53 protein-coding genes and 1 tRNA gene (2 of these 54 only partly in view) are annotated in these 57,090 nt (G+C 67.8%); 12 read left to right on the top strand and 42 right to left on the bottom strand.

Annotated features, from left to right (window positions below):
* A protein-coding gene (locus E5679_RS00545; protein WP_138413158.1) for a DUF8094 domain-containing protein crosses the window boundary here: on the bottom strand, window positions 1-23 show its 5' end (the start). 1,681 nt of this gene lie to the left of the window's left edge; only the first 23 of its 1,704 coding nucleotides appear in the window; it begins with the start codon at window positions 21-23; its stop codon lies beyond the left edge, outside the window.
* Window positions 24-192: 169 nt separating this feature from the next.
* On the opposite strand from E5679_RS00545, the gene E5679_RS00540 reads away from it, so the two are divergent.
* A complete protein-coding gene (locus tag E5679_RS00540; RefSeq protein ID WP_138413489.1) occupies window positions 193-1,446 on the top strand; it encodes an AI-2E family transporter in 1,254 nt (417 codons plus the stop codon).
* A gap of 65 nt (window positions 1,447-1,511) precedes the next feature.
* Here the strand turns inward: E5679_RS00540 and E5679_RS00535 are convergent, their stop codons facing one another.
* Together E5679_RS00535 and E5679_RS00530 are read right to left on the bottom strand one after the other, a co-directional pair.
* Window positions 1,512-2,306, bottom strand: coding sequence for an alpha/beta hydrolase (locus tag E5679_RS00535; RefSeq protein ID WP_138413157.1), 795 nt, complete (start codon window positions 2,304-2,306; stop codon window positions 1,512-1,514).
* An 18-nt stretch (window positions 2,307-2,324) separates the two neighbouring features.
* Window positions 2,325-2,681, bottom strand: coding sequence for an ATP/GTP-binding protein (locus E5679_RS00530; RefSeq protein WP_138413156.1), 357 nt, complete (start codon window positions 2,679-2,681; stop codon window positions 2,325-2,327).
* A 33-nt stretch (window positions 2,682-2,714) separates the two neighbouring features.
* On the opposite strand from E5679_RS00530, the gene nucS reads away from it, so the two are divergent.
* The 3 genes from nucS to E5679_RS00515 all read left to right on the top strand — a co-directional run bounded on the left by nucS (window position 2,715) and on the right by E5679_RS00515 (window position 5,229).
* On the top strand, window positions 2,715-3,416 hold the full coding sequence (gene nucS, locus E5679_RS00525; protein WP_138413155.1) for an endonuclease NucS: 702 nt from the start codon (window positions 2,715-2,717) through the stop codon (window positions 3,414-3,416).
* A 43-nt stretch (window positions 3,417-3,459) separates the two neighbouring features.
* Window positions 3,460-4,725 (top strand): N-acetylglucosamine-6-phosphate deacetylase, encoded by a 1,266-nt coding sequence (locus tag E5679_RS00520; protein WP_138413154.1) that lies wholly within the window; start codon window positions 3,460-3,462, stop codon window positions 4,723-4,725.
* Between the two features lie 300 nt (window positions 4,726-5,025).
* A complete protein-coding gene (locus E5679_RS00515; RefSeq protein ID WP_138413153.1) occupies window positions 5,026-5,229 on the top strand; it encodes a cold-shock protein in 204 nt (67 codons plus the stop codon).
* Window positions 5,230-5,331: 102 nt separating this feature from the next.
* Here E5679_RS00515 and E5679_RS00510 read toward each other — a convergent pair whose 3' ends face one another.
* The 26 genes from E5679_RS00510 to E5679_RS00385 all read right to left on the bottom strand — a co-directional run bounded on the left by E5679_RS00510 (window position 5,332) and on the right by E5679_RS00385 (window position 34,380).
* On the bottom strand, window positions 5,332-7,878 hold the full coding sequence (locus E5679_RS00510) for a DUF2156 domain-containing protein (protein WP_138413152.1): 2,547 nt from the start codon (window positions 7,876-7,878) through the stop codon (window positions 5,332-5,334).
* On the bottom strand, window positions 7,875-9,206 hold the full coding sequence (locus tag E5679_RS00505) for an alpha/beta hydrolase (RefSeq protein WP_138413151.1): 1,332 nt from the start codon (window positions 9,204-9,206) through the stop codon (window positions 7,875-7,877). The genes E5679_RS00510 and E5679_RS00505 overlap by 4 nt, the downstream gene beginning before the upstream one ends.
* Window positions 9,207-9,212: 6 nt before the next feature.
* Window positions 9,213-9,644: a DUF2550 domain-containing protein gene (locus E5679_RS00500; RefSeq protein ID WP_138413150.1), complete on the bottom strand. Its 432-nt coding sequence runs from the start codon at window positions 9,642-9,644 to the stop codon at window positions 9,213-9,215.
* A gap of 9 nt (window positions 9,645-9,653) precedes the next feature.
* A complete protein-coding gene (locus E5679_RS00495) occupies window positions 9,654-9,935 on the bottom strand; it encodes a F0F1 ATP synthase subunit epsilon (RefSeq protein WP_138413149.1) in 282 nt (93 codons plus the stop codon).
* A 1-nt stretch (window position 9,936) separates the two neighbouring features.
* Window positions 9,937-11,388 (bottom strand): F0F1 ATP synthase subunit beta, encoded by a 1,452-nt coding sequence (gene atpD, locus E5679_RS00490; protein WP_138413148.1) that lies wholly within the window; start codon window positions 11,386-11,388, stop codon window positions 9,937-9,939.
* 64 nt (window positions 11,389-11,452) lie between these two features.
* Window positions 11,453-12,343, bottom strand: coding sequence for a F0F1 ATP synthase subunit gamma (locus E5679_RS00485; protein ID WP_138413147.1), 891 nt, complete (start codon window positions 12,341-12,343; stop codon window positions 11,453-11,455).
* 86 nt (window positions 12,344-12,429) lie between these two features.
* A complete protein-coding gene (gene atpA / locus E5679_RS00480) occupies window positions 12,430-14,067 on the bottom strand; it encodes a F0F1 ATP synthase subunit alpha (RefSeq protein WP_138413146.1) in 1,638 nt (545 codons plus the stop codon).
* 93 nt (window positions 14,068-14,160) lie between these two features.
* A complete protein-coding gene (locus E5679_RS00475) occupies window positions 14,161-14,991 on the bottom strand; it encodes a F0F1 ATP synthase subunit delta (RefSeq protein WP_138413145.1) in 831 nt (276 codons plus the stop codon).
* Complete coding sequence (locus tag E5679_RS00470; protein WP_138413488.1) at window positions 14,991-15,539, bottom strand: F0F1 ATP synthase subunit B; 549 nt, start codon at window positions 15,537-15,539, stop codon at window positions 14,991-14,993. Before E5679_RS00470 ends, E5679_RS00475 begins: the two co-directional genes overlap by 1 nt.
* 56 nt (window positions 15,540-15,595) lie before the next feature.
* Window positions 15,596-15,814 (bottom strand): ATP synthase F0 subunit C, encoded by a 219-nt coding sequence (atpE, locus tag E5679_RS00465; RefSeq protein WP_138413144.1) that lies wholly within the window; start codon window positions 15,812-15,814, stop codon window positions 15,596-15,598.
* Between the two features lie 66 nt (window positions 15,815-15,880).
* Window positions 15,881-16,684, bottom strand: a complete 804-nt coding sequence (atpB, locus tag E5679_RS00460) for a F0F1 ATP synthase subunit A (protein WP_138413143.1) — start codon at window positions 16,682-16,684, stop codon at window positions 15,881-15,883.
* A gap of 88 nt (window positions 16,685-16,772) precedes the next feature.
* Window positions 16,773-17,069, bottom strand: a complete 297-nt coding sequence (locus tag E5679_RS00455; protein ID WP_138413142.1) for an AtpZ/AtpI family protein — start codon at window positions 17,067-17,069, stop codon at window positions 16,773-16,775.
* Window positions 17,062-17,529, bottom strand: coding sequence for a hypothetical protein (locus tag E5679_RS00450; RefSeq protein WP_138413141.1), 468 nt, complete (start codon window positions 17,527-17,529; stop codon window positions 17,062-17,064). The genes E5679_RS00455 and E5679_RS00450 overlap by 8 nt, the downstream gene beginning before the upstream one ends.
* A 99-nt stretch (window positions 17,530-17,628) precedes the next feature.
* Window positions 17,629-19,161 carry an MraY family glycosyltransferase gene (locus tag E5679_RS00445; RefSeq protein WP_138413140.1) on the bottom strand — a complete coding sequence of 511 codons (1,533 nt, stop codon included), beginning with the start codon at window positions 19,159-19,161 and terminating at the stop codon, window positions 17,629-17,631.
* Window positions 19,162-19,164: 3 nt separating this feature from the next.
* On the bottom strand, window positions 19,165-20,010 hold the full coding sequence (locus tag E5679_RS00440; RefSeq protein ID WP_171042181.1) for a glycosyltransferase: 846 nt from the start codon (window positions 20,008-20,010) through the stop codon (window positions 19,165-19,167).
* Window positions 19,947-21,110 carry a glycosyltransferase gene (locus tag E5679_RS00435; protein ID WP_138413138.1) on the bottom strand — a complete coding sequence of 388 codons (1,164 nt, stop codon included), beginning with the start codon at window positions 21,108-21,110 and terminating at the stop codon, window positions 19,947-19,949. The genes E5679_RS00440 and E5679_RS00435 overlap by 64 nt, the downstream gene beginning before the upstream one ends.
* Complete coding sequence (locus E5679_RS00430) at window positions 21,103-21,885, bottom strand: L-threonylcarbamoyladenylate synthase (protein ID WP_249335892.1); 783 nt, start codon at window positions 21,883-21,885, stop codon at window positions 21,103-21,105. The genes E5679_RS00435 and E5679_RS00430 overlap by 8 nt, the downstream gene beginning before the upstream one ends.
* 20 nt (window positions 21,886-21,905) lie before the next feature.
* Entirely contained in the window at window positions 21,906-22,811 is a 906-nt protein-coding gene (prmC, locus tag E5679_RS00425; protein ID WP_138413136.1) for a peptide chain release factor N(5)-glutamine methyltransferase, read from the bottom strand.
* Between the two features lie 4 nt (window positions 22,812-22,815).
* The gene (gene prfA, locus E5679_RS00420) at window positions 22,816-23,889 is read right to left on the bottom strand and encodes a peptide chain release factor 1 (RefSeq protein WP_138413135.1); all 1,074 of its coding nucleotides are present in this window, start codon (window positions 23,887-23,889) and stop codon (window positions 22,816-22,818) included.
* 93 nt (window positions 23,890-23,982) lie between these two features.
* Complete coding sequence (rho, locus tag E5679_RS00415) at window positions 23,983-26,100, bottom strand: transcription termination factor Rho (protein WP_138413134.1); 2,118 nt, start codon at window positions 26,098-26,100, stop codon at window positions 23,983-23,985.
* 304 nt (window positions 26,101-26,404) lie between these two features.
* Entirely contained in the window at window positions 26,405-27,403 is a 999-nt protein-coding gene (thrB, locus tag E5679_RS00410) for a homoserine kinase (RefSeq protein WP_138413133.1), read from the bottom strand.
* Window positions 27,403-28,521, bottom strand: a complete 1,119-nt coding sequence (thrC, locus tag E5679_RS00405) for a threonine synthase (RefSeq protein ID WP_138413132.1) — start codon at window positions 28,519-28,521, stop codon at window positions 27,403-27,405. Before thrC ends, thrB begins: the two co-directional genes overlap by 1 nt.
* Window positions 28,521-29,897 carry a homoserine dehydrogenase gene (locus E5679_RS00400; RefSeq protein WP_138413131.1) on the bottom strand — a complete coding sequence of 459 codons (1,377 nt, stop codon included), beginning with the start codon at window positions 29,895-29,897 and terminating at the stop codon, window positions 28,521-28,523. The genes thrC and E5679_RS00400 overlap by 1 nt, the downstream gene beginning before the upstream one ends.
* A gap of 19 nt (window positions 29,898-29,916) precedes the next feature.
* Entirely contained in the window at window positions 29,917-31,425 is a 1,509-nt protein-coding gene (locus E5679_RS00395; RefSeq protein ID WP_138413130.1) for a diaminopimelate decarboxylase family protein, read from the bottom strand.
* A 2-nt stretch (window positions 31,426-31,427) separates the two neighbouring features.
* Window positions 31,428-33,086, bottom strand: a complete 1,659-nt coding sequence (argS, locus tag E5679_RS00390) for an arginine--tRNA ligase (protein WP_138413129.1) — start codon at window positions 33,084-33,086, stop codon at window positions 31,428-31,430.
* Between the two features lie 4 nt (window positions 33,087-33,090).
* Entirely contained in the window at window positions 33,091-34,380 is a 1,290-nt protein-coding gene (locus E5679_RS00385) for a CynX/NimT family MFS transporter (RefSeq protein WP_138413128.1), read from the bottom strand.
* A 205-nt stretch (window positions 34,381-34,585) separates the two neighbouring features.
* Here E5679_RS00385 and E5679_RS00380 point away from each other — a divergent pair, with 205 nt between their 5' ends.
* From E5679_RS00380 to E5679_RS00360, 5 genes are all read left to right on the top strand, one after another.
* Window positions 34,586-35,089, top strand: a complete 504-nt coding sequence (locus tag E5679_RS00380; RefSeq protein WP_249335862.1) for an FMN-binding protein — start codon at window positions 34,586-34,588, stop codon at window positions 35,087-35,089.
* A 7-nt stretch (window positions 35,090-35,096) separates the two neighbouring features.
* Complete coding sequence (locus E5679_RS00375) at window positions 35,097-35,957, top strand: FAD:protein FMN transferase (RefSeq protein WP_138413127.1); 861 nt, start codon at window positions 35,097-35,099, stop codon at window positions 35,955-35,957.
* Entirely contained in the window at window positions 35,954-37,486 is a 1,533-nt protein-coding gene (locus E5679_RS00370) for an FAD-dependent oxidoreductase (protein ID WP_138413126.1), read from the top strand. Before E5679_RS00375 ends, E5679_RS00370 begins: the two co-directional genes overlap by 4 nt.
* A gap of 85 nt (window positions 37,487-37,571) precedes the next feature.
* Window positions 37,572-37,814: a DUF2630 family protein gene (locus tag E5679_RS00365; RefSeq protein ID WP_138413125.1), complete on the top strand. Its 243-nt coding sequence runs from the start codon at window positions 37,572-37,574 to the stop codon at window positions 37,812-37,814.
* A 107-nt stretch (window positions 37,815-37,921) separates the two neighbouring features.
* A tRNA-Arg gene (locus E5679_RS00360) sits at window positions 37,922-37,997 on the top strand.
* 816 nt (window positions 37,998-38,813) lie between these two features.
* Here E5679_RS00360 and E5679_RS00355 read toward each other — a convergent pair.
* Genes E5679_RS00355 through E5679_RS00340 form a run of 4 tightly spaced genes read right to left on the bottom strand, consistent with a single transcriptional unit; the run spans window position 38,814 to window position 41,632 of the window.
* Entirely contained in the window at window positions 38,814-39,212 is a 399-nt protein-coding gene (locus tag E5679_RS00355) for a hypothetical protein (RefSeq protein WP_138413124.1), read from the bottom strand.
* Window positions 39,213-39,247: 35 nt separating this feature from the next.
* The gene (locus tag E5679_RS00350; RefSeq protein ID WP_138413123.1) at window positions 39,248-39,985 is read right to left on the bottom strand and encodes a hypothetical protein; all 738 of its coding nucleotides are present in this window, start codon (window positions 39,983-39,985) and stop codon (window positions 39,248-39,250) included.
* Window position 39,986: 1 nt separating this feature from the next.
* Window positions 39,987-40,925: an ABC transporter ATP-binding protein gene (locus E5679_RS00345; protein ID WP_138413122.1), complete on the bottom strand. Its 939-nt coding sequence runs from the start codon at window positions 40,923-40,925 to the stop codon at window positions 39,987-39,989.
* Window positions 40,925-41,632 (bottom strand): CPBP family intramembrane glutamic endopeptidase, encoded by a 708-nt coding sequence (locus E5679_RS00340; RefSeq protein ID WP_171042190.1) that lies wholly within the window; start codon window positions 41,630-41,632, stop codon window positions 40,925-40,927. The genes E5679_RS00345 and E5679_RS00340 overlap by 1 nt, the downstream gene beginning before the upstream one ends.
* A gap of 840 nt (window positions 41,633-42,472) precedes the next feature.
* On the opposite strand from E5679_RS00340, the gene hrpA reads away from it, so the two are divergent.
* Entirely contained in the window at window positions 42,473-46,534 is a 4,062-nt protein-coding gene (hrpA, locus tag E5679_RS00335; RefSeq protein WP_138413120.1) for an ATP-dependent RNA helicase HrpA, read from the top strand.
* 17 nt (window positions 46,535-46,551) lie between these two features.
* On the opposite strand, the gene E5679_RS00330 is transcribed toward hrpA, so the two are convergent.
* From E5679_RS00330 to E5679_RS00315, 4 genes are read right to left on the bottom strand one after another with little or no spacing between them, the layout of a single operon-like run.
* Window positions 46,552-46,980: an HIT family protein gene (locus tag E5679_RS00330; RefSeq protein ID WP_138413119.1), complete on the bottom strand. Its 429-nt coding sequence runs from the start codon at window positions 46,978-46,980 to the stop codon at window positions 46,552-46,554.
* Window positions 46,977-48,158 carry an NAD(P)-dependent alcohol dehydrogenase gene (locus E5679_RS00325; protein WP_138413118.1) on the bottom strand — a complete coding sequence of 394 codons (1,182 nt, stop codon included), beginning with the start codon at window positions 48,156-48,158 and terminating at the stop codon, window positions 46,977-46,979. The genes E5679_RS00330 and E5679_RS00325 overlap by 4 nt, the downstream gene beginning before the upstream one ends.
* On the bottom strand, window positions 48,155-49,054 hold the full coding sequence (locus E5679_RS00320; protein ID WP_138413117.1) for a sulfurtransferase: 900 nt from the start codon (window positions 49,052-49,054) through the stop codon (window positions 48,155-48,157). Before E5679_RS00320 ends, E5679_RS00325 begins: the two co-directional genes overlap by 4 nt.
* A 10-nt stretch (window positions 49,055-49,064) precedes the next feature.
* Window positions 49,065-49,721, bottom strand: a complete 657-nt coding sequence (locus E5679_RS00315; protein ID WP_138413116.1) for an MBL fold metallo-hydrolase — start codon at window positions 49,719-49,721, stop codon at window positions 49,065-49,067.
* An 89-nt stretch (window positions 49,722-49,810) separates the two neighbouring features.
* Between E5679_RS00315 and E5679_RS00310 the strand changes: the two genes are divergently transcribed.
* Window positions 49,811-50,275 carry a Fur family transcriptional regulator gene (locus E5679_RS00310; protein WP_171042189.1) on the top strand — a complete coding sequence of 155 codons (465 nt, stop codon included), beginning with the start codon at window positions 49,811-49,813 and terminating at the stop codon, window positions 50,273-50,275.
* Here E5679_RS00310 and E5679_RS00305 read toward each other — a convergent pair.
* The 5 genes from E5679_RS00305 to E5679_RS00285 all read right to left on the bottom strand — a co-directional run bounded on the left by E5679_RS00305 (window position 50,272) and on the right by E5679_RS00285 (window position 55,495).
* Entirely contained in the window at window positions 50,272-51,177 is a 906-nt protein-coding gene (locus tag E5679_RS00305) for a metal ABC transporter permease (RefSeq protein ID WP_138413114.1), read from the bottom strand. The genes E5679_RS00310 and E5679_RS00305 overlap by 4 nt on opposite strands.
* Window positions 51,174-52,034 (bottom strand): metal ABC transporter ATP-binding protein, encoded by an 861-nt coding sequence (locus tag E5679_RS00300; protein WP_138413486.1) that lies wholly within the window; start codon window positions 52,032-52,034, stop codon window positions 51,174-51,176. Before E5679_RS00300 ends, E5679_RS00305 begins: the two co-directional genes overlap by 4 nt.
* Before the next feature lie 59 nt (window positions 52,035-52,093).
* Window positions 52,094-53,035: a metal ABC transporter solute-binding protein, Zn/Mn family gene (locus E5679_RS00295; protein WP_138413113.1), complete on the bottom strand. Its 942-nt coding sequence runs from the start codon at window positions 53,033-53,035 to the stop codon at window positions 52,094-52,096.
* A gap of 73 nt (window positions 53,036-53,108) precedes the next feature.
* Entirely contained in the window at window positions 53,109-54,173 is a 1,065-nt protein-coding gene (locus E5679_RS00290; RefSeq protein ID WP_138413112.1) for a hemolysin family protein, read from the bottom strand.
* Window positions 54,173-55,495, bottom strand: coding sequence for a hemolysin family protein (locus tag E5679_RS00285; protein ID WP_138413111.1), 1,323 nt, complete (start codon window positions 55,493-55,495; stop codon window positions 54,173-54,175). Before E5679_RS00285 ends, E5679_RS00290 begins: the two co-directional genes overlap by 1 nt.
* A 400-nt stretch (window positions 55,496-55,895) precedes the next feature.
* Between E5679_RS00285 and E5679_RS00280 the strand changes: the two genes are divergently transcribed.
* Window positions 55,896-57,090: the beginning of a multifunctional oxoglutarate decarboxylase/oxoglutarate dehydrogenase thiamine pyrophosphate-binding subunit/dihydrolipoyllysine-residue succinyltransferase subunit gene (locus tag E5679_RS00280; protein ID WP_138413110.1), read on the top strand. 2,666 nt of this gene lie beyond the right edge of the window; the window shows 1,195 of its 3,861 coding nt (coding positions 1-1,195); its start codon is at window positions 55,896-55,898; its stop codon lies beyond the right edge, outside the window.

Raw genomic sequence — 57,090 nt, 5'->3', positions numbered from 1 at the left:
GCGGCTGTGGTCTTGAATCGCACGGAAAAATACCTCGGGTAGGGGAAATCGAACACTCAATGGTAACCAAATCGTGACCTGAAGGCCGAGTCGGCGTCTCAGTGCGCTCTCACCAGCCCCGAACAGCGCGGCTGGTAGGGTGGCCGCAGGTCTCGTGGGAGGGCAGTAGCTGTGGCAGACGAACCCAGCGGAATGGCGTCCGGATCGGCTGCCGGCTCCGGTGGACAGGGCGAAGGCGAACACATTCGGGCCGCCCGGCGGTGGGGGCAGATGCGGTCCTTCGCAAACCGGCTCCGCGGCCCGTTTCCCGGCGCTCAGCCACGCGTTCGATTCCAGATGCCGCCGCTCCAGGAGCTTCCGAGCGAGCCGCTTCCCCCTGAGGGGGACTTTGGGCGCCCGGGACCGCGCATGTCCCCCAAGCACCCGATCTATGTCGGTTTCATGGGAACCGTCGGCGTGGGCATCGCCCTCGCGCTGTTCTATATCGCGCAGCACACCACTCAGCTGCTCGTCTGGATCCTCGGCGCGCTCTTCATCGCCCTCGGCCTCGACCCTGTGGTGCGTTGGCTCGAGGGCCGGAAGGTGCCGCGTGCGGCGGGGATCACCATCACGCTGCTGGCGCTCCTCGCGGTCTTCGCGGCCTTCTTCGGCACGCTCATCCCCACGCTCGTCGACCAGATCGCGCAGATCGTCTCCGCCTTCCCCGACTGGATCAACAGCATCGTCCAGTCGGACTGGTACAAGAGCCTGGACGAGCAGTTCGGCATCAAGCAGCGCGTCACGGACGAACTGCAGAAGTTCGGGCAGAATTCGGAGGCCGTCTCGAACGTCTTCGGCGGCGTGCTCGGGGTCGGGACGACGATCGCGAACTCGGCGTTCGGCGCCCTCGTGGTCCTCGTGCTGAGCCTGTACTTCCTTTCGGCCCTGCCTGCCATCAAGACGTGGGCCTACCGGCTGGCCCCGCGTTCGCGCCGCGTCCGCGTGGAGGCGCTCTCAGAGGAGATCACGCGATCCGTGGGCAACTACGTGATCGGCCAAGTCTGCGTCGCCGTGCTGAATGCCACCTACGCGTTCATCGTCATGTCCATTCTGCGGGTGCCGTACGCGGCCCTGCTGGCCTTCGTCGTCGGGTTCCTCGCCTTCATCCCGCTTGTGGGTGGCGTGGTGGCGGGCACCACGATCGTGCTCGTCGCGCTCACCGAAGGCTGGCAGGTGGCGCTCGTGCTCGCGATCGCCTATTTCGCCTACCTCCAGTTCGAGGCCTACTTCGTCTCGCCCCGCATCATGCAGAAAGCGGTCGCCGTACCGGGGCCCGTCGCCGTCATCTCGGTGATCGCGGGCGGAAGCCTGCTCGGGGTCCTCGGAGCCCTCATCGCGATTCCGACCGCGGCCGCGGTCATGCTGCTCATCCGCGAGGTGTTCATCGCGCGGCAGGACCAGCACTGACCGCGTCCCGGCAGCGACCGATCCCGGCAGCGGCGGAACCCAGGGCGGGGCCGGAGCGGCGGGGATCAGCTCGCGGCGATAGCCACTGGCCCCTCCCACGAGGTCGGCAGCGGCCGATCCTCATTCCCAGTCACAGTGGCGACGATCTCACCGAGGACGCGCTGGACGAACTTCTCCCCCACCCAGAGGTGCTTGGCGCCGCCGACCCCCAGGACGCGGGCCTGCGGCACCGCCGCGAATCGCTTCGCGGCCTCCTCGGGCCGCAGGTAGTCATCGTGCTCGGGCACGAGCACCGTGAGGGGCTTGCCTGAGGACCCCCAGACTGCGAGGTCCGCGTCGCCTGCCCGGTGCAGGGGCGGCGAGAGCAGGATCCCGCCCTCGATCTCGGGCTCCACGGGGGGAACCGCGCCATATTTGAGGGCGAGCTCCGTCCCGAAGGACCAGCCCACCAGCCAGCGCCTCGGCAAGCCGTGGTCCACCGCGAAGCGGACCGCGGCCTCGACATCGGCGCGCTCCCCCACGCCCTCCTCGAATCGGCCCTCACTCGTGCCGCGGGGGCTCGACGTGCCGCGGGTGTTGAAGCGGACGACGGCGATTCCCGCGAGCGCTGGAAGCCGGAAGGACGCTTTCCGGAAGACGTGCGAATCCATGAACCCGCCATGAGTGGGCAGAGGGTGGAGGGTCACCAGCGTCGCCACGGGATCCCGGTCTACCGGGACCGCCAGCTCCCCCACGAGCGTCAGCCCGTCGTCGGTCTTCAGCTCGATGTTCTCCCGCCGAGCCGGGAGTACGGTGTTCGCGCGGATCTCGGCGGGCGAGGCGGGCTGGCTGAACTCATAGGACGCGGGGTCGAAGGGCATGCTCCCCAGCCTAGGCGCTCAGCGGTACTTGAACCGGCGGGTCCGCCAGCAATGCGTGTGCCAGTGCCGGCGTTCGGCAATGCCGGCCTCCTCGCCGAAGAGGTGGTCGTCCGCCCACACGACCAGATGCGCGACGCCGGGTGGGATGGTGCGAGAGCAGCCTGGGCAGGTGTAGTCCTTCGCCGCGTTCCGGGTGGTCACCTGACGGACCCGCCACTCGCCGTCGGGCGCCGACTCGAGGCGCGCGAAGCCCGCGAGCACCCGTTCGAGGTCGAAGTCCTCGCCGTCCTCGTCGCGGCGCTCGTCTGCGGGGCGCGGCGCCGTCGGGGGCCTTCCTGCACGGCGCGGACGACGGGGGTGGTTGGACCGGGGCATGGTCCCATTCTCTCTTGGCGGTAGAGTGCTCGGGTGCGACTTGTCATTGCCCGCTGCTCCGTGGACTACGAAGGCCGCCTCAAGGCCCATCTTCCCCTCGCGACCCGACTGCTCCTCGTCAAGGCCGACGGCTCGGTGCTGGTCCACTCGGATGGAGGCTCCTACAAGCCGCTCAACTGGATGAGCCCGCCCGCCACTCTCCGGGTCACGGCCGCCGAGGACGTGTCCGGGACCCTGGACGAGGGCGTCGTCGAGCAGTGGACCGTGCAGTCGGCGAAGACGGACGACCGGCTGATCGTGAACATCCACGAGCATCTTCACGATTCGAGTCATGAACTCGGCGTGGATCCCGGCCTCATCAAGGACGGCGTCGAGGCGGATCTGCAGCGCCTGCTGGCCGAGCAGATCGAGACGCTCGGCGACGGCTTCACCCTGATCCGGCGAGAGTACGCGACCGCTATCGGACCCGTCGACATCCTCGCGCGGGATGCGAAGGGCGAGACGGTCGCCGTGGAGCTCAAGCGGCGCGGCGACATCGACGGCGTCGAACAGCTCACGCGGTACCTCGAGCTGCTCAACCGCGATCCGCTCCTTGCCCCGGTGCGCGGCGTCTTCGCCGCGCAGCAGATCAAGCCCCAGGCGCGCGTCCTTGCGACCGACCGCGGGATCGAGTGCCTGACCCTGGACTACGACGCGATGCGCGGCGTCGACGACAGCGAGTCGCGCCTCTTCTGAAGCCCGCCCGAGCGGCAGCGTCTGCCTCGCCTATCATCGTCGTATGACTTCGCCGGACGCCCCCCAGCCCCGCCTCGTCGCCCGCGGGCGGATTGTGACCGATGGGGAAGCGGTCGACGACGGATTGGTCGCCATCGAGGGCGACCGGATCGTGTACGCCGGTCCCGCGGGCGGGTTCGACGCGACGGACGAATTCAGTGGCGCCGGTTTCAGCGGCGCCGAGGAATTGAAGGTCCCCGAGGGCGCGCTCCTGCTCCCCGGGCTCGTGGACCTCCACTGTCACGGCGCAGCGGGCGGCGACTTCCCCAGCGCCGACGAGGACTCCGTGCGCCAGGCCCTCGACTTCCTCCACCGCTCCGGCACGACCACGCTCCTCGCAAGCCTCGTCGCAGCCCCGCCCGAAGAGCTCCTGCGCGGCATTCGCCTCTTCGCGAGGCTCGATGGCGAGGGCCTCGTCAGCGGCATCCATCTCGAAGGCCCGTTCCTCTCGCCGACGCGCTGCGGCGCCCAGAATCCCGATCATCTGCTCGAGCCCGATGTGGGCCTCGCCCAAGAGCTCATCGAGGCCGCCGACGGCAAGATGATGACGATGACGTACGCGCCCGAGCTCCCGGGCGCAGACGCCCTCGTCGACCTGCTCATCGAACATGGCGTCACGCCGTCCCTCGGGCACACGGACGCGGACGCCGCGACCGCGGAGGCCTCACTCGCGCAAGCGTGCGAGGAGCTGGACGAGCTGGCAGCGGCCGGCTTCGACGACCAGGAGGCCGTCCCCACCGTCACTCACCTCTTCAACGCCATGCCTCCCCTCCTCCCCCGCGCACCGGGCCCCGTCGCGGCCTGCCTGCGGGCGGCTGCGGCCGATCGGGCCGTCGTCGAACTAGTTGCCGACGGCGTCCACCTCGATCCGGCGACGGTCCGCATGGTCTTCGACCTCGTGGGCGCGGGCAACATCGCTCTTGTCAGCGACTCGATGGCGGCCGCTGGGCTCGGCGATGGGCCCTACACCCTCGGCGGCTCGCCAGTCACCGTTCAGGACGGCGTCGCCACCCTGGATGCAACCGGCGCCATCGCTGGAGGGACGTGCACACTGCTGGACGTGGTCCGTCACACTGTGGGGGCGGGTGTCCCCCTCGAATCGGCCGTCAGGTCCGCGACGGCAGTTCCGGCCGCCGTGCTCGGCCGGTCTGACGAATTCGGAAGCCTGCGACGGGGCCTCTGCGCCGACCTTGTGGTCACCGATTCTGAACTGCGCCTCGTCGCAGTAGTGCGCAAGGGGAATACCCTCACGCTGCCGGTCAGCTCTTAGTCCGAGTCCCTTCCACGGGAACTGCCGGTCTGATTCAGAAATTGTTTGCTCGAAATTGGTGCATTGTCTTTCGACGGCATTGACCGTGCATGCGCGGCATGATTGGCTATAGGCAGTCTTGAGTAGTCAGCAGTATCTGTGAGCTAGCAGCCAGTTCAGCTAGCAGAGTTGCTCGCAAGACCGTTGCGAGCGCGAAGCTCCTGATAACCAGTGCGTGTCAGGTTCTTCCCGCGGAGTAACTGGGCGCCCCGCAAAGAGCGGGGAGCCGTCGATCGGCAATCCACAGGAGAATCAGGAAATATGGCACAGGGAACCGTGAAGTGGTTCAACGCTGAGAAGGGCTTCGGCTTCATCACCCCCGACGACGCCGATGGCGACGTCTTCGTCCACTACTCGGAAATCAAGTCGAACGGCTTCCGCACGCTCGAGGAGAACCAGCGAGTCGAGTTCGAAATCGGCCAGGGCGCCAAGGGCCCCCAGGCGACGGGTGTGATCGCTCTCTGAGCGAGCCTGCCTCACACGAGGGCCCCGGGGTTCACCCCGGGGCCCTCGTGTTTGTCACAGTGGATAAGTCATAGAAGGGCGCATTTGTGACAGGTCTTGTCACTAATCGCCTGACCCGACGAGGCTTCGCAACAGGCGCATGCGGTGGCGCATCGTGAGGCCAGGCAGGTAGGCCTCCGCCAAGGCGCGCCCGATCGCCGGCAACTGCAGAGTGTCCTGATAGTACATGTAGAGCGCTCGATACTCGGGCTGGAAATGCGATTTGAAGCGGGCGAGCGAACGGAAGCCATAGATCGGTTCGAGAGCCTGTCCGGTTGCCTCGAGAATGCGGCCCAGGAGTTCGTCCTCGCCCTCGACAACGGCGCGCTCGCCCGCGGGATCTGCCGCAAGCGGTGAACCCGAAAGGGAAATGGTGTCCACGGACGAACGAAGTTCCGCGACGGCCGACGCCACGAGGAATTCCATGACTCCCGGGAATCCATCTGGGCTCCGGCGCATGAAATCGAGCGTCCAGCTCACCACGTGGCCTTCGCTGTAGACGGGCAGCCAGCTCGTCGCCCCGTGAAGCCGGCCCTCGCCGTCGACAGCGAGGCAGAGCAGGACCTCGGGATCCCTGAGCTCGTCCAGCCCGCCGAGAGTGAAGCCCATGTCAGGCAGCGCCTTGCGTGCCGACCACTCCTCCGACAGGATGTGCAGCTGGGAACGCCGGTGCGGGCTGAGGGCGGCGTAGCGGGCCCATTCGGTGCGGACCCCCAGCTTCCGTGCTCGGTTCACTGCCGTCCGGACGTTCTGCCAGTCCTTGCCCTTGAACTCGAGTTCGCGGATTCTCAGGCGCGTCTCCTGCGCTACCTCGACGCGCCGGAAGCCGCGTTCTCTCAGAAGCGGCCAATGCTCGTCGGTGACCGAATAGAAGCACGGCACGAGCGCGTGACGGGAGCAGTAGGCGATGAACCCCTCGAGCACGTTCGGCCACCTGCCCGGCGCTCCGATCGGACCGCCGACAGACAGCGCGACGCGGCCATGCTGCTGGAAGGCGATCCCCGCCGTCGCCTGGTCGTCGAACCAGAAGCGGTTGGGCGGCCATAGCGTCATCCAGGAAAGGCTCTCTCCCCCGCGATGGACGAGCCGGCGGGCCAGATGGAGGCTGTCGTCGCGGCGGCCCAGCGTCTGCTGGCCCCGGAGCACCGCGAAGCTGACCCCTACCAGGGCGGCGGCCCAGACGACGAGCCCGCTGTACGTGAACAGCCACAGCTCCAACTCATCCCGGTGTCGGAAGAGCGGGCCGTAGCTGACGGGGATCGGCGAAGGAAGGTACTGACGCACGATCTCCTCGGCGAGACCCCAGAGTCCGCCCGGGCGCGTCAGACCGCCGTCTTGAAGCCACAGGATCGCGTACAGAGACACGAGGCCGCCAACGAGGACGGCGCCGGCGAGCTGGAGTCGGCGGCGCATTCCGCGGGCCGTTTCGACGGGGAACAGGTCCCGGTGCATCCACAGCACCACAACGAGCAGAAGGGCGACGAGCGCCACCGGGAGCAGGTGGACGAAGCCCGAGCCGAGGACGCCGAAGCGGCCACGAGCTGGCTGGTAGGGAATGCGGAGGAAGAGGCCGAGGTAAACGGCCGTGAGCGCGACCGTCGCAAGCTGGACGACGATCGCCAGCCGCAAGGCAACAGACCGGCCCCGCCGCAGCCCCTCCGCGCACACGAGAAGGATCAGGACGGGCATGATGGCGGTGAGGTAGCCCGCCGGGGAGAGAACCGTGGGCTGGCCGGCTTGCAGACACGCGACGTCGACGGATCCCCCGCAGTCCTGCTGCAGCTGCGTGAGCGCGGGAATCGGGTTCAGCACCATGTCCCTCACGAGCGCGAGCGGCCCGCTCGGGCTCCGGCTCAGGGCCGTCAGAATTGGGCCCACCGCCACCACTGCGACGCAGAGCGCGAGCAGATTGCGACGCTCGCGGATGCTGGGCAGTCGGAGATGGCGATCATGGGCCGGGCCCCGGGACCACCAACCCGCAGCGAGCCCCACGAGGGCTCCGATGAGGCCCAGGACAGTCTCCGAATGCCCCACGTACAGCACGAGCATTCCGGCGACGGCGAGAACGGCGGCGCGCACGCGGCGCCTCATGAGCGTCCCCAGCGAACTGCTCGCGGCCACCCCGCACACGAGTGCCGCAGGGTAGGGCCCGAGGATGGGAACGTCCACCATCGACCCCAGCCAATCGTCGCCCGACCAGCTGGCCAACTGCGTCACGGCGAAGAACACCACGAGGCTGGCGAGCTGGCCGCCGAAGAACACCGCGAGGGTCCGCCAGGGCCCCAGACTTCGCTCGGAGATCGGGACCAGCACGGCCAGGACCAGCGTGCCGGCAACGTAGGCCAAGGGGTTCGAGGCGAAGAAGATGGACGTGGCGAACGCCCACCACTGCCCCGAACGAAGGGAGGCGATATCGCCGCCCACCACGTCGTACAGCTGCTGATTGGGTCCCGACAGGATGCTGTCCGAGGCGAGCCCCACAGACCAGAACACGGCGACGAGGATCAGGGTGACGGGGTAGCGGCCAAGGGCCGTGGTCCAGCGCGCCGTCACGTCGCGCAGGGCGGCGCCCAATGCCTGGCCCCCTGCGGCGCGCGTCTCCGCCGTCATCGTGCGAGCCTCCAACGCTGGGCGAGGAGGCTCAGGGCCTCCGGCCACGTCTTCGCGATCATCTCCCACGAGTGTCCCTCGCCGTCAGCCAGGGCGTGATGGACCTCCACTCCTGACGCGCCAGCGTGCTCGCCGATCACGGCGGCCTGACGCTGGAAGTCCTTGTCCTTCGACCCGGCGGCGAGGAAGAGGAGCAAGCCGTCGTGGCGGCTTGCGGCGAAAAAGTGCGAGGGGACCTGGGCGTCGAAAGCCGCCTCGTCGCCGTCGAACGCCAGATCGACCGTCTTCGACCGCTCCTTCGCGAGGGCGGGCTCCTCCTCCGCTGCGAAGGCCAGCGCTCCCGAGACAAGTTCCGGATGCTTCGCGAGGAGCTGGACCGAGCAGGTCCCGCCGAACGAGAAGCCGCCCGCGGCCCAGCGATCCGCGCTCGTGGCGACGGTGAGGTGCGTCTTGATCCAGGGAATGACGTCCCGCACCAGATAGCTCTCGGCGGCGCCCAGCTTGGTGTCCATGCACATGGTGTTGGCCGACGGGCTGCCAAGCGGATCGACGACGACCGCAACCGGAGCAATCCCGCCGTGCTCCGCGGCAAACAGGTCCAGCTTCTCCCGCAGGCGCCCGCCGGAGAGCCAGTCCGCGGGGTTGCCAGGCTGGCCGGGCATCAGCAGCAGCACAGGAAGCTCGGGCCGCGTCGGCCCGAAGTATGCCGGCGGGAGGTAGATGTAGGCGGGGCGGGCCTTGAAGCCTGAGACCGTACCGGGGATGGGGGCGGTACGAAGGTCGCCCGTGTGCGGCAGCCCCTCGGGCGGGCGGCGCCAGTGCTCAAGCGGAACCGAGCGCGAACCGGAGCGCTCGAGGGCGGGCTCCAGCTGAGCCACATGGGCGATGGACACGCCTGCGAGGTCGGCCACGGTGCGGTTGAGGCCGAAGTAGGCGTTCACCAACTGCCCCGAGAGCAGCACGGTCGCGGCGGCAGCGAGAACAGCGACGGCGCGCCGGCCCCAGGCGCGCCGTGCGGTGCCGAGCCGCACCAGCACGAGCACAGCGAGCAGAACACCGAGGACGCCGAATCCCGACGCCGTGAGGACTTCGGCGGGGAGATCCTCAGGAAAGACATTGAGCAGGTCGACCAGGATCCAGTGGATCACGCCGGTCAGGACCACAGCGAGGACAAACGTGACAGCCGCCAGGACCACGCCCCGGCGCCAGTCGTGACGACGCCCTGCGATCGCGAGGGCCAGGAGCATCGCCGCGCCAGCCACCCCCAGAGCCCAGCACGCGACGGCTACGGGACCGTCGATGATTCTCAGCTGGTACAGGGCGTCCATGCTCGGTCAGCGCCACGTCCCCACGCCGATGACGGGACCGGCCTCAAGCCACGAGGCGAGGCCGGCATAGGCGCGGAAGTCCATGGCGAAACGGACAGGGCTCCCCTGGTGGGTGAGCTCCACGATGACGACGTCGGCCTGAACCTTGGGCCGCTCGGCTTCCGTGGGCTTGCGTCGCCCTTGAAGCACAAGTGCGCTGCGCGTGAAGCGGCGCTTGGGAAGAGGACTCAGGGAGAGAAGGTCGAACCACTCGAGTTCCGTGTCCTGATAACGGCAAACCCCCATCCGCCATGCCCCGGAGGACAGGCTGATGGAGGCATCGACGGTGCCGAGGGTGCGCCGCAGAACGAAACGGCGCACCCCCAGGGCACAGAGCAGCCCTGCAAGGAGCAGGAAGACCGCTGCCAGGACGATGAACGGAAGAGCAGAATCGTCCATCAACGAGGGCTAACGGGTCCCCGCGACTGACTCGCTGATCTGGGCGTTGTCGGCAACAATCACCACGCGGTTGCTGTCCACCGAGAAGAACCCGCCGTCCGCATCCACCGCAATCCGCTCGCCGGACAGCGGCTGGATCTCGATGCGGCCCTCGTGGAGGACCGCGAGAACCGGCGTGTGGCCGGGAAGGATCCCGATCTCGCCGTTGGCCGTGCGAGCCTTCACCATCTTCGCGCCGCCGGACCACACGAAGTGGTCCGCCGCCACGATCTCGACTTCGAGTTCAGCCATGCTACTTCGTCGATTCCTGGATCTTGGCCCAGTTGCGCTCGACGTCGTCCATCGCGCCGACGTTGAAGAACGCCTGCTCGGCGATGTGGTCGACCTCGCCGTCGCAGATGGCCTTGAAGCCCTCGATCGTGTCCTTGATGGAGACGGTCGAGCCCTCAACACCGGTGAACTGCTTCGCGGTGTAGGTGTTCTGCGAGAGGAACTGCTGGATGCGGCGGGCGCGGGCCACGACGATCTTGTCCTCTTCGGAGAGCTCGTCGACGCCGAGGATCGCGATGATGTCCTGCAGCTCCTTGTTCTTCTGGAGGATCTGCTTGACGCGCACGGCCGTGTCGTAGTGGTCCTTGCCGATGTACTGCGGATCAAGGATGCGCGACGTGGACGTCAGCGGGTCGACGGCCGGGTAGAGGCCGCGCGAGGCGATCTCACGCGAGAGCTCGGTCGTCGCGTCGAGGTGCGCGAACGTGGTGGCCGGGGCCGGGTCGGTGTAGTCGTCAGCAGGAACGTAGATCGCCTGCATGGACGTGATCGAGTGGCCACGGGTCGAGGTGATGCGCTCCTGGAGAACGCCCATCTCGTCCGCGAGGTTCGGCTGGTAGCCAACGGCAGACGGCATGCGGCCGAGCAGCGTGGACACCTCGGAACCCGCCTGCGTGAAGCGGAAGATGTTGTCGATGAACAGGAGCACGTCCTGGTTCTGGACATCGCGGAAGTACTCCGCCATCGTCAGAGCCGAGAGGGCCACGCGGAGACGCGTTCCCGGCGGCTCGTCCATCTGGCCGAACACGAGGGCCGTGTCCTTGAGGACGCCGGCTTCGTCCATCTCGACCCAGAGGTCGTTGCCCTCGCGGGTGCGCTCGCCAACACCGGCGAACACCGAGGTACCGCCGAAGTTGCGGGCAACGCGGGTGATCATCTCCTGGATGAGGACCGTCTTGCCCACGCCTGCCCCGCCGAACAGGCCGATCTTGCCGCCCTTGATGTACGGGGTGAGGAGGTCGATGACCTTGATGCCGGTCTCGAGCATCTCCGTCGAGCCCTCGAGCTGGGCGAAGGACGGGGCCTTGCGGTGGATAGGCCAGTGGTCGGAGGCCTGGATCTCCGACTCGTCGACGTCGAGCGGCTTGCCGAGGACGTTGAAGATGTGGCCCTTGACGCCGTCGCCGACGGGAACCGAGATCGGCGCGCCGGTGTCCTGGACCTTCGTGCCGCGGACCAGGCCGTCAGTGGCCTGAAGCGAAATGGCGCGGACGAGGTTGTCGCCAAGGTGCTGGGCGGTCTCGAACGTGATCGTGCGGGTCTTGCCGTCGAGAGTGATCTCGGTGGTCAGCGCGTTGTACATCTCCGGGATCGAGTCCGCCGGGAACTCGACGTCAACCACCGGACCGATCACTCGGGCGATACGGCCCGTCGCGCCGGCGGTGGCAACCGCTTCGGGGGCAGTGGCAGTCATGTCTCTCACTTCTCCAGTTAGGCGTGTAGTCAGTCTATTCAGTCGGCCGAAGCTCGGATCGGCCTCAGGCGTTCAGCGCGTCAGCACCGGCGATGATCTCGGTGAGCTCCTGCGTGATCTCCGCCTGACGGGCGGTGTTGCGCAGTCGCGTGTACTTCCGGATCAGCTCCGTGGCGTTGTCGCCGGCGTTCTTCATGGCGCGCTGGCGGGAAGCCAGCTCGCTGGCGGCCGAGTCGAGCATGGCCGCGAAGATCCGCGACTCGATGTAGCGGGGCAGCAGCGCGTCGAGCACCTGCTCCGGCTCGGGCTCGAACTCGTAGAGCGGCAGGATCTCGCTGGCCTCGGAGGCCTTCTCCTCGACAACCTCGAGAGGAAGCAGCCGGATGACCCTCGCCTCCTGCACGACCATCGACCGGAAGGCCGTGTAGACCACATGGATCTCGTCGACGCCGCCCTCGTCGTACGGAGCGCTGAACGCCTCGAGGAGAACGTTGCGGATCTCCTGTGCACGCGAGAATTCCGGGTTGTCCGTCTGGCCGGTCCAGACCTGAGCGTACTCCCGGTTCCGGAAGTCGAAGTAGGCCTGGCCCTTGCGGCCGACGATGTACGTCGCGACTTCCTTGCCCTCCCCACGGAGAAGCTCGGTGAGCGCCTCGGCCCGCTTGAGGACGGTTGCCGAGAAGGCACCGGCCTGGCCGCGGTCTGCAGTCAGGACCAGTACCGCCGCGCGGCGGACGTGCTCCCGCTCGGTGGTGAGGGGGTGGTCGAACTCCGTCGTCGAAGCGACAGCCGAGACGGCCCGGGTGATGGCGCGGGCGTAAGGCAGGGAGGCGGCGAGACGGGCACGCGCCTTGCCGATGCGCGAGGTGGCAATCAGCTCCATCGCCTTGAACATCTTGCGCATCGACGACGTCGAGGCGATCTTCTGGCGGTAGACCCGAATCTGGGCACCCATGGTTGTCCTTTCCTCTCCATCGCTGCCCCGCGGGGCCGCGCTCCGGTCTGTCCCGGCTCACGGCCCCACGCGGGCACCGACTGGAATCAGCGCGTCTGCTTGACGATTCGTTCCTGGTCGACTTCGCCCTCGGCGAGAGCCTGGAACTCCTCGTGGCCGGCAGCGACGAGCTTGTCGTCGCCCTCGCCGAAGAAGCCCTGCTTGAAGTCAGCGACGGCGGTCTTGAGCGCCTCGACCGTGTCGTCCTCCAGGACGTTGGTCTGGGCCAGCGTCGTGAGGATGGACGTACGGTGCTTGAGGTACTCGAGGAACTCGCCCTCGAACCGGCGAACGTCCTCAACGGGGACGTCGTCGAGGTGACCGTTGGTGCCTGCCCAGATCGACACGACCTGCTCTTCGACCGGGTACGGCGAGTACTGGCCCTGCTTGAGCAGCTCCATGAGGCGCGCGCCACGGGTGAGCTGCTGGCGCGACGCCGCGTCGAGGTCCGAAGCGAACATCGCGAAGGCCTGCATATCGCGGTACTGCGCGAGGTCGAGCTTCAACGTGCCCGAGACCTTCTTCATCGACTTGACCTGGGCGGCACCGCCGACGCGGGAGACCGAGATGCCGACGTCGACCGCGGGACGCTGGTTGGCGTTGAAGAGGTCGGACTGCAGGAAGATCTGGCCGTCCGTGATCGAGATCACGTTGGTCGGGATGTAGGCCGACACGTCGTTCGCCTTGGTCTCGATGATCGGCAGACCGGTCATCGAGCCGGCACCCAGCTCATCCGAGAGCTTGGCGCAGCGCTCGAGCAGGCGGGAGTGCAAGTAGAAGACGTCACCCGGGTAGGCCTCGCGTCCCGGCGGACGGCGGAGGAGGAGAGACACGGCGCGGTAGGCCTCAGCCTGCTTCGACAGGTCGTCGAAGATGATGAGGACGTGCTTGCCGCCGTACATCCAGTGCTGACCGATGGCCGAACCGGCGTAGGGAGCGAGGTACTTGAACCCGGCGGGGTCGGACGCAGGCGAGGCCACGATCGTGGTGTACTCGAGCGCGCCGTGGTCCTCGAGGGTCTGCCGGACGGCAGCGATCGTCGAAGCCTTCTGGCCGATGGCGACGTAGACGCAGCGGACCTGCTTCGTGGCGTCGCCCGAAGCCCAGTTCGCCTTCTGGTTGATGATCGTGTCCACCGCGATGGCCGTCTTGCCCGTCTGGCGGTCACCGATGATGAGCTGGCGCTGGCCGCGGCCGATCGGGATCATGGCGTCGATCGCCTTGAGGCCGGTCTGCATGGGCTCGTGCACCGACTTGCGCTGCGTCACGCCCGGAGCCTGGAGCTCAAGCGCACGCGTGCTCTCTGCCGCGATGGGGCCGAGGTCGTCGATCGGCTGGCCCAGCGGGTCGACCACGCGGCCGAGGAAGGCGTCGCCCACGGGCACGGAGAGGATCTGGCCGGTGCGGTGCACCTCCTGGCCCTCCTCGATGCCGGCGAACTCGCCGAGGATGATCACGCCGATTTCGCGGACGTCGAGGTTCTGGGCGAGGCCCAGGACGCCGTTCTCGAAGCGAAGCAGCTCGTTGGCCATGACCGAGGGAAGGCCCTCGACACGCGCGATGCCATCGGCGGCCTGGATGACGGTGCCGACCTCGACACGCTCGGCCGTTCCGGGTTCGTAGGACGCCGCGAACTCGTTCAGTGCATCGCGGACGTCGTCGGCATTGATGGTCAATTCGGCCATCTGCAGTCCCTGCTCTCTACATCTCGTGGTCATCATCGGTGCAGTACTGGCTGTGATGACCGTGTTGTCTGGTTCGAAGTGTGCTGTGGCGCCTCAGCCGGCCTGGCCGGCCAGCTGGCGGCGCAGTTCGGTGAGCCGTGCCAGCGTCGAGGCATCGAGGACCTCGTCGCCGACCGTGACGCGGACGCCTCCCAGCAGCTGGGGGTCGACCGTCGTCGTGATCTTGAGCTCGCGGCCGTAGAGCCGGTTGAGTCCCATCTGAAGCCGGTCGAGCTGGCCGTCGCTCAGAGGCCGCGCAACCGCCACCTCGGCGATCCACCGCTGCTGGCGCTTGGCCGCAAGCGCCGCAAAGCGCTTGACCAGCTCAGTGGCCTTCAGGCCACGGGGCTCGGCGACGGCCTGGCCGATCAGCAGGCGCGCCTCCTCCGACGCACCCGGTGAGAGGCGGAGCGCGAGGGCCCGCTTCGCTTCCGGGCTCGCCTGGGGCTCACTCAGCGCGGCCTGAAGCTCGTGGCTGTCCTCGACGTTGCGGTTGAACGAGAACAGATCGTTCTCGAGCCGCTCGAGGCCTCCGAGCCCGGACTGGCCGCTCCGCTGCTCCGCGACGGCGATGGCCACAGTCGCTGCCAGGGTCTCGAGTGCATCGCTGATGTCCCGGGCATCCGCCCAGCGCAGCTCGGCCAGACGCGATGCGATCTCGATCGCATCGCTCGAGGCCTTGCCCGCGAGGAGCCGCCGAACCAGAGCGGACTTGTCCGCGCTCTCGCGGGACGGGTCGGTCATCGCCCGGCGGAGGCCGGGTGATGCGACGACGATCCGCAGGATGCCGAAGAGCTCATCCGCCAGCGACAGCGAGGCTGTGGGCAGCTTGGTCTCCAGGTCCGCCAGCGCGCTCGCCAGCGATTCGCTCGATACTCCTGCCATTACTTCGCCGCACCTGCGTTCTGGGCTTCCAGGTCCGCGAGGAAGCGGTCGACCACACGGCTTGCGCGCGCGTCGTCGTCCAGGGACTCGCCGACGATGCGGCCGGCGAGCGTCGTCGCCATCGAGCCGACCTCGGTGCGCAGGGAGACGAGGGCCTGCTGGCGCTCCGCCTCGATCTGCGCGTGGGCCTGCTCGGTGATCCGGGCCGCCTCTGCGGCAGCGCGCTCCTTGAGCTCGGCAAGGATCTGGGCACCCTCGGCGCGCGCCTCCTCGCGGATGCGGTTGGCCTCCGTGCGGGCTTCGACGAGCTGCTGCTTGTACTCTTCGAGAGCAGCGGATGCCTCGGCCTGAGCCTTCTCCGCCTTGGCAATGCCACCCTCGATCGCCTCAGCGCGTGCGGCGAAGGTCTTCTCGAACGCCGGCACGACGAACTTGACCACGATGAAGAGCAGGATGGCGAAGCCGACGGCGGTGACGAGCACCTCCCACCAGTTCGGCGCGAGCGGGCTGGCGCTCTCGGTGGCGGCTTGCACCACAAACTGATGCATCTTGTCCACCCCTCCTATCTACTGAAGTAGCTTGTTCTCGCCTCGGTCGGTCCGGCTCAGCGGAGGACGAACGCGAACACGAGGCCGAGGATGGCGAGCGCCTCGGTCAGGGCCAGGCCGAGGAACGCGAGCGGCTGGAGAACGCGCTGCGCCTCCGGCTGGCGGGCAACGCCGTTGATGTAGGCCGCGAAGACGAGACCAACACCGATGGCACCGCCGATGGCGGAGAGACCGTAGCCGATGAGGTTGATGCTGCCGTTGATCGTGCCGTTCATTTTCTTCCTTTCAATCGCCCGCAGGCAGGTTGATGGGTTGGGTGCCCCCTCCGGGGAGGGGAATTCTCAGTGGGCGTCGGCCGCGACCGCGCCCTGGATGTAGATCGCGGTCAGAAGCGTGAAGACGTACGCCTGGAGGACCATGATCAGGGCCTCGAGCATGTACATGGCGACGGCGAAGACCAGCACGAACACGCTCAGGCCCTTGAGGACCACGTTCTCCTGCTCGACGAGGAACGCGATGCCGGAGCCCGCGAGGGCAACGACCAAGTGGCCGGCCAGCATGGTCGCGAAGAGACGGAGGCTGTGCGTCATCGGGCGGACGATGAAGTTCGAGATGATCTCGATCGGCACGACGATCGGCATGATGTACCACGGGACACCCGAGGGCACGACCGCGAGCTTGAGGTAGCGGAGGCCGAAGCGCTTGAGGCCCACGCCGATCCAGATGACGTAGACGAGGCCGGCGAGGAAGTAGGCGCCGCCGACGTGCGACATCGTCGGCAGCTGGAAGAGCGGGACCGCGCCGTAGATGTTGTTCACGAGGATGAAGAAGAACAGCGCGAACAGCAGCGGGACGAACGTCATGAAGTCGCGGCCGCCGATGACGTCCTTGCCGATGCCGTTGCGCACGAAGCCGTAGAGCTGCTCGCCGAGGAACTGCAGCTTGCCGGGGACCATGCTCTGCTTGCGCGAGGCCGCGATGAAGAACCACGCGATGAAGACGACGGAGAGCACGACCAACAGCATCTGCTTGTTGAAGCCCTCGTCGGCGCCCCACGGCAGGATCGCCGGGAGATGCAGATCTTCGAGTGTGGGAGGTGTGAAAGTGCCGCTGTTGTCAGCAGCCGGAAGCGTGAGCGGGGTCAACGCATTTCCTCTCTTGCAGTGTCCTTCGTCGGGCAGGTGCCGGGGCGAGTGGCTTCGACCCCCACATGTGAAATTGTCGGTAGCTCCATCAGCGGCCGCTCTCCCCCTCGGCGTCGTCGTCGCGGGGGTTGGCCTTCCCTTGGTCGCGCTGCTGCGTGAAGAGTCCGTGCTTGCCCGCGAGGTACAGGCCGCCAGCAATCCCCAGCAGGGCTCCAACAAGCACGATCCAGCGGGTTTTCAGGAGAGTGTCCAGCCCCCACCCTATCAAACTCCAGACAATGATCCCGCCAATGATGTAGCTGAAGACAGCCATCCCGGCGTTGTATCCGCCGTCCGATTCCGGGCGGGGATCCGAGGGCTTCTGCGGCCTGTCGCGCTCAGCCACGGGGACCCTCCTCAGGGTCATTGAAGATCTGCAGGCGGACGCGGCTGAAGCCCCAGAGCTCAACGGCCTGCCATACGACGACCTCGGCGATTCCGGTGCCGCCGAACCAGGGCGGGTTGATCCACGCCGGCGTTCCGATCCAGAGGAGCAGCGCAGCGAATCCCACGATCTTCACGAGGTAGACGACAGCGAACATGCCGATGGCGCCAGCGGGATTCCGCCGGCCGACCAGATGGCCGACCACCAGGCTGATGGCAAAGAAGGCAATGACGACGACGGCGGAGAACAGGACGCTTCCGGCGGCGGCGAGGTCAGTGGTTGCCCAGGCGACGATCGCCAGGATGACCGCCACGGCGGCGGTCACGGCGGTGCAGAGCCAAGCCAGTCGGAGCCACAGGGAGGAAAAGCTGACGCCTGCGGATCCGGCTGGGCGGCCGGGGCGTGCAGGCGTGCTGTTCATGTCAGGCCGTTCGTCGGCGGCCCCCGTCGAGGTGCGTGCTCGAAGCGGTGCCCGCGTGAGTGATGGGTGCGGTCAATATTCTACATGAGATAGAAGATGTCAGCTGACGCGTGGGCCGCCCAGCCCGCCCGCCGTCGTCGTCCGCCACTGGGCTGCCGTCACACCGCCCTGTGCCACGATCCACCCCGCACCGCACAACCCGAGCGAAAGCCAGTACCACCCCTGATCGGACCACGTCGGAGAGCCCACCACGAGGAGCACGATCGCGAACGCGACCACCTTCATGAGCACGTCGGCAACGAGGGTGCGGCGCCGGAAGGGCAGGGCCGGCGCCGCCACATGGAGGATGACGACGGCGGCCCCGGCGCACAGCGTGACGACGGCGAGCGCGAGGAACGTCGAATAGAGCAGGGGCACTCCCCCGTTCGCGAGCCCCGTGAAGCCGAGGAAGGTCGCGATGGCGACGCTGGCCGCGAAAGGCACGGTCATCCGGCGGACCCACGGCGTTGACCTCAGCCAGACGCGGCGCACCGGACTGCTGGCGACATTCTCGCGGACCCACGGGTGCATGGTGAGGAAGCCGACTGCCGGGAGCACGATCACGTTGAACACCGTCACGGGCGCCCAGTGGACGAACGCGTAGGCGACCCCGCCGAAGGCCACGAACGCCGTCCAGACGTACATGACCGCGACCGCCTGACGGTGCGTGTACCCGAGGTCGAGGAGCTTGTGGTGCACGTGCTCGCGGTCCGGGGAGAACGGGGATCGGCCGCTGGCTGTCCGCCTCAGGACGGCGAGGATGAGGTCGAGGAACGGCAGCAGCATGACGACGATCGGCAGCACGACGGGGACGAAGGTGGGGATGCCCTCGGCGCGGTCGTACAGGCCGGATCCGATCTGGCCGGTGGCGACCACCGCGCCCGTCGCCATGACGAGCCCGAGCAGCATCGAGCCGGAATCTCCCATGAAGATCTTCGCAGGGTGCGCGTTGTGCGGCAGGAATCCGAGGCAGATGCCGACGAGCAGGGCCATGAGGAGGGTGGCGAGATCCGTGTAGTTGGGCAGGAGCGCGTTGCGATGCACCCAGTACGCGGTGAGGAAGAATGCGAGGCCGCCGATCGCGGCGACGCCCGCAGCGAGTCCGTCGAGCCCGTCCACGAAGTTGATTGCGTTGACGGTCAGTACGATGAGGAACATCGTCAGGCCGATCTGGAGCCATTCCTGCGTGATCGGGAGCGAACCGAGCGGGAGGAACGTCACCCGGGGACCCCAGACAGCAACGATGGCAGCCGCGATGAGCTGGCCTGCGAGCTTGACCCAGCTGTTGAGGTCCACGATGTCGTCAATGACACCCACCCCGACGATGAACACCGCTCCCGCGAGCACGGCCCAGGTCTGCGGGGTGTCGAAGAAGATCGAGCGGATCCACACTGTCTGGGACGCGGCGTAGAACGCCGCGGCGAAGCCCGCCAGCATCGCCAGGCCTCCGAGGCGAGGGACCGACCGGGTGTGGACGTCGCGTTCGCGCACCGGGGAGACGATCCCCAGCCGCAGGGCCACGACACGGACGACTCCGGTCGCGGCGTACGTGACGATGGCGGCCAGCATGGCCACGAGGACATAGATGAACATGGGTCAGCCGGCGGCCTTCTCGGCTGAGGCGCCTTCCACGGCAAGGGGCTGCTCGGTGAAAGCCGTACGGTAGCCTGTCCGCCGCACCCGCGTCGGCACGAGCCGGTAGGCGCCACGGACCAGGACGTTCCGGAGGAAGCGGCTCGGCCCGGTGTACCCCGCCTTGAGCATCTGCCGTTGGAGGCGGAGCTCCGCCCGCAGCATGCGGGCGCCGCCGCGACGTGCATAGGCTCCGTCGCTCACCCGGTACAGGACCAGGACGTCGGGAACATTCGCTCCCCGGCTCCCCGCGTGGAGCATCCTCGCCCAGAGCCAGTAGTCCTCCATGTCAGGCACCCCTCGGTACCCTCCCGCAGCCCGCACGGCCGACGCGCGGTACATGACGCTGGGGTGGTTGAACGGGGTCCGGAAGTGCAGCTGGGCCATGATCTCGCGGTGCGTGACCGGCACGGGCCGGCTGGCGAGCCGGGCCGACTCGTCATCGCCGATCTCGGCGATGGCCGAGCCCACGATGTCGTAGCCCTCGCCGAGGAGCGCCAGCTGCCGCTCGAAGCGCTCGGGCAGGGCGACGTCGTCGGCATCCATCCTCGCAACCACGTCGTGCCGGCAGTTCTCGAGCCCGAGGTCCAGGGCGTCGGCAAGGCCGACCCCCGCCGGTAGCCGCACGACATCCGCCGGGAAGCGCTCGTCTCGCTCGGCCTCCTCGAGGACCCGCTCGATCTCGTCCCCCACCGGGCCGTCGCGCACGATGACGAGCTGCGACGGCGGAAGGGTCTGGTCCAGCGTCACGGACGCGATGGCCCGGCGCACGCGCGACGCCGAGTCGCCCTGATAGACGGGAAGCAGCACGGAGAAGGCTGGGCGGTCGCTCCCCTCGCGTTGGGGGGGGGGGGGGGGGGCGGGGGGGCACCCGGGCGCGGGCGGGGCGGCCCGGGGGGGGGCCGGGAGGCCCCCCGGGTGGGCCCGCACCGGCCCGCGGGGGGGCCCCCGGGCGGCGGGGCCGCCGCAACGGGGGGCAGGCCGTCGACGCCTGCGAGCACCACGTCGTTGGGGCGCGGGGCGCGGGCGATGGCTTCGCGCAAGCCCGCCAATCCCGCCTTCAGCACGATGCCCGGACGAGCGCTGCTGCGGATCATGACCCCCCAGCGCCGCAGCGTCGCGGCGCCGTAGAGGATCTTCTCCACGGGTGAGAGCGCCGGGGAGCGAAAGAACGTCCAGATCTTGTTGCGCACCTCGAAGCGGAATCGCTCGCCGACGTCGACCGTGTGCGAATCGAACGCCTTGGTGTGGTGCTCCACTACGGAGTCGAGGCTCGCCAGCGCAAGTCGCCGGCGGGCGAGGCGCGCCGTGAACTCGAAATCGTCGTTCCAGAGGAAGAAGTCCGCGACGGGGAGGCCGAGGTCCCGCACGGCCGCGGCGTCCACGAAGAGCGAGACGAACGATGCGGAACGGACGACGCGGGCGCGGTGCGCGGCGGCGAGCTCGCGATCCGCGCGCGGAGCGTCCCAGCGGTCCCGCATGGTGTTCATAGGGTGGTCGCGCCCGTCGCTCCAGACGACTCGGCTCGCGATGAAGGCGGGCTTGTCCGCCAGCGGGCAGGCGTTCCACAGCCGAACGGCTTCCGCGAGGGTCCCCGCGAGGGGCACGGTGTCGTCGTCCATCACCCAGATGAGGTCAGGATCGTGGCGGTCGAGCGCGGCCGCCATTCCCACCGTGAAACCGCCCGCACCGCCCGTGTTCTGGGCAAGCCGAACCAGTTCATAGTCGAACGGAAGCTCGACGGTGGCGAGATACTCGGCGGAACCGTCCGTCGAGGCGTTGTCCACGACCACCAGGGCGTCCGGACGCCGGTCGCCAGCGGCGAGCGCGGCGAGCGAGCGCTCAAGCAGCTCGCGTCGGTTGTAGCTGACGACGACGGCGACCACCCGAGGCGCGCGGCCCTCAGTCACGCGGCTGCTCCGCCGCCGCCCCCTGGACCTGCTCCCCCGCTGCTGCTCCCTCGGCTTCCGCCACCACGGCACTCTCGGGCTCCACCTGCTCAGGCTCCGCCTGCTCGGACTGCGCCTGCTCGGGCTCCTCGCCCACGCCCAGGATCTCGGGCACTACCTCTCGCAGCGCCTCGAGGCTCAGACCGCCCTGCCGGACCACGCGGAGTCGATCGCCGGTGCAGTCCACGATCGTCGACGGCACCCCGGCCTCGCTGCCGGAGCCCTGGACGGGGCGCACCCCGTCGTCGAGGTACACCTCGACCGACTCCGCGAGCTGGTCGCGGGCGTCCTCGGCGGTCTGGGCCGCGGGACGGCCGGTGCGATTCGCAGAGGACACGGCGAGCGGACCGGTGATCGTCAGAAGCGACTGCGCGACCTCGTCGTCGGGGATGCGCAGCGCAACGGTCCCGTAGGTGTCGCCGAGGTCCCAGGTGAGGGAGGGCTGGGCATGGAAGATGAGGGTGAGCGGTCCTGGCCAGAACTTCTCGGCAAGCCGCCGCCCGGCCTCGGGAATCTCGGTGGCGAGGCCATCCATCGTCTGCAGCCGCGGGATGAGGACGGGCGGGGGCATCGAGCGGCCGCGGCCCTTTGCCGCGAGCAGAGTCGCCACGGCCTGCGCCGAGAACGCGTCGGCCGCGATGCCGTAGACGGTGTCCGTCGGCATCACGACGCACTGCTTGGCAGCGATCGCCCGCTGCGCGTGGGCGAGGCCCTCGGCTCGCCGTTCCCGGTCCATGCAGTTGTAGGTCGTGGTCGTCACGGCCTCAATTCTTCCACGCGGAAGGCCTCGGTCCGGACAGCCGTGGTGGCACGGGGCAGTCCATTGAGGTCCCTGTGCGAGGCGACCCCCGTCCATTCGGGGGCGGCCCGGAGGCGTGCGGCGAGGGATTCGGCCTGCACTTCGGCGTGTTCCATCGCGAAGAACCCGCCAGGCCGCAGCAGCCGGGCCGCGGACGCGATCGCGGCGAGGGGGACCTCCAGCCCATCGTCTCCGCCGCCGTAGAGCGCCAGGTCCGGGTCATGTTCTGCTGCTTCCGGCTCTCGCGGCACCATGCCCGCCGGAATATAGGGAGGGTTGCTCACCACGACGTCAACCGTGCCGTCCAGCTCCGGGAATGCGGTCCTGAGGTCGCCGAGGACGAGCTCAACACGCCCACCGACCTCGGGAAGCGCCACGTTGCGCGCGGCCCAGGCGTGGGCGAACTCGGAGAGCTCGACGGCGTGAACCCGACTCGTCGGGCATTCCGCGGCGACCGAGGCGGCAATGGCGCCCGACCCCGTGCCGAGGTCGACGACTTCGGGAGCACCGAGAGGTGGGTCCTGGGCAGCAATCCAGTCGAGGACCAGCGTCACGAGCATCTCGGTCTCGGGCCGTGGAACGAACACGCCAGGGCCAACACTCAGAGAAAGGTGGCGGAAATGGGCTGTTCCCGTGAGGTGCTGGAGCGGCACGCGCTTGGCCCGCTCCTCCACCAAGTCCCAGAAGGAGTCCCAGAAGCCGTCGGGGACCGCTGCCCCGGTGATCGCGAGCGCACGGAGGCGCCCGAGCCCACAGCCGATGAGATGCTCCGCGAGCAGTTCGGCGTCCGCCCGCGGGCTCGGCACCCCAGCCTCGGCGAGCACCGCCGTCGCCCGTCTGAGTGCGGCGGCGAGATCGCTCACGCGCTCACTCCCCCAGCGCGTCGAGGCGATGCTGTTCGTCCATGTCGATGCAGGACTGGATCACCGGGCCGAGATCCCCGTCCATCACCGCGTCGAGGTTGTAGGCCTTGTAGCCGGTGCGGTGGTCGGCGATACGGTTCTCCGGGTAGTTGTACGTGCGGATCCGCTCCGAGCGGTCCATGGTCCGGACCTGCGACTTGCGGGCCTCGGCGTTTTCCGCGTCGATCTGCTCCTGCTGGTGCGCGAGGAGGCGCGAGCGGAGCACTCGCATCGCGGCCTCTCGGTTCTGGAGCTGCGACTTCTCGTTCTGCATTGCCACGACGATGCCGGTCGGAAGGTGGGTGATGCGCACGGCGGAGTCGGTGGTGTTGACCGACTGCCCACCCGGGCCCGACGAGCGGTACACGTCGATCTTGAGGTCGTTCTGGTTGATCTCGATCTCCTCGGGCTCGTCGACCTCGGGGAACACGAGCACACCGGCCGCGGACGTGTGGATCCGCCCCTGCGACTCCGTCACGGGCACGCGCTGCACGCGGTGGACGCCGCCCTCGTACTTGAGGTGCGCGTACACGCCCTCCGCCGGGTCGTTGGACGAGCCCTTGATGGCGACCTGCACGTCCTTGTAGCCGCCGAGGTCCGACTCAGTGGAGGACAGGATCTCCGTCTTCCACCCCTTCGACTCGGCGTACCGCGTGTACATGCGCAGGAGATCGGCGGCGAACAGGGCGGCCTCGTCCCCGCCTTCGCCGCCCTTCACCTCGAGGATCACGTTGCGCGCGTCGTTGGCATCCCGCGGGATGAGCAGGCGGCGCAGCTTCTCCTGCGCGGTAGCGAGGGCCGCCTCAAGCTCCGGGACCTCGGCCGCGAAGTCCGGGTCTTCTGCCGCCATCTCCCGCGCGGCCTCGAGGTCGTCCGAGAGCTGCTTCCAGCGGGAGTGGGCCTCCACAATGCCGTTGAGCTGGGCGGAGCGGCGGCCGAGCTTCCGCGCGAGGGCCTGGTCCTGGTAGACCGCGGGGTCGCTCAGCTGCTTCTGCAGGTCTGCGTGCTCGTCCAGCAGTCCTTTCACGGACTCGAACATGGGGGGCCTTTCTTTTGAGGGGGCGAGAGAGCCGGGACAAACGACGACGGCGGCCGGCGCCGGGGTGTCCGGGCCGGCCGCCGTGCGGGGCAGCTAGTGCTTGTCGTTCTCCGACTTCGAGGCGAGCGTCGTCTTCTGCACTTGCAGGAGGAATTCGACGTTCGACTGCGTCTCGCGAATCTTCGACGTGAGCAGCTCAAGCGCCTGCTGGGTGTCGAGGCCGGAGAGCACACGGCGCAGGCGCCACATGATCTTGACCTCGTCCGAGGAGAGCAGGTTCTCCTCGCGGCGGGTGCCCGAGGCGTTGACGTCGACTGCGGGGAAGATGCGCTTGTCCGCGAGCTGGCGGGACAGGCGCAGTTCCATGTTGCCGGTGCCCTTGAACTCCTCGAAGATGACCTCGTCCATCTTCGAGCCGGTCTCGACGAGCGCCGTCGCGATGATGGTGAGCGACCCACCGTTCTCGATGTTCCGCGCGGCGCCGAAGAAGCGCTTCGGCGGGTACAGGGCCGCCGAGTCGACGCCGCCCGAGAGGATGCGGCCGGACGCCGGCGCGGAGAGGTTGTAAGCGCGGCCCAGTCGGGTCATGGAGTCGAGGAGCACGACAACGTCCATGCCGAGCTCGACGAGGCGCTTGGCGCGCTCGATGGCGAGCTCCGCGACGGTGGTGTGGTCGTCGGCCGGACGGTCGAAGGTCGAGGCGATGACCTCGCCGCGGACCGACCGCTGCATGTCGGTGACCTCTTCAGGCCGCTCGTCCACGAGCACCATCATGAGGTGCACCTCAGGGTTGTTGACCGTGATGGCGTTCGCGATGGACTGCAGGATGAGCGTCTTTCCGGCCTTCGGCGGGGAGACGATGAGGCCACGCTGGCCCTTGCCGATCGGGGCAACGAGGTCGATGACGCGCGGTCCGACCTTCTTCGGGTCGGTCTCGAGCCGCAGGCGCTCCGAGGGGTAGAGCGGGACGAGCTTGTTGAACTCGACGCGGTTCTTGAGGTCCTCGGTGTTCTTCCCGTTGACCGTGGTCACGCGGACCAGGGCGTTGAACTTCTGGCGGCCGCCCTGGTTCTGGCGGTTGTCCTCGCCGTCGCGCGGGGCCCGGATGGCACCGACGACGGCGTCGCCCTTGCGCAGGTTGTACTTCTTGACCTGGGCGAGGGGAACGTAGACGTCGTTCGGACCGGGGAGGTAGCCGGAAGTGCGGATGAACGCGTAGTTCTCGAGAACGTCGAGGATGCCTGCGACCGGCACGAGGACGTCGTCCTCGCTGACCTCGGCCTCGTCGATCTCCGGGCCCTGAGCGCGCCCACGACGGCGGTCGTTGCGGTCGCGGAACCGGTCATTGCGCCCGCCCTGCTGGGGCTGCTCGTCGCGATCGCGGTCGCGACCCCGGCGGTTGCGGCGGTTGCGGCGGTTGCCGCTCTCGTCGCCGTCGCTCTCATCACGACGGCGCTCCTCGCGGTCGCGATCGCGGCCGCGGCGGCGGCCTTCGCCCGCCTCGGCGGGCTGCGCCTCGGGCTGCTCAGCCTCGGCCGGCGCTTCGGCGCGAGCCGTCCCAGCTGCACGCGCCGTGTCGGCCGAAGCCTCGGCGGCCTGAGCCGTCTCAGGCGCAGCCTCAGCGGTCGGGGCCTCGGGCGCAGCGACGCTGCCGTCGCTCCCGGCACGACGGTTGCGGTTCCGGGTGCGCGGCTGGCGGGGCGCCTCGGTGGGCGCCGCCTCGGCTGGGGCCTCAGGCGCCTGCGGGGCTGCTTCGCTCACCGTCTCGGCCTGCACGGCGGGTGCCGCCGCAGCCTCGGTGGGCGCGGCAACGTCCGTGGCGGCAGCTTCAGCCGTCACGACGCCGTCGCTGCCAGCGCGACGACGTGTCCGGCCGCGGCCGCGGGCCGGAGCCTGAGCCTCTTCCGCCGCGGGGGCGGCGACGGGGGCAGCGGCCTCCGTCGTCGGAGCTGCAGCCTCAGGCTGCTGCGCTGTTGCCTCGGGCTGCCCTTGGGTCTTGCCGGCGGCCGAGGTGCGGCGCACCACCGGCTCGCCCTTCTGGTGCGCGGAGATGGCGGCTACGAGGTCGCCCTTGCGCATGCGGGAACCGCCGGTGATACCCAGCTGGGAGGCCAGAGCCTGGAGCTGCGCGAGCTTGAGGCCCGCAATCCCCTTGGATTCGGCCGAAGTGGAGGCGTCCACTGCTGGGTTCAGCTCAGTGGTCTGTGTCACGAAGGATCCTTCCCCGTCGACTGCGGCTGCTGTGTGAAGCGGCCGCATCGTGTTGATGACCGCTTTCAGACCAGCGGTCAGATTGGCTGCCCCGTTGCACCAGAGCGGTCAGGCGGGGCACACTGCGGATTCGCCCCAAGCATTCGAGGGGACAGAGCCTCTGCGGCGGCTGAGAGAGGACTGACCGGCTGCGGAGCTGGGTAGGGACGGCATTCGACAATGGTTGTGCTGGGCCTGTGGGGCGTACAGTTCGGTGGCGCTGCCTTACATGAAGCGCCGTGAACCTTGACCGGTGGGGCGAAAGCTACCGCGAATGCACTTCCACTTTAGCACCTTCGGAGTCAACAGCGAGCCGCAGGACACGCCAGACGGTCGAACCGCGCCCCTCGGGGCTTGCTGCGGGGTCGCCGTGGGTGATGCGCTCGACGGCGGCCTGCACCTCGTCTGCCTCTGCAGCCCCTGCCGCGAGGGCGAGCACGGTGGGGCCGGCCCCTGACACGACGGCAGCGTGACCCTCCGCCCGCAGACTCCGGATGAGCAGGGCGCTCGGCTCCATCGCGGACTCCCGATAGCTCTGGTGGAGGTAGTCCTCGGTGGCCGGAAGGAGCAGCGATGGGTCCTGCGTCAGGGCATGGACGAGAAGGGCGGCGCGACCCGAATTCGCGGCGGCCGCGTGATGCGGGACCGACGAGGGGAGAAGGGACCGCGCGAGTTCAGTCGAGAGCTCGTAGTCCGGCACGGCGACGATCGGCACGATGTCGGGGCGGACGCGCGCCACGGCGGTCCGGAACTCGTCGCCGTCCTGCCACGAGAGCGCGAGGGAGCCGAAGATCGCGGGGGCCACGTTGTCCGGATGGCCCTCGATCTCGCTGCACAGCTGGAGCACCCACTGGAGGTCCGGCCGATCCGCGGTATCGACGAGTTCGACGGCCGCGAGGACGGCGGCAACAGTGGCCGACGCGGAAGAGCCGAGCCCCCTGCCATGGGGGCTGACGTTGTGCGCCGTCAGCCGCAGCCCGGAGCGCCGGTAGCCGAGGCGGCCGAGGGCCGCGTCGACGGTGCGCACCACAAGATGGCTCGCGTCGTGGGGAAGCGTCTCGGCGCCCTCACCTGTGAGCGCAAAGGCAAGTTCGTCGTCGTCGGCCGTCTCGATGCTGACCGTGTCGTAGAGCGAGAGGGCGAGCCCCAGGCTGTCATAGCCCGGGCCGAGGTTGGCGCTCGTCGCGGGGACACGGACCGTGACCCGCTGCCCGGGAGCCACTGTGCGGAGGGAGGCCTCCCGGGCCGTCGAAGGGGCAGACATCAGGCGGAGGGCTCCAGTCCGAGCACACGCGCCACGCTCACCACGTCGTTGGCGACCTTGACCGGCTCGACTTGTCCGCCGCCCTCGGTGCGCAGCGCCCACTGCGGGTCCTTGAGTCCGTGACCCGTAACCGTGCAGACGATCCGCTGCCCGCTCGGGACCTTTCCGGCCGCGTGCATCTTCAGCAGGCCCGCCACGCTCGCGGCCGACCCCGGCTCCACGAATACGGCTTCCTTCGCGGAGAGCCAGCGGTGTGCCGCGAGAATCTGATCGTCAGAGACCGCGTCGATCAGGCCACCGGACTCGTCACGGGCTGCGACGGCAGTCTCCCACGACGCGGGGTTGCCGATGCGGATCGCCGTCGCGATCGTCTCCGGATGCGTGATGGGATGGCCCGCCACGAACGGGGCGGCGCCTTCGGCCTGGAAGCCCCACATGATGGGGAGCTTGGTCGAGACGGCCGGAAGCGTGCGCGCCTCCGAGCCCTCGCCATACGAGGACTCGGTGGCGTACTCCTTGTAGCCCTTCCAGTAGGCCGAGATATTGCCTGCGTTGCCCACCGGCAGAACGTGGATGTCCGGAGCGTCGCCGAGCGCGTCGACGATCTCGAAGGCTGCGGTCTTCTGCCCCTGGATGCGCGCCGGGTTGACGGAATTCACGAGGAACACCGGGTACGCTTCGGCGAGCTTGCGGGCGATCTCGAGGCAGTCATCGAAGTTCCCGTCCACCTGCAGTAGCGTCGCGCCGTGGGCGATCGCCTGACTCAGCTTGCCCATCGCGATCTTGCCCTCGGGCACCAGCACGGCGCAGGTGAGCCCAGCTGTCGTGGCGTACGCGGCCGCGGACGCGGACGTGTTGCCGGTCGAGGCGCACACCACCGCCTTCGCTCCCGAGGCAACGGCCGCCGTCATGGCCATGGTCATGCCGCGGTCCTTGAACGAGCCTGTCGGGTTCATCCCCTCGACCTTGAGGTATACCTCAGAGCCAGTGAGGGCCGAGAGCTGCTGCGCGTAGACGAGCGGCGTGCCGCCCTCGCCCAGCGTGATCACGCGGGTTGCCTCGGTAACCGGCAGGCGATCGGCATATTCGCGGATGACTCCGCGCCACTGGTGGGCCACTAGACTCCTTCGACTCGGAGGACGCTCGTCACGGATTCGACGACGTCGAGGTTGTTGATGTCCGCCACGGTTTCGGCGAGCGCCTTCTCGCTGGCGGGGTGGGTCACGAACCGCAGCTCCGCGCGGCCGTCGCCCGCGCCAGGAGCGCCGCCGTCGATCGTCTGCCGCATGGCTTCGATCGAGACCCCGTGGTCGGCGAAGACGGCCGCGACGCGCGAGAGCACGCCCGGCTGGTCCGCGACCTCAAGGCCGATGCTGTAGCTCGTGGTAATGGCATCTACGCCCACCATGGGGAGCTTTCGCGTCGCCGTGTCGGTGCGGCCGGGCGCACCTGCAACCACGCGCCGCGCCGTCGAGACGAGGTCGCCCATGACTGCCGAAGCCGTGGGGCGACCGCCCGCTCCGGCCCCGTAGAACATGAGCTGACCGGCGTTCTCGGCTTCGACGAAGACGGCGTTGTACGCGCCGCGCACGGCGGCCAGCGGGTGCTCGCGCGGGAGCAGCGTCGGGTGGACGCGGACGCTCGTGCCCTCCACGGCGTCCTTGCCTGACTCGCTCTGGCCAACCCGAACAAGCTCGGCGATCGCCAGCAGCTTGATCACGAGGCCGGAGTCCTTGGCGGCTGCGATGTCGTCTGCGCTGACCTTCGTGATGCCCTGGCAGCGGACGTCGTCGAGGCTCACCGGCGTGTGGAACGCGAGGGTCGCGAGCAGCGCCGCCTTCGCTGCGGCGTCATGGCCTTCGACGTCCGCCGTCGGGTCGGCTTCTGCATAGCCCAGTCGCTGCGCCTCGGCGAGTGCGTCCGCGAACTGGGCGCCGGTCGAGTCCATCTGGTCGAGGATGTAGTTCGTCGTGCCGTTCACGATGCCGAGAACGCGCGTGATGTGGTCGCCCGAGAGGCTCTCGCGGATCGGCCTGATGATGGGGATAGCGCCCGCGACGGCTGCCTCGAAGCTCAGCTCGGCGTTATTGCGGTCTGCCTCCTCGAAGAGGGCGGGCCCGTCCTGTGCCAGAAGGGCCTTGTTGCCCGTGACCACGGACGCGCCCTTGCGGATGGCCCGAAGGATCAGCGATCGCGCCGGCTCGATTCCCCCCATGAGCTCGACGACGAGATCGGCGGAGTCCACCAGCGCCTCCGCGTCAGCGGTGAAGAGCTCGCGCGGAAGGTCGACGTCACGCTTCGCCTCCGGATTGCGCACGGCGATGCCCACGAGTTCGAGGCGAGCTCCCGAACGGGCGGCGAGGGCTTCGGCGTCCTCGAGCAGAATCCGCGCCACTTGGCTGCCGACGGTGCCGCAGCCCAGCAGAGCCACCCTGAGCACCTTGCGGTCGTCCGGCACGGTTTTCGGCTCGGGCCGCGTCTGAGTCTCGGTCATCCGGTCTCCCATCGGGTTGTCACACTCCCATGTCGCGGGAGAGCAGATCCTGTTCAGTTTCGCCGCGGACGATCCACCGTGCAGAACCGTGACGGACTGCGACGACGCCCGGGCGTGCGAGGTAGTTGTAATTGCTCGAAAGGGCCCAGCAGTAGGCGCCCGTTCCGGGGACGGCGAGAAGGTCGCCCCGTCCCGCGTCTGCCGGCAGGTACACATCGCGCACCACGATGTCGCCGCTTTCGCAGTGCTTGCCGACCACACGCGTGAGCTGGGGCTCCGCCTCCGAGGCCCGCGAAGCGAGGACTGCGGAGTAGTCGGCGTCGTAGAGGACCGGTCGAGCGTTGTCGCTCATGCCGCCGTCGACAGAGAGATAGCGCCGCACAGCGGTCGCGTCGCTCTCGGGTACGTCAACGACCACGTCCTTCGCGGTCCCCGCGCGGTACAGGGTGAAGGTGGTCGGCCCGACGATCGCGCGGCCCGGTTCGATCGAGATGCGCGGCGGGGTGATCTTCAGTTCCTCGGACGTCGAACGGACGACGGCGGCCATCGCCTGGGCGATCTCCTCCGGCGGGCGCGGGGTGTCCACGGGTGTGTAGGCGATGCCGTACCCGCCGCCGAGGTCGAGTTCCGGGAGGGCCACGCTGTACTCCGAGCGCATCGCGGCAAGGAACGTGAGCAGCTTGCTGGCGGCGAGCTCGAAGCCTTCGGGCTCGAAGATCTGCGAGCCGATGTGGCAGTGCAGGCCGAGCAGGTCGATGCTGTCGTGACCCGCCGCGGCAGCGACCGCTTCTTCCGCCGCGGAGGCGGCCGCCGCAGCAGCTTCCCCCGACTCTTCGGCGACCTCGGCCCGGAATTCCGCGCTGGCCGTCCCGGGGGCCATCGACAGACCGAACTTCTGGTCCTCATGCGCGGTGGCGATGAACTCGTGCGTGTGCGCGTGGACCCCGGGGGTCAGGCGCAGCATGACCTTCGCGCGCAGCTCCCGGCGCTCGGGATCCTGCTCCTCGCGTTCGGCCCGGTGTGCGGCGATCGCCGCGACGCGCTCGAGCTCGTCGAGGCTGTCGACCACGATGCGGCCAACGCCGAGATCGAGCGCCCGCTCGATCTCCGCGTCCGACTTGTTGTTGCCGTGGAGACTCAGCAGCTCGCCGGGGAGTCCGGCCTTGGCCGCGACCGCGAGCTCACCGCCCGAGCACGTGTCCAGGCGAAGACCCTCTTCCGCGACCCAGGCCGCCACCGCGGAACACAGGAAGGACTTGCCGGCGTAGTAGACATCCACTCCCCCGCACACGTCCGCGAACGCGGCGTCGAACGCCTCCTTGAAGGCGCGTGCGCGGGCCCGGAAATCGTCTTCGCTCATGACGAAGAGCGGCGTCCCGAACTCATGGGCAAGGTGCTCAACGCTCACCCCGCCCACGGCGAGCTCGCCGCCCGGCGTGCGTTCGACGTCGTGCGCCCACATCTTCGGCTCAAGCCCGTTCAGGTCTGCGGGGACGGCAAGCCACGCGGGAGCGAGGGGCGATTCCATGCTCACATCCTCTCCGGCGCCGAGACACCGAGCAGATCGAGGCCGTTCGCGAGGACCTGGCTCGTCGCGTCGTTGAGCCACAAGCGAGTGCGGTTGACGTCGGTGATCTCCTCGTCGCCGCGCGGAGCGATCCGGCAGTTGTCGTACCAGGAGTGGTACGCCGTCGCGACTGTCTCGAGGTGCCGCGCCACCCGGTGCGGCTCGCGGAACTCGGCAGCCTTGCCCACGATCGACGGGTAGGCGGCGAGGTGCGCGAGAAGCTCGCCCTCGGTCGGGTGTGTGAGGAGCGCGGCGTCGAACGCGTCGCGTCCGTCGATGATGCGCTCCACCCCTGCTGCCACGGCATTCCGAGCAGCGCCGCGGGAGCGAGCGTGGGCGTATTGGACGTAGTAGACAGGGTTCTCGTTGGAGTGCTTGCGAAGCAGCTCCGGATCGAGCGTGAGCGGCGAATCGGCGGGGTACCGCGCGAGGGAGTAGCGCACGGCGTCCTTGCCGATCCAGTCGATGAGGTCCTTGAGCTCGATGATGTTGCCCGCACGCTTGGACAGCTTGGCGCCGTTCACAGACACGAGCTGGCCGATGAGGATCTCGATGCTCGCCTCGGGGTCATCGCCGGCGCACGCCGCAATGGCCTTCAGCCGGTTCACGTAGCCGTGGTGGTCCGCGCCCAAGAGGTAGATCTTCTCGGGGAACCCACGGTCCTTCTTGGAGAGGTAGTACGCGGCGTCCGCGGCAAAATAGGTCGGCTCGCCGTTGGCGCGGATGAGGACGCGGTCCTTGTCATCGCCGAAGTCCGTGGTGCGGAGCCACACGGCACCGTCCGCGTCGAACACGTGCCCCTGCTCTCGGAGGCGCGCCACGGCGGACTCGATGGCCCCAGAATCGTGCAGGCCCTCCTTCTCGGAGAAGTACACGTCGAACGAGACGCCGAACGCGGCAAGCGTGGCCTTGATGTCCCGCATCTGTGCCTCGTACGCGGCGTGGCGGACGATCGGGAGGGCTGCCTCTTCCGTGAGTTCGCGCACGTCCGGGTGCTCAGCGAGCACCTCGTGCCCGAGATCGACGATGTATTGGCCCGGATAGCCGCCCTCCGGCACGTCGCGGCCGTGCAGGCGCGCCAGCACGGAGTTCGCGAAGACGTTCATCTGGTTGCCGGCGTCGTTGATGTAGTACTCGGCGGTGACCTCCGCCCCGGAGGCGCGCAGGACTCGCGCGATCGAATCCCCGAGCGCTGCCCAGCGGGTGTGGCCGATGTGCAGCGGGCCAGTGGGGTTCGCGGAGACGAACTCCATGTTGATGACGTGGCCCGCGAGTGCGTTGTTGCGGCCGTAGACCGGCCCTGCCTCGACGATGACCTTCGCGAGCGCCCCCGCAGCCGCGGCGTCGAGCGTGATGTTGAGGAAGCCGGGCCCCGCGACCTCGACGCTCTTGACGCCGTCGAGCGAGGACAGGCGCGAGGCGAGGATCTCCGCGAAGGCGCGCGGATTCATGCCCGCCTTCTTGCCCAGCTGGAGGGCGATGTTGGTGGCCCAGTCACCATGCTCCCGGTTCTTGGGCCGCTCCACGCGGATCTCCTCGGGCACCTCGACGGCGACGTCGCCGGCGCGCACGGCTTCCTCGAGACAGGCAGAGATAGCGGAGGAGAGTTCTTCGGGAGTCACAACCCTAGGTTACCGGCGGGGTGGTGCCGCCCTGAAACCGCGCTGGCACCACGACGCCGGGATGGTCCTCGATGAACCTCGGCCGGCAGACCACCCAGCCCGCCACCGCGAGGATGACCAAAGTCACACCCAGGAAGGCGAACGACGCCGTCCAGGCCCCGGTCGCGTCGTGCAGGATGCCGGCGAAGAGCGGCCCCGCGCATGCAAGCAGGTAGCCGAGGCCCTGGGCGAATCCCGACACTGCACCCGAGGCCTGGTGGGAGTGCGTCCGGAGATTCACCAGCACGAGCGAGAGCGGGAACGTAGCAGGCCCGAGGCCCGCGAGGGTGGACCACAGCCACGTCGCCGTCGCCGGGGCGAGCAGGAGGCCGAGGTAGCCGGCCACGAAACAGGAAACCCCGAAGACGACGATGGGGAACGGGTTGCGCAGGCGGCTCGCGAGGACCGGCACGATGAGGCTCATCGGGAGGCCGACGCCGGAGAAGATCGCGAGCTGCAGGCCAGCCTCCCCCGGAGTCAGCCCGGCTCCCGCCACGAGGGGAGGCAGCCACGCGAAGAGCGTGTAGGTGTTCAGCGACGTGCAGCCGAACAGCAGGGCGAGGGCCCATGCCGAGGGCGAGTGCCATGGGCGGACGACGACGCGAGGAGCGGACGATGCGCGGGCCGGCGCCTTCCGCCGTCGCCTCTCCTGCGGGCTCCATGCCGTGAGCCACGGCAGGATGGCGATCGCGTTGACCGCGGCCCACCAGCCAATCGAGACGCGCCAGCCCGCAGAGTCTGCAACAGGCACCGCGAGGACCGGCGGGACGGTGGTGCCAAGGCTGATGACCGTCACGTAAAGGGCCGTGAGGAGGCCGATCCGACGCGGGAAGTACTTCTTGACCATCGGCGGAAGGACAACATTCCCCGCACCCATCCCAGCGAGCGCGAGCGCGGAGCCCGCGAGGAACAGCCCGGTCTCAGGCGCGACGGCCCGGACGATCTGGCCCGCCCCTGCCGCAACCATGCATCCAACGGCGAGCGTCTCGACACTCCATCGCCGCATGAGCAAGGGAGTGACGAGTCCTGCGGCGCCGAAGAGCGCCGTGGGCAGCATCCCGAGGATTCCGATAAGCCATGACGGGAGGAACAGATCCTTCGCAATCATCCCCGTCAGGGGCGGCACGCTTGTGACTGCGATGCGCAGCGTGAACGCCACGATGAGGATTCCTGCTCCGGCCACGATCCGGCCGCGTCTTCCGGGGGTGGGCTTCGCCGCGTCCTCAGGTGCCGTGGTTGTTCCCTTCTCGCTCACCCCACGACGTTACAGCAGGGTCGACGACCGGCCGTTCAGTCTGGGTGCCGCCCGCTCGTGATCCCGCCTACGACGACAAGTCACAGCCGTACCCGTTCACAGCTACCGCACAGGCCAGAAGGTTGAACTCCCCGGGCTCGGGCTACGTTTAAGAGGCAACCATCCGCACCGTCCGCAGAACCCGAGCACGTCAGGATTGCAGCCCATGCCCTCCCCCTCCACCCTCCGCCGCTTCACGTCCCAGCCCGCTCGCCAAGTGGTTTTGGGCGCTCTGGCAGGGGCGTCCCTCGTGGGGGCTGTGGCCGGATGCGCTCCCTCCAACGTGAGCGCGGGCACCGAGGGCCGCGCCCCTTCAGGCTCGGTGCCGACGACGGCGACATCGGCGAGCGCAGCTGGCGGCAGTTCCGTCTCCCACGCCTACAGGGACGGGACCTACAGTACTGACGGCCATTACACGTCCCCCAACGGTCCCGAGACAGTCGGCGTCACGCTGACCCTCAAGTCGGGAGTCGTCACGGACGTGCAGATCACCGAGCATCCGACCAGTGCCAACACGCGTCTGTTCCAGAAGCACTTCGCCTCGGGGATCAAGGACGTGGTGGTGGGCAAGAAGCTGGATGACCTGAACGTGGGCGTCGTGGCCGGGTCGTCGCTCACGGGGCAGGGCTTCAATGACGCCGTCTCGGTCATCAAGGGTGAAGCCTCCTAGGGCCGCAATGGAGAGCTTCAAGTTCGAGGCAATAGGCACCCTCTTCGAGGTCCGCACCGCCCACCCCCTTGGCGATGGGCTCGAATGGGCCCTCTTGAATGAGGCCGAGCGGTTTGATTGGGTCTGGTCCCGGTTCCGGCCCGATTCCCTGGTAGCGCAGATGAGGGCGAACGGCGGCCGGTGGGATCTTCCCGCGGAGAGCTCGCGGCTCTCCGCCCTCTACTCGCGCCTGTACCGCGTCACGGACGGCGGCGTCAATCCATGGGTCGGGTCGAGCCTCGAGCGGCTCGGCTACGGTCCCGGGTACGAGCTGGTCCCGGTGGGCGGCCCGGAACCGGCCCCATCATGGGACGCCCAGCATCTCTGGCAGGGCGCCGCCGTCGTCCTCGCCCACCCCGCCGTGCTGGACATCGGCGCAGCCGGCAAAGGCCTTCTCGTCGATCTCTTCGGCGCGATCCTCGAGGAAGCTGGCCATTCCGAGTACCTCATCGACGGAAGCGGCGACATCCGGCACGCTGGCAGCGAACCGATCCGGGCGGCCCTCGAGCACCCCTATCAGCCAGACGAAGCCATCGGAGTCGTGGAACTCCAGAACGGCGCCCTCTGCGCTTCGGCAGGCAACAGGCGGGCCTGGGGCGACGGCCTCCACCATCTTCTCGACGCACGCACCGGCGCACCCGTCGAGACCGTCGTGGCCACGTGGGCCATGGCAGAGGACGCGATGACCGCGGATGGCATCGCCACCGCACTGTTCGTGTGCCCGGGCGCGGATCTGGTCGGAGAGTTCCCCGCCATCGAGTGGCTGCAGGTCTTCTCCGACGGTCACGCGGAGGGCAGTCCCGCCTTCATTGAAGGACTCTTCACATGACTCCAGTCCTCGCCGCGCCTGCGGCTGCAAAGGTCCGATTCGACACAGCCCTCGGCCGCGTGAGCCCCTACCGGCTCGTGGCCTCGGTCCTGGCCGTCCTCGTGGTGTACGGCATCGTGCTCGACGCCCTTGGCTGGCTGCGCTTCGGCGTCCCGGCGATGCTGGCTTCCCTCATCGTGTGCATCGTGATCTCGTATGGCGCCAACCGCGGAATTGCCGCCCTCATCCGGGTCCGCCCCCACTCGGAATCCGCACTCGTCACGGGGCTCCTCCTGTACTTCCTGTTCTGGCCCAGCCTCGCTCCGGCGGACTTGGCGCTGACCGCCCTTGCCTGTGTGCTGGCCATCGCGTCGAAGTACGTCCTCGCCCTGCATGGCCGGCATGCCTTCAACCCGGCAGCCTTCGGTGCGTTTGCCGTCGGACTGACCGGGCTCAGCGCGGCCGCGTGGTGGGCGGGAACTCCGGCCATGCTGTGGGGCGTCGTCCCTGGGGCGCTCCTGGTGCTCTACCGCGTGCAGCGGCTCGTCATGGCAGCTGTCTTCGCCGTCGTCGCCGTCGCCGCCTCGGCGATGGTCGCGGGCGGCACCACCGCCAGCCCCCTCGACTCCGCAATCCAAGCTGTCAGCCAATCGCCGCTCGTGTTCTTCGCCGCCTTCATGCTCTCGGAGCCGCTCACCATGCCGGGTCGCAGACAGTACCGCCTGGCCTATGCGGCCGTCGTGGCCCTCGCCTACGCCCTGCCTTACAGCTTCGGACCCATCGCCAGCTCACCGGAGCTCGCACTCCTCGTGGGAAATCTCCTGGCCTTCGCGTTCGGGCTCTCCCGAGGCGTGCCGCTGCGCTTCGTCGAACGTAGACCCCTCACCCCGACCGCCGAGGAGTTCGTCTTCGTCCCAGGACGCCGTGCCCGTTTCCTTCCCGGGCAATACGCTGATCTCAGCCTTCCGACGCCGGGCGGAGCGCTGCCCGGGAGCCGGAGGACCTTCAGCTTCGCGAGCTCGCCGTCGTCCGATCTGATCTCCTTCGGGGTGGGGATGGCTCCTCCCCTTTCGCCGTCGAAGCAGGTCCTCAGACAGCTCGTGCCGGGCCAACGCGTCCAAGTGGCTGCCATAGGCGGCGACTTCGTCCTTCCCCGCGACCGCGAGGTCCCCATCCTCCTCGTCGCGGGAGGCATCGGCATGACCCCCTTCGCCTCCATGCTGCGGGCGGCGAGGAGCCGCGGCGAGGCACGGGACGTCGTCGTCCTCGCTTCGGTGCCTAGCCCCGAGGAGCTGCCCTTCTCTGAGGTCCTCAAAGCCTCCGGCGCGCGCGTCATCGTCCGCACGTCCGACGGCGCAAGTCCCCCCGATTTCGCCGAGGACGCCGGCAGCGAGGCGTTCACGGCCCAGCGCCTGCGCGAGCTCGTGCCCGATCTCACCGCGCGGACCGCCTACGTTTCCGGACCGCCGTCGTTCGTCGGAGCCGTCGCCACGTCGTTGCGGAAGGCTGGCGTGGCCCACATCCGCCGAGACGCGTTCTCGGGGTACTGACGTTCTCGGGTAACGGCAGGGTGTTGAGCGCCTGTCAGCGCGGCGTAGGCTGGCTGGCGGCGAGAACCTTCGGGAAGGAGCAGGCATGGACCAGGACATCCAGAACCGCATCAAGGAGCTCATCGAGGAGGAGCACAAGCTCCGGACGGCCCGGGGCGAGGGCGAAATCTCGGCCGGCGAGGAGCAGTCGCGCCTCGGCTCGGTCGAGGCCCAGCTCGACCAGTGCTGGGACCTGCTCCGCCAGCGGCGGGCCAAGAGGCAGTACGGCGAGAACCCGAACGAGGCCGAGGTCCGCTCGCCGGACGTCGTGGAGAACTACCTCGAATGAGCCTGACGTCGGCCTGCTGACGGCGTGGCGAGTTGCCATGCGGCCGGTTTGCGCGTCCGGGGTGGGCACCTGATAAGCTCGATGAGTCCCACGGGCTTCTAGCCCAAGCCCTCGTAGCTCAGGGGATAGAGCGTCTGCCTCCGGAGCAGAAGGCCGTAGGTTCGAATCCTATCGAGGGCACCACTGTGGTGTTTCGGGACATCGGCTACAGATGTCTCGAAACATCGCCGACACCCCCGGTCTTCGGATCGGGGGTGTTTTTCTTTTTCGGCTGGTAGCCCTTGGCAGGGTCGATGGCGAATTCGGCGAGGATCTCGCCTGTGCCTTGCTCGAGGGCGGGTGTTCGGTGCGGTGTCGTAGGCGACCATCGTGGAGGCGTTGTTGTCGAAACTCTTCCACCCCAGCGGTTCGCCCTCGTTCTCGGCCTTCAGCCCCGCGGGCGATTGCGGCCGGCCCCTAGCCAGGCTCTGACCGGTGGGGGCCTGATCTCCTTCCCGCGGCGTCAGCTACATGACCGATTGCGTCGGCGTGCCGGTCGGAGTGCCGAGCCCGCCGTGCCCGTGGGTGGCGCCCGAGCGCACCGGTTCATTCCCTCCCGGTCATACCGCTTTATAGCCTGTCGACCATGAAATTTATAGCCTGTCGACCATGAAACCGGGACTGGGGAACCGACTGTTCGGCTGGCTGATCATCGCCGTGATCCTGGTGTTCATCGCCGCAGCAATCTGGGCGATCGCCACCGTGAAGCCGGCATAATCGGGACCTAGCAGACCAGGATCACGTAGCCGGGGTTGTCCTGGAAGAACGCTTCAAGAGGCGCTTTGATGGTGTGCGAACTTGCGCAGTCGTTCGCCGTACCCGGTGCATCGACTCGAGTAATTCCACATCCCGGTGATGATCCCTGGGCGTAGGCGTGCCCGTTCCGTCCCGCTAGAACGGGGCCGCCCGAGTCACCTTGTCCGCTTGCAGGTAGGCCGTCGACCTGGTGCGTGGCTGTGTTCACGCCTTACGCTTTAGCTCGCCTTCCGGGGTCCATCCTGGGGGCAGCCTTCGGTCTAGGCTCACGGCTGCGAGGACCAGCGCGATCTGGATCACGATCACGCACCCCAGATAAGCGAGTTGGCCCGGTAGCCCCAAGGACGCCCCCGTCAGCAGTTTGACTGCGAGAGGCACGCCAAGGGCAAGGATCGCGAAATACGCCGCGAGGTTCCCGAGCGTCTTCCCCCTCGACTGATGCTTTGATCGCGGGACCTGCTCGGCGAAGACGCTCGGCCGGAAGCGATCGCCTTGCTCCACCGAAATCTCGTCTGCCTTAGCAAGCAAGCCCGGAAGGGCAGACTCGTCAACGCCGCGTTTCCGCAGTGCCGAGGCGAGTTCCTTCGCTTGAGTCCTATCCATAGCACCCTCTCCCCATGTCCCAGCTAACCTCCTGCCTAGTTCACGTCCCTACGCCTGTGCCGCCATGCTCCAACTGCTGCCGGAACCAGAATCCAGATCACCGCAGAACTGAGGGCGGGAAGAGTCTCGCCGCCTTCGCTGAGAAAATTGGAAAACGTTGACGACCGGACATACGCCGTCGGGATATTGGGGACCAACCCGATCAAGAGATCGGCGACTGTGGACTGGATCAGGACCACCACAACGGCCAGGGGAGTTGACATCAGAGCTGAAGCCACCGCGGCGCCCGAGATCGAACCAATCAGAACGGCGCAGGTGGCGTACCAGAGGCCCTGCCCGAGGCCGGTGTAAACAACATCGACTCTGGAGAACCCCGCGAGGACCACCGCGACAAGAACCGCCAAGAGGCAGATGGCCGCCATAACCGCCGTCGCAAAAAGTGTGACCGCGATGTACTTCGCGCCCAAGATCACGAGCCGCCTCGGCTGCAGCGCGTAGAAGGTCATCACGTCCTTGTACTGCCAGTCTGAAGTCACCGAAAGGATAGCAAGCAGTGGCGCGACGATGGCTCCTGGAAGAGCCAAACCCATCAAGAGGACGGGCACATCCAAGACGCCGCCTCTTTCGATAGACAGTCCCGCCGCGAGTGCGATCAGCGTCAGGCCTATGAGAATCATCGCGAAGAGGAGGCAGCGTGCACTCCGGGTGTCCACGAGCTTCCGTGACTCCACCCGAACGGCAACGGCAAGAGGTCCCGAAAGGAAGGCTGCCATCTTATGTTTCCTTCTCATCGCCGATGTTGGGCTCACCGCGACCGGCCCTGAATTGCGGCGACGTGACCGCGCCGTATTGGGCCTCAAGCGTCACTGCTGCAGCTGGCCCGAGATGGTTCACTTTGACCCGGCGCGACCACATTGCATCGCCAATTTCGCCGGCCGTACTGCGAACCCGAAAACCTGGACCAGCGGCTCGCTCGCGCCCTCGAAGGTGCTCGAATCCCTCAGCGACAAGGACCTCTTCGATCTCGTCCAAATCAGGGCCGCTGACAAAGGTCCATTCGCTCAGTGCCCCGCGCCGCACAATATGATCTGACACCACACGGCCGCGATCGAGGATCACCGCTCTGTCGACGTAGGTCTCCAATTCGTTCAGCAGATGGCTTGAGACGACGACTGCGGTGCCATTGTCCCCGAGCGAACGCAGCAGCCTCTTGAGCCACGTCATCCCCTCGACATCCAGGCCGTTCGCCGGTTCGTCCAGAACCAGAACCCCGGGCTCTCCGAGGAGCGCGATGGCGAGGCTGAGGCGCTGACGCATCCCGAGGGAGAGGACGCCCACCTTCCGCGCCGGAACGGATGCAAGGCCGACTTCGGTCAACACTGCGTCCACTCGACTTTTAGGGAGACGCATCATCATTGCCGCAAGCCTGACCGTCTCTCGCACGGATCTTCCCGGATGATGCGCCCACGGGTCCAGAAGAAAGCCAACTTTCCGGCCAGGATTTTCGAGCGACTGATAGGGCTCGCCATCAATAAGAACACGGCCCCCATCAGGGCGTACAAGGCCGGCGATCACCTTGAGAGTTGTGGATTTTCCCGAGCCATTGGGCCCGATATAGCCCATGATCGTTCCCGCATCGCATGAGAAGCTCACGTGGCTCAAGGCTTGAATCCGCTCATAGGACTTGGAGATGTCTTCGACCTCTAGTTTCATCAGCACACCTCTTTCCGTTTCGCCCTCCTGAGCCACAGGGCGAGAATCGCAAGAATCAGTAAACCCAACCCTGCGTCAAAGATCACCGTCGAAATTCTTGCCTCGGAGCCGAGACGAGCGTCTGGAAAAGTCGCAACCGTCACGTTGGCCACGATATGGAAGGCAATCGCCGGCCAGATGGAGTGCGTCGCGACGAGCATGCCGAATGCCAGCAGAGAAAAAACGAATGCGTCGACGAAGACGGAGATGTTCGGCGAGGGGTGCCGCAGTGCAAAGACAGACGAGGTCAGAACGACGCCCGCGACGAGTACGGGGCGCCGAAGCCTCCGGCCCCAAATAAGGATCAGGAACGGAAGGCCCCGAAAAAGCAGCTCTTCGAATAACGCCGAAGGAACCAATAACAGAGTTTGCAAATTCTCCTCCGCCAGATCTGTCCAAATCGATCCAGCCACCAGAATGAGGGACACCAGGACCGAAGCGATGCCCAGTCGACGTACAAATTGTGTGTGGCCAAACAATTGGGATGGAAAAATGCCACCAATTCTCAGCACCGCAGTGGTGATCATCGCAGTGACGGCGAGCGCAGCCGAGTTCGCGCGCTCTTCGGAAGCCCCGAGGACTGAGGCGACAGCATGCGAAGTGACCATGAGGGCCACCACCCCGAGAAGCGCAAGAACTAAGGCGACGAGTCTAGCCAGCTGGCTCATCATCGCTGCCCGGCCGAACGAAGCTGTCACCATCCGAAGAAGTAGTGCCTGAGGCTAAGGTAAATGTCCCAGAGCGTTCCGCCACCGAACCAGCTAAAAACACCGCGCATTCAGCCGTTCAGACCGTTCCACCAGCCGACGAAGGACGACCACCCCGACCTTACGGCATTGACTATTGAGTTCCAGAGGTAACGCGCATTGGACCAAATCCAGTTGAGGAGAGGCCCCACGTTGATACGCTTCTGCCCGTCTTTGATTACCCCATCCGATCCGGAGGGTAGTCCCGGGCCGCCGAGTTGCGGAAGAGTCGTCATCGACCGGAGGCCCAATTCCCCCAACTTCTGTCCGGTGGCTGATATCGATGCTTGCGAGATTGCCTGCACCGAAAATAGCCGGCCGGCAGGAGGCGTCGAAAGAAGGACGGCCGCGGCCAAAGAGGCGGCAATGGCCTTGGTTCGGACTGCATTAGAGGCTCTTGTTGCTGACACCATTCGTGTCCCCCCATAGATTCGCTCTGGTGCTTGCTCAGATAGAGCGTGATGTGATCCGGCGGGTGCTGTCAAATTCAACTTGTCGAAAATACAAGTAGGTGACACCAGAAATCCAAGCTGTTCCTGGTTTCACCGGTAGTTAGCAGCCTCGTCCACGCAATCCAGCCCGAAGTATCCACTTCGTAAAAATACAAGGATGGGACGACTCATATCTCGCACATCAGCCGTCACCGATCTCCACGACACAGACGTCGAGGCCGACCTCTGGACTGCGCCGGGCCGAGCGGCTCGAGTGGGCGCCAGCGGAGAAGCCGAGGGATTTGGAGGAGCCAACTAGACTGGATCAGCCATGGCCATGACCATTACGTATCCCAGCTCCCTGCCTGTCTCCGAGCGGCGCGACGAGCTCATGGAGGCGATCGCCGCGCATCAGGTCACCATCATCGCGGGCGAGACGGGTTCCGGGAAGACCACCCAGATCCCCAAGATGTGCCTCGAACTCGGCCTCGCGGACAAGGGCCTGATCGGCCACACCCAGCCGCGAAGGCTCGCTGCCCGCACTGTCGCCGAGCGCATTGCAGAAGAGCTGGGAGTGGAGCTCGGCCATGAAGTGGGGTTCCAGGTCCGCTTCACCGGCGAGGTCGGCCCCCAGACGAAGGTCAAGCTCATGACCGACGGCATCCTGCTCGCCGAGATCCAGCGCGACCGGCTGCTGCGCCGCTATTCGACGATCATCATCGACGAAGCGCACGAACGCAGCCTCAACATCGACTTCATCCTCGGCTACCTCAAGCGGATCCTGCCGCAGCGGCAGGACCTCAAGCTCATCATCACCTCCGCGACCATCGATCCCGAGCGCTTTGCGCGCCACTTTGCGCGGGAGCTCCCGGACGGGACGGGCGAGCCCGCCCCCGTGCTCGAGGTCTCGGGGCGGACCTTCCCCGTGGAGATCCGCTACCGACCGCTCGTCGCCGACAATCCCGGCGAGGACGACGACGAATCTTCGGTCGCGCGCTCCGACGACGCCCTCGAGGAGGACCGCGACCCCGTCGACGCCGTGTGCGACGCCGTCGAGGAGCTGTCACGGGAGGCTCCCGGCGACATCCTCATCTTCTTCTCGGGCGAGCGCGAGATCCGCGACGCGGCCGACGCTCTGTCTTCGCGCATCCAGTCGAACCGGCGGCTTGCCGGTGCCGAGATCCTCCCGCTCTACGCCAGGCTCTCCCTCGCCGAGCAGCACCGAGTCTTCACACCCGGAGGACGGCGGCGGATCGTCCTCGCGACGAACGTCGCCGAGACCTCCCTCACCGTGCCCGGCATCAAGTACGTCATCGACACGGGCACCGCCCGCATCTCGCGCTACTCGCACCGGACCAAGGTGCAACGCCTCCCGATCGAGCGCGTCTCGCAGGCCTCGGCCAATCAGCGAGCCGGCCGCTGCGGTCGTACGTCGGATGGCATCTGCATCCGCCTCTACTCCGAAGAGGACTTTCTCTCACGGCCCGAATTCACCGACCCGGAGATCCTGCGGACCAATCTCGCCGCCGTCATCCTCCAGATGACCGCGATGGGGATCGCCCGAGGACCCAAGGACGTCGAAGCGTTCCCGTTCGTGGAGCCGCCCGAGACGCGGGCGATCAACGACGGCGTGAACCTGCTGCGCGAACTCGGCGCGCTTGTGGAGCCGGGCAGCGCCCCTGAACCTGCGGGGGCCAACGGCCGCCAGCGCGGCAAGGGAGGCCGCGGACGCGCGGGAGGCCTTACCGCGGTCGGCCATCAGCTCGCGCAGCTCCCCGTCGATCCGCGGCTCGGACGCATGATCGTGGAGGCGTCCAAGCGCGAGTGCGCGCGCGAGGTCATGGTGCTCGCGGCGGCGCTCACGATCCAGGACCCACGGGAGCGTCCTTCCGCCGACACCGGCAAGCGCCAGCAGGCCGACGAGAAGCACGCGCGCTTCAAGGACGAGAACTCGGACTTCTCCGCGTACCTGAATCTCTGGAACTACCTGCAGGAGAAGCAGCGCGAGCTCTCGTCCTCGGCCTTCCGCAGGCTGTGCAAGGCGGAGTTCATCAACTACCTGAGGGTTCGTGAATGGCAGGAGCTCTTCCAGCAGCTCCGCCAGCTCGGGCGGCCCCTCGGCATCAGCCTCGGTCCGGGTCGGGACACCGATCCCGTCGGGAACCACGACGCGGTCCACATCTCCCTTCTCGCGGGGCTGCTGAGCCACATCGGGCTCTTGGACGAGCGCAAGCGCGAATATGCGGGCGCGCGGGGCACGCGCTTTGCGATCTTCCCGGGTTCGGCGCTCTTCCGGAAGAACCCGACCTACGTCATGGCAGCGGAGCTCGTGGAGACGAGCCGTCTGTGGGCTCGGACCGTTGCGAAGATCGATCCCGCCTGGGCGGAACTCGTGGCACCGCATCTGGTCAAGCGCAGCTACTCCGAGCCGCACTGGTCCAAGCGCATGGGCGCCGTCATGGCGTACGAGAAGGTCACCCTCTATGGGGTTCCCGTCATCCCCCAGCGGCGCATCAACTACGGGCGCATCGACCCCGTCCTCGCGCGTGAGCTGTTCATCCGCCACGCCCTCGTCGAAGGAGACTGGCGCACCCACCACGCCTTCTTCCGCCGCAACCGGGAGCTGCTGGAAGAGGTCGACGAGCTCGAGACCCGTGTGCGCCAGCGGGGTCTCCGGGTCGACGACGAAACGCTGTTCGAGTTCTACGACGAGCGGATTCCAGCGGATGTCGTCTCGGAGCGGCATTTCGACGCGTGGTGGAAGAAGGCGAAGCACCAGGATCCGCATCTCCTCGACTTCGACCGCCAACTCGTGCTCAGCGAGAAGGCCGAGGACCTCGACGACACCTCCTATCCCACCGTGTGGCGTCAAGGCTCCTTCGAGCTTCCGCTCACCTACAAGTTCGATCCAGTGGCCCCAGGCGGGACACCGGATCCAAGCGACGGCGTGACGGCCGAGGTTCCGGTGCTGTTCCTCAACCAACTCGACCCCGAGCCGTTCAGGTGGCAGATCCCCGGGCTTCGCGCCGACCTCGTCGCCTCGCTCATCAAGTCACTCCCCAAGCAGGTGCGGAAGAACTTCGTGCCGGCACCGGACGTGGCTCGGCAGGCCGTCGGCGTGCTCGAGGCCGACTTCGATCCGCAGCGGGACGAGCTCGAGGAGGCCCTCGAACGGGCCCTGCGGCGGGTCAAGGGACACGTGGTACCCCCGGGTTCGTGGAACTGGGAGACCGTGCCGCCGCATCTGAAGATGTCGTTCTCGGTCGTCGATTCCCGCGGAGCCGTCCTCGGCAGCGGCAAGGACCTCGTCGCGCTCCAAGAGCAGCTCGCACCCGCCACGCGCCGGGCCATCGCGGATTCGCTCGGCGCGACCCCCAAGACGACCCAGCGCGCGCCGAAGTCGGGCCCGGCGACGCCGACGTCGGGTGGTACCGCGCCGAAGTCGGGTGGTACCGCGCCGAAGTCGGGTGGTACCGCGCCGAAGTCGGGGCTGGCGGAACGCTCGGGGCTGACGGAATGGAGCGTCGGCACAATCCCGCGCACCGCAAGCACCGTCGTCGCGGGCCACACAGTCACGGGCTATCCCGCGCTCGTCGACGAGGGCCGAGGTACCAAGGGACAAGCGGGCGCGCGCGGAACCGTGGGCCTGCGGATCTTCCAGAGCGAGGAGGATCAGCTCCGGGCCCACCGCGGAGGGGTCATCCGGCTGCTCGCCCTGCGGATCCCGCCACCGGACCGCTACGTGCTCGAGCACCTCAACAACCGCGAGAAGCTCACGTTCAGCCAGAATCCCCACGGGAGCGTCGCGGAGCTGATCGCGGACTGCCTGCTCGCCGCGATCGACCGGCTCGTCCCGGCTCAACTGCCATGGGACCGCGAGGCTTTCGATGCGCTCTACGATCACGTCCGGGCCGAGCTGATCGACACGGTCTTCTCGGTCACGGCGATTGTCGAGCAGGTGCTTGCGTCAGCGAACCGCATCTCGAAGCAGCTCAAGGGAACCACGAGCCTTGCCCTCGTGAGCGGGCTCAACGACGTCAAAACGCAGCTCGAGCAGCTGGTGTACCCCGGCTTCGTCGCGAAGACGGGCTACGCCCAACTCACCCATCTTCCCCGGTACCTCCACGCGATCGAGCGGCGGCTCGAGAAGATGCCCGCGAACGTCCAGCGGGACGCAGTGGCGATGGGCACCGTGCAGGCCCTCGAGGATGACTATGACGACGCCGTCGCGGCACTCGCTCCCACCGGCCGCAACCAGGCCAAGCTCGAGAAGGTGCGCTGGATGATCGAAGAGCTGCGGGTGAGCCTCTTCGCCGTCGAACTCGGGACGGCTGGCAAGGTCTCCGAGAAACGCGTGAGGCAAGCGCTCAACGAGGCCCTCGCCCCGGTCTGACGCGCAAAGCCAGGGCGTCAGGCCGCGGGCACGAACTGGCCGTGCCCCGCTTCCCGGAGGGCCTGCCGGATCTTCTCGGCCGCGGCGTCCATGACACCGGGGTCGGGGTTCTGCTGCGCCTTCTGGAAATTGAACTCAGACTCGGAGCTGGCGGGCCACACGTGCACGTGAAGGTGATGAACCTCGAATCCGGCGATGATGACGCCGGCCCGCTCCACGTCGAAAGCCTCGACCTGCGCCCGCCCAACGGTCTGAGCGACGTTCATGACCTTCGCGAGGAGCTCGGGCGAGGCGTCCGTCCAGCGGTCGACTTCCTCTCGCGGCACGACGAGCACATGCCCGTCGGCGAGCGGGGCGATCGTCAGGAACGCGACGACGTCCTGGTCCTTCCAGACGAACCGGCCCGGAATCTCCCCGTCGATGATCTTGCTGAAAATCGTGGTCATGCCTTTCCCTCCCCGGCCTGAGCCGAACCCGCTCCCGCGCCTTCCAGGGTGGAGGCGTCGAGGACGAACCTGTATCTGACGTCACCGGCGACCATCCGGTCGAAGGCCCCGTTGAGCTCGCCCGCGCTGACGAGCTCGATGTCCGCCGCGACCCCATGCTCGGCGCAGAAGTCCAACATCTCCTGGGTCTCGGCGATCCCCCCGATGAGGGAGCCGGCGTAGGAGAGCCGCCTCCGGATGAGCAGGCCGGGGTCTACGGGCGCCATCGTCCCCGACGGGAGGCTCAGCTGGAACAGTGCTCCGTCGAGGCGGAGCGTGCGGAGGTAGACGTTGACGTCGTGCGCCGCGGCGACGGTGTCGATGACCACGTCGAGCGAACGCTCTGCAGCGCGCAGCTGGTCGGGGTCGGTCGTGACGACTACGCGATCCGCACCGAGCGAGCGGGCGGCGTCGCCCTTCTCCAATGACCGCGTGAATACCGTGACTTCCGCGCCCATCGCCTTCGCGAGCTTGACTGCGAGATGCCCGAGGCCTCCGAGTCCTGCCACGCCCACGTGTTCGCCGGGCTCGACGCCGAAGTAATGCAGCGGCGAGTAGGTGGTGATGCCGGCGCACAGTAGCGGGGCTGCAGCCGCCGGATCCATGCCGTCAGGGATGCGCAGCACGAAGTGCTCGTTCACCACGATCCGCTGCGAGTACCCGCCCTGGGTGACGGCTCCGCCGTTGCGCGGGTCCACGGATCCGTACGTCAGGACGCTTCCGTTCTCGCAGAACTGCTCGACGCCGTCGAGGCAGTTCTCGCATTCCCGGCACGAGTCGACCAGGCAGCCGACGCCGACCCTGTCGCCGACCGCAAAGCCTCGCACCTCGTGCCCCACGCGGCGCACCCGGCCCACGATCTCGTGTCCCGGCACGAGCGGCCATGGCCGCTTTCCCCACTCGCCACGCGTGGCGTGGACGTCGGAATGGCACAGACCGCAGAAGTCGATCTCGATCTCCACGTCGTCGGGCTTGGGCTCGCGGCGCTGGACGGTGAGCGGCCCCAGTCCGCTGGTGGGCGAAGTGGCTCCGAAGGCGGCGGTGCCGCCGGGAGCGGACGACGACGGAGGCGCACCTCCCGCGGACAGGTCGCGGCGCACTTTGTCCGCGCCGGGCATGACGGGGCGTCCAGGTGTCATGAATCCGACGCTATCCCATCGGCCGCCGCGGCCCCAGACCGTGCCTCGTCACCCGTTGCCACGGGACGGGAGGGGTCGCGGGACCACTGCGAGAACGATCCCGGGTAGAGCGCAGCGTCGATCCCTGCGATGGCGAGCGCGGCGACGTCGTGCGCCGCCGTGACGCCGGAGCCGCAGTAGACCGCGACCCTGCGCCCGGGCTCGGCTCCCAGGGCGGCGAACCGTCGGCGCAGCTCATCCCGACCGAGGAAGGTTCCGTCGGCGGCAAGATTGCCCGAGGTCGGGGCGCTGATGGCTCCCGGGATGTGCCCGGCACGGGGATCCACTGGTTCGACCTCCCCGCGGTAGCGTTCCGCTGCGCGCGCGTCCAGGAGGACTCCCGGGAAGGCGGCTGCGTCGTCGGCATCGATCGTGGCGAGCGACCCGGGCCGGAGCTGGACGTTTCCAGGCTTGGGCTCGACCTCCCCGCGGTCGAGCGGACCCCCGGCGTGCCGCCAGGCCGCGAGTCCGCCGTCGAGCAGCCGGACGTCATTCAGACCGGCATCTCGAAGCATCCACCAGACGCGAGCCGCGGACTGACCGAAGGAGTCGTCGTACGCGACGATCGCGTCGCCGTCGTCGATCCCCCAGCGGCGGGCGGATTCCTGAAACTCCTCGGCGGGAGGCAGCGGATGCCGTCCGCCGCGCGCTTCCTCGGCGCTGCCGGGCGCCACGGGCACGGCAAGCTCCGTTTCGAGGTCCACGAAGACGGCACCCGGAAGGTGCGCCTCGAGGTAGGCCTCGTGGCCGGGCGGGCCTCCCAGGGACCATCGGACGTCGAGCAGCACGATCCGTCGTCCCTCGTCGAGCTGCCTTCGGAGTTCGTCCGCAGAAATGAGAACCTGCGCGCTATTCATCCTCGCCACTCTAGAGCTCGATCGACTCCCCCGGTTCGAGATGCTGATACGCCGTGCCGTAGATGGCGCCGATCCGCTGCGCGTGGCCCTCCACAATGCCCGTCCCGCGCTCGTTGATCAGGGCATTGTGGATCGGGAAGGCACGCCGCGCGCCGACGGCGATGATGAAGTCGATGACCTCGCTGACCTTGTTCCACGGCGCGTGGATCGGCACAAGGAGCGACTCGACCTGCACTCCGTGCGGCACGGTGAAGGAGTCACCGGGGTGGAACACCGTCTCGTCGACGAGGTAGCCGATGTTCGCGACCACGGGAACGAGCGGGTGGATGAGCGCGTGCTGGCTGCCGAAGGCCCGCACCCGGAAGCCTCCTGCCTCGAACTCGGTGTCCGGCTCGGCCACGTTCACCCGGCTCGCCGCTCCGGGTTCGGCCTCTCGCAGCTGCCCTGCGACCTTTTCCGGGGCCCAGACCCGGAGAGACCCGTTTTCCCGGAGCGCAGCGCCCGCTCGCTTGACGTCGAGGTGATCCGGGTGCTCGTGGGTCACGAGGAACGCGTTGGCGCCCTCGAGCGCGTCCTCAACTTCGGAGAAGGTGCCCGGGTCGATGACGAGGACGCTGCCGGGCTTCTCCAGCCGAACGCACGCGTGGGTGTACTTGGTGAGCCTCATGCGGCCCAGTCTAGGCAGGCTTGCTAGGCTGGAATACCTGCGAGCGCGGCACTGTTCGCACCCCTAGATTTCACAGCTTGGAGGATCGAGTGGTCGGGACCACGGCGTCGGGTGAGGCCCGCGCAGCCGGAGGACGCGAGCAGCGCGTGACCAAGCAGAAGGTCGCCGTCGCCACGGCGCTCGACGAGCTCGACGACTTCGTTTCCACGCAGGAGCTGCACCGCATCCTCCAGGATCGCGGTGCGTCCGTCTCGCTCGCCACCACCTACCGCATCGTGCAGTCCATGGCAGAGGACGGCCTCCTCGACGTCCTCCGGACGGACGACGGCGAGGCACGGTACCGGCGCTGCGACGCGCACGGGCACCACCACCACCTCGTGTGCCGCCGCTGCGGCAAGGCGATCGAGATCGAGGCGCCGGCCGTGGAGGCGTGGGCGAGCCGCATCGCGGCGCAGCATGGCTACACCTCGGTTGAGCACACGGTCGAGATCTTCGGCCTCTGCCCTGACTGCTCGGCCGCCGTCGCAGCCGAGGCAGCCGACGGCGGTCGCTAGACCCCGGACTCCACCCGCACCGGCGGCGTGAGCGCCTCGGGCGAACTGCGCGCTCCCCCGCGCCGTTTCCTGACGGCCGCAGCCCCCGCGCACACGACGTAGATCAGGAACGAGAGCGTGGTGACGTAGGGGCTGATGGGAATGCGGCCGCCAATCGAGACCAGGATCCCGCCCACGGTGGCGATCTCGGCGAAGACGACGCTGAGGACGACCGCGAGCACCGGCGATGACGTGACCTTCTGCGCGGCCGCGGCCGGGGTGATCAGCAGGGCCAGCACGAGCAGCGCGCCGACAATCTGGATGGACAGCGCAACGCTCACGCCGAGCAGGAACATGAAGAGGATGGCGAGGAACCGGACGGGCACCCCGCGGGCCTGGGCCATCTCCGGATCCACGCTCGCGAAGCCCAGCGGACGCCACACGATCACGAGTGCGGCGATGACGGCGAGCGCGGCGATGGCGAGGACCTGCAGCTCCACGGTGTCGACCGCGACGATCTGTCCGGTGAGCAGGCCGAACTTGTTCGCGGAGCGCCCTTGGTACAGCGAGAGGAACAGGATCCCAAGGCCGAGGCCGAACGGCATGAGGACCCCGATGATCGAATTCTTGCTCCGCGCGCGGCCGCCCATGAGCCCGATCGTCAGAGCCGCGGCGACCGATCCGACGAGGGAGCCGGTGACGACGTCGGCCCCGATCAGGAGCGCGAACGCCGCTCCGGCGAACGACAGCTCCGAGATCCCGTGGACCGCAAATGCCAGGTCACGGCGCACCACGAAGGTCCCCACGAGACCGCCCAGGAGCCCCAGGACGGCCCCCGCCCAGACGGAATTCTGCACGAGGGCGAGGATCTCCCCGTAGTTGTCGAACGCGAAGATCGAGTTCCAGATATCGCCCAGGTTCACGAACCGTCCTCTTCCGAATGCTGGTCCAGAGCGAGCGCCGGCTGGTCGTGGACATGGTGGAGATGGGTCGTCGCGTCAGGGAGGCCGAGCACCACGATCCGGCCGTTCACGCGGCTCACCTCGACACGACTGCCGTAGAGCTCCGAGAGCACCTCCGTCGTCATCACTTCTTCGGGAGAGCCCACGCGGAACTCGCCTTGGGCGAGGTACAGGACGCGGTCCACGTAGTCGAGGATGGGATTGATCTCATGGGTCACGAAGACGACGGCGGCCCCGGTCTCCGATCGCTGCTGATCGATGAGCGCGCTGACGGCCTGCTGGTGGTTGAGGTCGAGGGCGAGGAGCGGCTCGTCGCACAGCAGGACGGCTGGGTCGCCGGCAACCGCCTGGGCGACGCGGAGGCGCTGCAGTTCCCCTCCGGACAGCTGGCCGACCGGGACGTTCGCGTACCCGCCAGCGCCCACTCGCTCCAAGAGCCTGCGAATCTCCGTATCGGTCTCACGGCGACGCACCCGGACCCCCCACCGGTGGCCATCGATCCCGAGACCCACGAGATCGCGCGCCCGCAGCGGCACGTCCGGGCCGAAGCCTTTCTGCTGAGGGATATATCCCACCTCGCCGCCGGCGCCTCCGGGTGGCCGCCCGGCGACCCAGGCTGAGCCGGACGTGAGGGGAAGCAGCCCCAGCAGCACCTTGAGGAAACTCGTCTTGCCGCTGCCGTTGGGCCCCAGGACGGCGAAGAACTCGCCGGGCCGGATGTCGAGGTCAAGCCCCTGCCAGAGAGTGCGGGGCCCGAAGGACAGAGAGGCAGAGCGAAGGGCGACGGCGGATGCCTCGCCCGAGCGCGATTCCCCCACCCCGAGGCCCTTGGGCCCACCGTCCTCCGTCACGGTTGACAAGTCTATGCCCGGGGCGGTCACGAGGAGGCGGAGTCCAGGGCCGAAGCGACGGCATCCACGTTGGCCGTCATCCACGCGACGTAGTCCGAGCCCTCCGGCATCGTCTCGGTGAAGTCCACCACCGGCACCTTCGCCTCCGTGGCGAAGGTCTTGAGCGCTTCGGTCTGGGGACTCTCGGTCTGGGGGTTGAACGCGAGGAGCTTCACGCCGTGGGATGAGATCAGGTCTTGCATGTCCTTGAGGGCCGCAGGCGGAACGTCATGCCCTGACTCCACGGCGGCGCTGAACGCTTCCGGAGTCTTGTTGACGAGGCCGGCTTCTTCGAGCAGGTACAGGGGCACCGGCTCGGTCGCGGCGACGCCCTGGCCCGCGTGCGCCGCCTTGACGGCCGTGAGTTTGGATGCGATGCCCCCGAGCCTGCCGATCCACTGCCCGGCGCGGTCCTTGAAGCCCTGTGCATCGGCGGGATCGAGGCCCGCGAGCTTCTCGGACACGGCCTCCGCAAGCTTCTTCATAGCGTCCTGGCTGTACCAGACGTGCTCATTGAACTCCCCGTGGCCAGAGGGCTCGAGCCCCGACACGTCCGACGCGTTCACCACCGAACTCGCAGGAATCTTGGCTTCATCGGAGAGCTTGCCCATGAAGTCGTCGTACCCGCCGCCGTTGACCACGACGAGCTTCGCCTTCGACACGGCGACCCGATCCTGCGCCGTCGCCTCGTACGAGTGCGGGTCCTGGCTCGGCTTCGAGATGATCGACGTCACGGTGACTTTGTCGCCTCCCACCGCCTTGACGATGTCCGCATACACGTTGGTGGAGGCGACGACCGGGATCGTTGTCGTCCCTCCCGAACTCGTGCTGGTGGACCCACAGGCGGTGACGGCTACCGGCATCAGGGTAGCGGCGAGGCCGCCGACGAGGAGGCGGCGCGACAGAGAGCGAGGGGAGGAGAGGCGCATGCGACCACTGTAGCGCTTCTTGCAAACAATTCCCATTAGCGATGCGGCCGGACTCGCAGCGCTCAGACCCGCCCTAAGATTCCCCCTCGAATCTCCGCACCAGGCCCGCTTGGGTGGCATCCCGGATCTCGCCGACAAGCTGCTCGATCACGTCCTCGAGAAACAGCACACCCCGCGTGCCGCGTTCGGGTCCCATGACGCGCGCCACGTGGAGCCCGCTCTTCTGCATGGCCGTCAGGGCGTCTTCGACGGTGGCCCCGACCGCGATATTCGCGAGCGAACGGACGCGCGCCTCTCCGATGGGCCGGTCGCGCGCAGCGTCGGGGATGGCCAGGACGTCCTTCACGTGGAGGTATCCGGCGAGCTCGCCGTCGTCGTCCACCATGGGGAACCGGGAAAAGCCGGTCTTCGCGACGGCTTTCTCGAAGCCGGCAGGCGTCACCGAGGTCGGCAGCGTCACGATCTGCTCGAGCGGGACCATGATCGACTCCACCGTCTGATCCGAGAACTCGAGGGCGCCCGAGAGCAGGCCCGACTCGTCGTCGACGAGGCCCGACTTCGTGGACAGCTCGACGATCGACTGGACCTCTTCGAGGGTGAAGGAGGACGAGACTTCGTCCTTCGGCTGCACCCGCATGAGCCGGAGAACACCGTTCGCCGACCAGTTCAAGGCCGCGATGACCGGCCGGACAAAGCGCGCGATCGTCACGAGGATCGGTGCGAGGACGAGCGCCGCCCGGTCGGCCATGGACACTGAGATGTTCTTTGGGACCATCTCTCCGAAGGTGACGTGCAGGATCGTCACGAGCGCCAGGGCGACGACGAACGCGGCCGTCTCCGCCATCTCGACGGGAATGTTCAGCGCCGCGAGCGGGACGCCCACCAGGTCGTGGATGGCCGGCTCGGCCACTTGGAGCAGCAGCAGCGAGCACACGGTGATGCCCAGCTGGGCGCAGGCGAGCATGAGCGAGACGTGCTCCATCGCCTTCAGCGTGGTGACGGCGCGCGCCGAGCCCGATTCCGCCAGCGGCTCGATCTGGCTGCGCCGGGCGGACATGATCGCAAACTCCGCCGCGACGAAGAACGCGTTCCCCAGCAGCAGGACAACGAGCCAGACAATTCCTCCCCAGTCGCCCATCACGCACCCTGCCTTTCGGGGGTCCCGACAGTGGCCTTCGCCGGGGCGAAGCGCAGCCTGTCGACGCGGCGCCCGTCCATGCGGGTCACCTCGAGCGTTCCGCCGTCGACCTCGACCTGATCCCCTTGGACGGGGACGCGTCCGAGGGCGCGCATCACGAAGCCACCCACCGTCTCGTAGGCGGGATCATCCGCGACCACGATTCCGGGCACCTGCTCCGAGACCTCGTCCGGGCGCATGAGCCCCGGGAAGAACCAGTCGCCGGAGGCGCTCTGGAGGACGCCCGGGGCGAGCCGGTCGTGCTCGTCGGACACTTCGCCGACGATCTCCTCGACGAGATCCTCGAGCGTGACCACTCCCGCCGTCCCGCCGTACTCGTCGAGCACGACGGCGAGCTGAAGGTTCCCATCCCGCAGCTGCGAGATGAGGGCATCCAAATGGATGGTCTCGGGTACCCGGAGGACTTCCGTCATGATGGCCCCCGCTTCGATGCCGGCCCGCTTCTCCGCAGGCACGGCCACGGCCTTCTTGATGTGCACGAGGCCGCGGATGTCGTCCGGGGAGTCGCCGATGACGGGGAATCGCGAGTGCCCGGTAGATCGGGCGGCCCTGATCACTTCATCAATGGGGTCGGTGGCCTCGACGGTGGTGACCCGCATGCGCGGCGTCATCACATCCGCCGCGGTACGCTCCGCGAAGCTCAGGGTCCGCGAGACGAACCGCGCAGTGCCTTCGTCGAGCGTTCCGAGCTCAGCGGAGCGGCGCACGAGCGACGCAAGCTCAGCAGGCGACCGCGCGCCGGAGATCTCCTCCTGCGCTTCGATGCCCATGGCGTGCAGAACCTTGTTCGCGAAGCCGTTGAGCAGGAGGATCGCCGGCTTGAACACGGCTGTGAAGATGAGCTGGGGGCGGGCGACGGCGCGGCCAACCGCCAGCGCGCGGGCGATGGCGAGGTTCTTGGGAACCAGCTCGCCGAGGAGCATCGAGCCGAGGGTCGCGATGATCATGGCGACGACGAGCGAGACGGCGTGCGCTCCCGCGAAGCCCAGCGCTGACAGCGGGGCCTCGAGCAGCTTCCCGATCGAGGGCTCGATCACGAAACCCGTGAGGAGCGTGGTGAGGGTGATCCCGAGCTGGCAGCTCGAGAGCTGGGTGGAGAGCGTGGTCACGCACTGCATGAGCGCCTGGGCGCCCTTTTCGCCGCGGTCGATGCTTCGCTGGACGGTCGCGTGGTCCAGGGCGACGAGGGAGAATTCGACGGAAACAAAGAACCCGGTCCCGAGGATCAGGAGGATCCCCACACCGAGGAAGAGCCATTCCATTCAGGCACCGACCGCCTGGTGCCGCAACAGCGCGTGCAGTCTAGGCGAACTCTGGGCTGAGATCTGGAGAGAGCTTCGGACAGAACTGCGTATTCGGACTGAACTTCGTGGAGGGTCGTCATCCATGGCCATTCCAGCTTATCAGCCGTGGTTTGAACGCAATCGGCCCTTGGAATGCCCAAGATTCTGTGACACTGCCCACGGATTGTCCGTTTATCGCGGGACGTTACTAGACTGGACCAGAGTGTGAGCCGGAGGTCTCCCGTAGGGGCCTCCTCCGACCCACGGTGGCAGGCGGCTCCTGTCCTGACGTCGAACCGCCTGCCGGGCCATGGTCCGGTGGCTGGCCTGTGTAGACCTGCTTCGGGCCAAACAGATCGATGGAAGAGGCGTATCTCCCGTGCCAGAACTGCCAACCCACCGCTTGCCCGAGGAATTCGGCGGCAATGAGTGGCTTGTCGACGAGCTCTACGAGCAGTATCAGCAGAACAAGAACTCGGTCGACTCCAAGTGGTGGCCCCTGTTCGAGTCCTTCGAGAACGACTCGAGCGACAACGGAAGCCCCACGGTCAACGGCGCCGTGAAGGCGCAGACTGCCGGCACCCTGCCGTCGCAGCCGACCGCGCCCGCGAAGCCTGCAGCGAGCCCGAGCGCCCCTGCCCAGTCCGCCGCGGCACCCGCGCAGCCGGCCCCTGCGCAGTCAGCCCCCGCCCAGCCCGCTCAGGCGAATGTGCCGGCCCAGTCGAATGTGAACGCCCCGAAGAAGGGCGCGGCCGCCGTCGTCCGCGACGGTGCCAAGCCCTCGTCCAGCGGACCGATCCCTGCGCAGCTGCCGAAGAAGGCGAAGGACGAGACCGTCGAGGAAGACGTCGTCACGACCCTGCGCGGCCCCGCGAAGGCGATCGCGTCGAACATGATCCAGAGCCTCGACGTTCCGACGGCCACCACGGTCCGGGCGGTTCCTGCGAAGCTCCTCATGGACAACCGCATCGTCATCAACAACCACCTGACGCGCGTCCGCGGCGGCAAGGTCTCCTTCACGCACCTGATCGGCTTTGCCGTGATCCGCGCGCTCAAGCTCATGCCCTCGATGAACGTGAGCTTCGACGAAGTCGACGGCAAGCCCGTGGCCATCCAGCACGCCCACGTCAACTTCGGCATCGCGATCGACCTTCCGAAGGACGACGGCACACGCCTCCTCGTCGTCCCGAACATCAAGAAGGCCGAGACGATGAACTTCTCGGAGTTCTGGCACACGTACGAGGACCTCATCAAGCGCGCCCGCGCCGGCAAGCTCACGGCTGATGATTACGCCGGCACCACGGTGTCCCTGACCAACCCTGGCGGCATCGGCACGGTGCACTCGGTTCCGCGTCTCTCCAAGGGCCAGGCCGCCATCGTGGGCGTCGGCGCGCTCGAATACCCGGCCGAATTCCAGGGCGCGTCGGAGAAGACGCTGGCGCTGCAGGCTGTCGGCAAGATCATCACGCTGACTTCGACCTATGACCACCGCGTCATCCAGGGCGCGGGCTCGGGCGAGTTCCTCCGCATCGTCCACCAGCTGCTCCTGGGCGAGCAGGGCTTCTACGACGAGA

Origin of the sequence: Sinomonas gamaensis (assembly GCF_005876955.1) — a bacterium.
Classification (GTDB): domain Bacteria; phylum Actinomycetota; class Actinomycetes; order Actinomycetales; family Micrococcaceae; genus Sinomonas; species Sinomonas gamaensis.
This window is presented reverse-complemented; position numbering and strand designations above follow the sequence as displayed.

Coding starts and splice junctions, on each gene's coding strand:
- E5679_RS00530 (WP_138413156.1), bottom strand. CDS start 2,681: ATGCCCCGGTCCAACCACCCCCGTCGTCCGCGCCGTGCAGGAAGGCCC.
- E5679_RS00515 (WP_138413153.1), top strand. CDS start 5,026: ATGGCACAGGGAACCGTGAAGTGGTTCAACGCTGAGAAGGGCTTCGGC.
- E5679_RS00295 (WP_138413113.1), bottom strand. CDS start 53,035: ATGCGCCTCTCCTCCCCTCGCTCTCTGTCGCGCCGCCTCCTCGTCGGC.
- E5679_RS00340 (WP_171042190.1), bottom strand. CDS start 41,632: ATGAGCCAGCTGGCTAGACTCGTCGCCTTAGTTCTTGCGCTTCTCGGG.
- E5679_RS00535 (WP_138413157.1), bottom strand. CDS start 2,306: ATGCCCTTCGACCCCGCGTCCTATGAGTTCAGCCAGCCCGCCTCGCCC.
- E5679_RS00495 (WP_138413149.1), bottom strand. CDS start 9,935: ATGGCTGAACTCGAAGTCGAGATCGTGGCGGCGGACCACTTCGTGTGG.
- prfA (WP_138413135.1), bottom strand. CDS start 23,889: ATGTTCGAGTCCGTGAAAGGACTGCTGGACGAGCACGCAGACCTGCAG.
- E5679_RS00290 (WP_138413112.1), bottom strand. CDS start 54,173: ATGGGCGACTGGGGAGGAATTGTCTGGCTCGTTGTCCTGCTGCTGGGG.
- E5679_RS00450 (WP_138413141.1), bottom strand. CDS start 17,529: ATGAACAGCACGCCTGCACGCCCCGGCCGCCCAGCCGGATCCGCAGGC.
- E5679_RS00510 (WP_138413152.1), bottom strand. CDS start 7,878: ATGACGGCGGAGACGCGCGCCGCAGGGGGCCAGGCATTGGGCGCCGCC.
- E5679_RS00375 (WP_138413127.1), top strand. CDS start 35,097: ATGGAGAGCTTCAAGTTCGAGGCAATAGGCACCCTCTTCGAGGTCCGC.
- E5679_RS00350 (WP_138413123.1), bottom strand. CDS start 39,985: ATGGCAGCCTTCCTTTCGGGACCTCTTGCCGTTGCCGTTCGGGTGGAG.
- E5679_RS00505 (WP_138413151.1), bottom strand. CDS start 9,206: ATGGACGCCCTGTACCAGCTGAGAATCATCGACGGTCCCGTAGCCGTC.
- E5679_RS00325 (WP_138413118.1), bottom strand. CDS start 48,158: ATGACACCTGGACGCCCCGTCATGCCCGGCGCGGACAAAGTGCGCCGC.
- E5679_RS00365 (WP_138413125.1), top strand. CDS start 37,572: ATGGACCAGGACATCCAGAACCGCATCAAGGAGCTCATCGAGGAGGAG.
- hrpA (WP_138413120.1), top strand. CDS start 42,473: ATGGCCATGACCATTACGTATCCCAGCTCCCTGCCTGTCTCCGAGCGG.
- E5679_RS00345 (WP_138413122.1), bottom strand. CDS start 40,925: ATGAAACTAGAGGTCGAAGACATCTCCAAGTCCTATGAGCGGATTCAA.
- E5679_RS00470 (WP_138413488.1), bottom strand. CDS start 15,539: ATGCATCAGTTTGTGGTGCAAGCCGCCACCGAGAGCGCCAGCCCGCTC.
- atpD (WP_138413148.1), bottom strand. CDS start 11,388: ATGACTGCCACTGCCCCCGAAGCGGTTGCCACCGCCGGCGCGACGGGC.
- E5679_RS00330 (WP_138413119.1), bottom strand. CDS start 46,980: ATGACCACGATTTTCAGCAAGATCATCGACGGGGAGATTCCGGGCCGG.
- E5679_RS00285 (WP_138413111.1), bottom strand. CDS start 55,495: ATGGAATGGCTCTTCCTCGGTGTGGGGATCCTCCTGATCCTCGGGACC.
- atpE (WP_138413144.1), bottom strand. CDS start 15,814: ATGAACGGCACGATCAACGGCAGCATCAACCTCATCGGCTACGGTCTC.
- E5679_RS00315 (WP_138413116.1), bottom strand. CDS start 49,721: ATGAGGCTCACCAAGTACACCCACGCGTGCGTTCGGCTGGAGAAGCCC.
- E5679_RS00520 (WP_138413154.1), top strand. CDS start 3,460: ATGACTTCGCCGGACGCCCCCCAGCCCCGCCTCGTCGCCCGCGGGCGG.
- thrB (WP_138413133.1), bottom strand. CDS start 27,403: ATGTCTGCCCCTTCGACGGCCCGGGAGGCCTCCCTCCGCACAGTGGCT.
- atpA (WP_138413146.1), bottom strand. CDS start 14,067: ATGGCCGAATTGACCATCAATGCCGACGACGTCCGCGATGCACTGAAC.
- E5679_RS00395 (WP_138413130.1), bottom strand. CDS start 31,425: ATGGAATCGCCCCTCGCTCCCGCGTGGCTTGCCGTCCCCGCAGACCTG.
- E5679_RS00430 (WP_249335892.1), bottom strand. CDS start 21,885: ATGGACCGGGAACGGCGAGCCGAGGGCCTCGCCCACGCGCAGCGGGCG.
- E5679_RS00320 (WP_138413117.1), bottom strand. CDS start 49,054: ATGAATAGCGCGCAGGTTCTCATTTCTGCGGACGAACTCCGAAGGCAG.
- E5679_RS00475 (WP_138413145.1), bottom strand. CDS start 14,991: ATGGCAGGAGTATCGAGCGAATCGCTGGCGAGCGCGCTGGCGGACCTG.
- E5679_RS00355 (WP_138413124.1), bottom strand. CDS start 39,212: ATGGATAGGACTCAAGCGAAGGAACTCGCCTCGGCACTGCGGAAACGC.
- E5679_RS00540 (WP_138413489.1), top strand. CDS start 193: ATGGCGTCCGGATCGGCTGCCGGCTCCGGTGGACAGGGCGAAGGCGAA.
- E5679_RS00400 (WP_138413131.1), bottom strand. CDS start 29,897: ATGACCGAGACTCAGACGCGGCCCGAGCCGAAAACCGTGCCGGACGAC.
- E5679_RS00370 (WP_138413126.1), top strand. CDS start 35,954: ATGACTCCAGTCCTCGCCGCGCCTGCGGCTGCAAAGGTCCGATTCGAC.
- E5679_RS00380 (WP_249335862.1), top strand. CDS start 34,586: ATGCCCTCCCCCTCCACCCTCCGCCGCTTCACGTCCCAGCCCGCTCGC.
- E5679_RS00485 (WP_138413147.1), bottom strand. CDS start 12,343: ATGGGTGCCCAGATTCGGGTCTACCGCCAGAAGATCGCCTCGACGTCG.
- E5679_RS00445 (WP_138413140.1), bottom strand. CDS start 19,161: ATGTTCATCTATGTCCTCGTGGCCATGCTGGCCGCCATCGTCACGTAC.
- E5679_RS00500 (WP_138413150.1), bottom strand. CDS start 9,644: ATGGACGATTCTGCTCTTCCGTTCATCGTCCTGGCAGCGGTCTTCCTG.